The sequence below is a fragment of the Saccharopolyspora spinosa NRRL 18395 genome, assembly GCF_000194155.1.
Lineage (GTDB): Bacteria > Actinomycetota > Actinomycetes > Mycobacteriales > Pseudonocardiaceae > Saccharopolyspora > Saccharopolyspora spinosa.
In genome coordinates this window covers 1,004,658-1,061,741 of sequence record NZ_GL877879.1, presented here as the reverse complement: position 1 = coordinate 1,061,741, position 57,084 = coordinate 1,004,658, and the positions used below count along the sequence as shown (strand labels likewise).

Annotated in this window: 50 protein-coding genes and 9 pseudogenes (1 of these 59 cut by a window edge); 33 read left to right on the top strand and 26 right to left on the bottom strand. The window is 66.1% G+C overall.

All coding sequences use genetic code 11. The features are described 5' to 3' along the window. The 3 genes in view from SSPN_RS0123925 to SSPN_RS0123915 are tightly spaced (at most 22 nt apart) and all read left to right on the top strand, a layout consistent with a single transcriptional unit that may run on beyond the window. Nucleotides 1–2,873, top strand: the 3' portion of a protein-coding gene (locus tag SSPN_RS0123925; protein ID WP_029535670.1) for a hypothetical protein. The gene continues 25 nt to the left of window position 1, outside the view; only the last 2,873 of its 2,898 coding nucleotides appear in the window; its start codon lies beyond the left edge, outside the window; its stop codon occupies nt 2,871–2,873. Further along, entirely contained in the window at nt 2,870–3,976 is a 1,107-nt protein-coding gene (locus tag SSPN_RS0123920) for a hypothetical protein (RefSeq protein ID WP_010309916.1), read from the top strand. The genes SSPN_RS0123925 and SSPN_RS0123920 overlap by 4 nt, the downstream gene beginning before the upstream one ends. Nucleotides 3,977–3,998: 22 nt before the next feature. Beyond that, nucleotides 3,999–6,704, top strand: coding sequence for a hypothetical protein (locus SSPN_RS0123915; RefSeq protein WP_010309914.1), 2,706 nt, complete (start codon nt 3,999–4,001; stop codon nt 6,702–6,704). Nucleotides 6,705–6,763: 59 nt separating this feature from the next. Here the strand turns inward: SSPN_RS0123915 and SSPN_RS0123910 are convergent, their stop codons facing one another. Together SSPN_RS0123910 and SSPN_RS0123905 are read right to left on the bottom strand one after the other, a co-directional pair. After that, nucleotides 6,764–7,195 carry a peptidase inhibitor family I36 protein gene (locus SSPN_RS0123910; protein ID WP_010309911.1) on the bottom strand — a complete coding sequence of 144 codons (432 nt, stop codon included), beginning with the start codon at nt 7,193–7,195 and terminating at the stop codon, nt 6,764–6,766. Continuing rightward, on the bottom strand, nt 7,192–7,437 hold the full coding sequence (locus SSPN_RS0123905; RefSeq protein ID WP_010309908.1) for an eCIS core domain-containing protein: 246 nt from the start codon (nt 7,435–7,437) through the stop codon (nt 7,192–7,194). Before SSPN_RS0123905 ends, SSPN_RS0123910 begins: the two co-directional genes overlap by 4 nt. A 430-nt stretch (nt 7,438–7,867) precedes the next feature. On the opposite strand from SSPN_RS0123905, the gene SSPN_RS57000 reads away from it, so the two are divergent. Both SSPN_RS57000 and SSPN_RS0123890 read left to right on the top strand, forming a co-directional pair. Beyond that, nucleotides 7,868–8,014, top strand: a complete 147-nt coding sequence (locus SSPN_RS57000; protein WP_237710712.1) for a hypothetical protein — start codon at nt 7,868–7,870, stop codon at nt 8,012–8,014. A 1,230-nt stretch (nt 8,015–9,244) separates the two neighbouring features. Continuing rightward, nucleotides 9,245–10,300 (top strand): MDR family NADP-dependent oxidoreductase, encoded by a 1,056-nt coding sequence (locus SSPN_RS0123890; RefSeq protein ID WP_010309901.1) that lies wholly within the window; start codon nt 9,245–9,247, stop codon nt 10,298–10,300. A 349-nt stretch (nt 10,301–10,649) separates the two neighbouring features. On the opposite strand, the gene SSPN_RS0123885 is transcribed toward SSPN_RS0123890, so the two are convergent. Continuing rightward, nucleotides 10,650–12,239, bottom strand: a complete 1,590-nt coding sequence (locus SSPN_RS0123885) for a PucR family transcriptional regulator (protein WP_029535668.1) — start codon at nt 12,237–12,239, stop codon at nt 10,650–10,652. A 130-nt stretch (nt 12,240–12,369) separates the two neighbouring features. On the opposite strand from SSPN_RS0123885, the gene SSPN_RS0123880 reads away from it, so the two are divergent. From SSPN_RS0123880 to SSPN_RS60270, 5 genes and pseudogenes are all read left to right on the top strand, one after another. Then, entirely contained in the window at nt 12,370–13,875 is a 1,506-nt protein-coding gene (locus SSPN_RS0123880) for a CoA-acylating methylmalonate-semialdehyde dehydrogenase (protein ID WP_010309897.1), read from the top strand. 12 nt (nt 13,876–13,887) lie between these two features. Then, the gene (locus SSPN_RS0123875; protein WP_010309895.1) at nt 13,888–15,240 is read left to right on the top strand and encodes an aspartate aminotransferase family protein; all 1,353 of its coding nucleotides are present in this window, start codon (nt 13,888–13,890) and stop codon (nt 15,238–15,240) included. Next, nucleotides 15,234–15,826 (top strand): annotated as a pseudogene (locus SSPN_RS51815) (zinc-binding dehydrogenase); the annotation flags it as partial. The gene SSPN_RS0123875 and the pseudogene SSPN_RS51815, both read left to right, overlap by 7 nt. After that, nucleotides 15,826–16,341, top strand: coding sequence for an MBL fold metallo-hydrolase (locus SSPN_RS60275; protein WP_010309888.1), 516 nt, complete (start codon nt 15,826–15,828; stop codon nt 16,339–16,341). The pseudogene SSPN_RS51815 and the gene SSPN_RS60275, both read left to right, overlap by 1 nt. Next, nucleotides 16,338–16,481, top strand: a pseudogene (locus tag SSPN_RS60270) (electron transfer flavoprotein subunit beta); the annotation flags it as partial. The gene SSPN_RS60275 and the pseudogene SSPN_RS60270, both read left to right, overlap by 4 nt. Nucleotides 16,482–16,531: 50 nt before the next feature. Here SSPN_RS60270 and SSPN_RS0123860 read toward each other — a convergent pair. Further along, nucleotides 16,532–16,888 (bottom strand): annotated as a pseudogene (locus SSPN_RS0123860) (transposase); the annotation flags it as partial. Between the two features lie 1,282 nt (nt 16,889–18,170). On the opposite strand from SSPN_RS0123860, the gene SSPN_RS0123850 reads away from it, so the two are divergent. The 3 genes from SSPN_RS0123850 (at nt 18,171) to SSPN_RS45400 (ending at nt 21,596) form a co-directional block, all read left to right on the top strand. Continuing rightward, a complete protein-coding gene (locus SSPN_RS0123850; RefSeq protein ID WP_158309630.1) occupies nt 18,171–19,202 on the top strand; it encodes a sugar ABC transporter substrate-binding protein in 1,032 nt (343 codons plus the stop codon). Nucleotides 19,203–19,263: 61 nt separating this feature from the next. Next, nucleotides 19,264–20,781, top strand: a complete 1,518-nt coding sequence (locus SSPN_RS0123845; protein ID WP_029535666.1) for a sugar ABC transporter ATP-binding protein — start codon at nt 19,264–19,266, stop codon at nt 20,779–20,781. Further along, on the top strand, nt 20,679–21,596 hold the full coding sequence (locus tag SSPN_RS45400; RefSeq protein ID WP_083822079.1) for an FCD domain-containing protein: 918 nt from the start codon (nt 20,679–20,681) through the stop codon (nt 21,594–21,596). Before SSPN_RS0123845 ends, SSPN_RS45400 begins: the two co-directional genes overlap by 103 nt. A gap of 476 nt (nt 21,597–22,072) precedes the next feature. Here SSPN_RS45400 and SSPN_RS0123835 read toward each other — a convergent pair whose 3' ends face one another. Continuing rightward, nucleotides 22,073–22,924 (bottom strand): FAD binding domain-containing protein, encoded by an 852-nt coding sequence (locus SSPN_RS0123835; RefSeq protein WP_010309873.1) that lies wholly within the window; start codon nt 22,922–22,924, stop codon nt 22,073–22,075. Between the two features lie 182 nt (nt 22,925–23,106). Here SSPN_RS0123835 and SSPN_RS45395 point away from each other — a divergent pair, with 182 nt between their 5' ends. The 8 genes and pseudogenes from SSPN_RS45395 (at nt 23,107) to SSPN_RS45390 (ending at nt 31,636) form a co-directional block, all read left to right on the top strand. Continuing rightward, entirely contained in the window at nt 23,107–24,132 is a 1,026-nt protein-coding gene (locus SSPN_RS45395; protein ID WP_158309629.1) for an ABC transporter permease, read from the top strand. Continuing rightward, the gene (gene hydA, locus SSPN_RS0123825) at nt 24,129–25,526 is read left to right on the top strand and encodes a dihydropyrimidinase (RefSeq protein ID WP_010309869.1); all 1,398 of its coding nucleotides are present in this window, start codon (nt 24,129–24,131) and stop codon (nt 25,524–25,526) included. The genes SSPN_RS45395 and hydA overlap by 4 nt, the downstream gene beginning before the upstream one ends. Continuing rightward, a complete protein-coding gene (locus SSPN_RS0123820) occupies nt 25,519–26,400 on the top strand; it encodes a carbon-nitrogen hydrolase family protein (RefSeq protein ID WP_010309867.1) in 882 nt (293 codons plus the stop codon). The genes hydA and SSPN_RS0123820 overlap by 8 nt, the downstream gene beginning before the upstream one ends. A gap of 19 nt (nt 26,401–26,419) precedes the next feature. Further along, nucleotides 26,420–28,111, top strand: a complete 1,692-nt coding sequence (locus SSPN_RS0123815; protein ID WP_010309862.1) for a thiamine pyrophosphate-binding protein — start codon at nt 26,420–26,422, stop codon at nt 28,109–28,111. A gap of 23 nt (nt 28,112–28,134) precedes the next feature. Next, nucleotides 28,135–28,299, top strand: a pseudogene (locus SSPN_RS60265) ((2Fe-2S)-binding protein); the annotation flags it as partial. A 30-nt stretch (nt 28,300–28,329) separates the two neighbouring features. Continuing rightward, nucleotides 28,330–28,611, top strand: a complete 282-nt coding sequence (locus SSPN_RS60260; RefSeq protein ID WP_237710816.1) for a (2Fe-2S)-binding protein — start codon at nt 28,330–28,332, stop codon at nt 28,609–28,611. After that, nucleotides 28,608–30,977, top strand: coding sequence for a xanthine dehydrogenase family protein molybdopterin-binding subunit (locus SSPN_RS0123805; RefSeq protein WP_029535664.1), 2,370 nt, complete (start codon nt 28,608–28,610; stop codon nt 30,975–30,977). The genes SSPN_RS60260 and SSPN_RS0123805 overlap by 4 nt, the downstream gene beginning before the upstream one ends. After that, nucleotides 30,974–31,636: an SRPBCC family protein gene (locus tag SSPN_RS45390; protein ID WP_010309855.1), complete on the top strand. Its 663-nt coding sequence runs from the start codon at nt 30,974–30,976 to the stop codon at nt 31,634–31,636. The genes SSPN_RS0123805 and SSPN_RS45390 overlap by 4 nt, the downstream gene beginning before the upstream one ends. 276 nt (nt 31,637–31,912) lie before the next feature. On the opposite strand, the gene SSPN_RS60255 is transcribed toward SSPN_RS45390, so the two are convergent. Both SSPN_RS60255 and SSPN_RS60250 read right to left on the bottom strand, forming a co-directional pair. Further along, complete coding sequence (locus tag SSPN_RS60255; protein ID WP_010309852.1) at nt 31,913–32,359, bottom strand: hypothetical protein; 447 nt, start codon at nt 32,357–32,359, stop codon at nt 31,913–31,915. 91 nt (nt 32,360–32,450) lie between these two features. After that, complete coding sequence (locus SSPN_RS60250) at nt 32,451–32,774, bottom strand: GNAT family N-acetyltransferase (protein ID WP_044575450.1); 324 nt, start codon at nt 32,772–32,774, stop codon at nt 32,451–32,453. 126 nt (nt 32,775–32,900) lie between these two features. Between SSPN_RS60250 and SSPN_RS55295 the strand changes: the two genes are divergently transcribed. From SSPN_RS55295 to SSPN_RS58605, 4 genes are all read left to right on the top strand, one after another. Then, nucleotides 32,901–33,185 (top strand): hypothetical protein, encoded by a 285-nt coding sequence (locus tag SSPN_RS55295; protein ID WP_237710846.1) that lies wholly within the window; start codon nt 32,901–32,903, stop codon nt 33,183–33,185. A 67-nt stretch (nt 33,186–33,252) separates the two neighbouring features. Then, nucleotides 33,253–35,292, top strand: a complete 2,040-nt coding sequence (locus tag SSPN_RS0123785; RefSeq protein WP_029535662.1) for a cell division protein ZapB — start codon at nt 33,253–33,255, stop codon at nt 35,290–35,292. A 386-nt stretch (nt 35,293–35,678) separates the two neighbouring features. Next, nucleotides 35,679–36,272, top strand: coding sequence for a helix-turn-helix domain-containing protein (locus SSPN_RS58610; RefSeq protein ID WP_202798904.1), 594 nt, complete (start codon nt 35,679–35,681; stop codon nt 36,270–36,272). Then, nucleotides 36,269–36,511 carry an integrase core domain-containing protein gene (locus tag SSPN_RS58605; RefSeq protein WP_237710711.1) on the top strand — a complete coding sequence of 81 codons (243 nt, stop codon included), beginning with the start codon at nt 36,269–36,271 and terminating at the stop codon, nt 36,509–36,511. Before SSPN_RS58610 ends, SSPN_RS58605 begins: the two co-directional genes overlap by 4 nt. A 146-nt stretch (nt 36,512–36,657) precedes the next feature. On the opposite strand, the gene SSPN_RS0123775 is transcribed toward SSPN_RS58605, so the two are convergent. The 8 genes from SSPN_RS0123775 to SSPN_RS45370 form a co-directional block, all read right to left on the bottom strand. Next, nucleotides 36,658–36,981, bottom strand: a complete 324-nt coding sequence (locus tag SSPN_RS0123775) for an MFS transporter (protein WP_010309843.1) — start codon at nt 36,979–36,981, stop codon at nt 36,658–36,660. 526 nt (nt 36,982–37,507) lie between these two features. Next, nucleotides 37,508–37,807 carry a helix-turn-helix domain-containing protein gene (locus tag SSPN_RS60245; RefSeq protein WP_029535661.1) on the bottom strand — a complete coding sequence of 100 codons (300 nt, stop codon included), beginning with the start codon at nt 37,805–37,807 and terminating at the stop codon, nt 37,508–37,510. Between the two features lie 52 nt (nt 37,808–37,859). Beyond that, entirely contained in the window at nt 37,860–38,096 is a 237-nt protein-coding gene (locus SSPN_RS51805; RefSeq protein ID WP_237710815.1) for a tyrosine-type recombinase/integrase, read from the bottom strand. 67 nt (nt 38,097–38,163) lie between these two features. After that, entirely contained in the window at nt 38,164–38,685 is a 522-nt protein-coding gene (locus SSPN_RS0123765; RefSeq protein ID WP_010309834.1) for a DinB family protein, read from the bottom strand. 69 nt (nt 38,686–38,754) lie between these two features. Beyond that, nucleotides 38,755–38,964, bottom strand: coding sequence for a hypothetical protein (locus SSPN_RS45375; protein WP_010309832.1), 210 nt, complete (start codon nt 38,962–38,964; stop codon nt 38,755–38,757). A gap of 49 nt (nt 38,965–39,013) precedes the next feature. Beyond that, on the bottom strand, nt 39,014–39,460 hold the full coding sequence (locus tag SSPN_RS0123755) for an NUDIX hydrolase (protein ID WP_010309830.1): 447 nt from the start codon (nt 39,458–39,460) through the stop codon (nt 39,014–39,016). Continuing rightward, nucleotides 39,457–39,717 carry a hypothetical protein gene (locus tag SSPN_RS0123750; protein WP_010309828.1) on the bottom strand — a complete coding sequence of 87 codons (261 nt, stop codon included), beginning with the start codon at nt 39,715–39,717 and terminating at the stop codon, nt 39,457–39,459. Before SSPN_RS0123750 ends, SSPN_RS0123755 begins: the two co-directional genes overlap by 4 nt. 69 nt (nt 39,718–39,786) lie before the next feature. Beyond that, nucleotides 39,787–40,440, bottom strand: coding sequence for a DDE-type integrase/transposase/recombinase (locus SSPN_RS45370; protein WP_010309826.1), 654 nt, complete (start codon nt 40,438–40,440; stop codon nt 39,787–39,789). 242 nt (nt 40,441–40,682) lie between these two features. Here SSPN_RS45370 and SSPN_RS45365 point away from each other — a divergent pair. Both SSPN_RS45365 and SSPN_RS55285 read left to right on the top strand, forming a co-directional pair. Beyond that, nucleotides 40,683–40,983, top strand: a pseudogene (locus SSPN_RS45365) (SsgA family sporulation/cell division regulator). Nucleotides 40,984–41,049: 66 nt separating this feature from the next. Continuing rightward, complete coding sequence (locus SSPN_RS55285; protein WP_143539607.1) at nt 41,050–41,379, top strand: hypothetical protein; 330 nt, start codon at nt 41,050–41,052, stop codon at nt 41,377–41,379. Between the two features lie 54 nt (nt 41,380–41,433). Here the strand turns inward: SSPN_RS55285 and SSPN_RS0123735 are convergent, their stop codons facing one another. Beyond that, nucleotides 41,434–42,213: a helix-turn-helix domain-containing protein gene (locus SSPN_RS0123735; protein WP_010309819.1), complete on the bottom strand. Its 780-nt coding sequence runs from the start codon at nt 42,211–42,213 to the stop codon at nt 41,434–41,436. Between the two features lie 667 nt (nt 42,214–42,880). Here SSPN_RS0123735 and SSPN_RS60240 point away from each other — a divergent pair. Continuing rightward, entirely contained in the window at nt 42,881–43,006 is a 126-nt protein-coding gene (locus SSPN_RS60240; RefSeq protein ID WP_010309816.1) for a hypothetical protein, read from the top strand. Nucleotides 43,007–43,386: 380 nt separating this feature from the next. Here SSPN_RS60240 and SSPN_RS58600 read toward each other — a convergent pair whose 3' ends face one another. Together SSPN_RS58600 and SSPN_RS58595 are read right to left on the bottom strand one after the other, a co-directional pair. Further along, nucleotides 43,387–44,118: a transposase gene (locus tag SSPN_RS58600; protein ID WP_202798903.1), complete on the bottom strand. Its 732-nt coding sequence runs from the start codon at nt 44,116–44,118 to the stop codon at nt 43,387–43,389. Between the two features lie 45 nt (nt 44,119–44,163). After that, nucleotides 44,164–44,579, bottom strand: a pseudogene (locus tag SSPN_RS58595) (IS110 family transposase); the annotation flags it as partial. Nucleotides 44,580–44,954: 375 nt separating this feature from the next. On the opposite strand from SSPN_RS58595, the pseudogene SSPN_RS62885 reads away from it, so the two are divergent. Beyond that, nucleotides 44,955–45,035, top strand: a pseudogene (locus SSPN_RS62885) (LuxR C-terminal-related transcriptional regulator); the annotation flags it as partial. A gap of 113 nt (nt 45,036–45,148) precedes the next feature. Here the strand turns inward: SSPN_RS62885 and SSPN_RS0123710 are convergent. After that, nucleotides 45,149–46,054 carry an FG-GAP repeat domain-containing protein gene (locus SSPN_RS0123710; protein WP_010309814.1) on the bottom strand — a complete coding sequence of 302 codons (906 nt, stop codon included), beginning with the start codon at nt 46,052–46,054 and terminating at the stop codon, nt 45,149–45,151. A gap of 499 nt (nt 46,055–46,553) precedes the next feature. Here SSPN_RS0123710 and SSPN_RS0123705 point away from each other — a divergent pair, with 499 nt between their 5' ends. Next, nucleotides 46,554–47,228, top strand: coding sequence for a CE1 family esterase (locus SSPN_RS0123705; RefSeq protein ID WP_010309812.1), 675 nt, complete (start codon nt 46,554–46,556; stop codon nt 47,226–47,228). 19 nt (nt 47,229–47,247) lie between these two features. Here the strand turns inward: SSPN_RS0123705 and SSPN_RS0123700 are convergent, their stop codons facing one another. Together SSPN_RS0123700 and SSPN_RS45355 are read right to left on the bottom strand one after the other, a co-directional pair. Then, a complete protein-coding gene (locus SSPN_RS0123700) occupies nt 47,248–48,270 on the bottom strand; it encodes a helix-turn-helix transcriptional regulator (RefSeq protein ID WP_010309811.1) in 1,023 nt (340 codons plus the stop codon). A gap of 548 nt (nt 48,271–48,818) precedes the next feature. Next, entirely contained in the window at nt 48,819–49,535 is a 717-nt protein-coding gene (locus SSPN_RS45355) for an IS30 family transposase (RefSeq protein WP_010309810.1), read from the bottom strand. Here SSPN_RS45355 and SSPN_RS55270 point away from each other — a divergent pair. Beyond that, a complete protein-coding gene (locus SSPN_RS55270; protein WP_029535659.1) occupies nt 49,508–49,867 on the top strand; it encodes a hypothetical protein in 360 nt (119 codons plus the stop codon). The two genes, SSPN_RS45355 and SSPN_RS55270, sit on opposite strands and share 28 nt — an antisense overlap. A 330-nt stretch (nt 49,868–50,197) precedes the next feature. Here SSPN_RS55270 and SSPN_RS0123685 read toward each other — a convergent pair whose 3' ends face one another. After that, the gene (locus SSPN_RS0123685; RefSeq protein ID WP_158309627.1) at nt 50,198–50,596 is read right to left on the bottom strand and encodes a CAP domain-containing protein; all 399 of its coding nucleotides are present in this window, start codon (nt 50,594–50,596) and stop codon (nt 50,198–50,200) included. A gap of 800 nt (nt 50,597–51,396) precedes the next feature. On the opposite strand from SSPN_RS0123685, the gene SSPN_RS45350 reads away from it, so the two are divergent. Continuing rightward, entirely contained in the window at nt 51,397–53,658 is a 2,262-nt protein-coding gene (locus tag SSPN_RS45350; RefSeq protein ID WP_010309804.1) for an NACHT domain-containing protein, read from the top strand. A 77-nt stretch (nt 53,659–53,735) separates the two neighbouring features. Here SSPN_RS45350 and SSPN_RS58590 read toward each other — a convergent pair whose 3' ends face one another. The 3 genes and pseudogenes from SSPN_RS58590 to SSPN_RS0123665 all read right to left on the bottom strand — a co-directional run. Beyond that, entirely contained in the window at nt 53,736–54,488 is a 753-nt protein-coding gene (locus SSPN_RS58590; protein ID WP_010309802.1) for a cation:proton antiporter domain-containing protein, read from the bottom strand. A gap of 340 nt (nt 54,489–54,828) precedes the next feature. Next, nucleotides 54,829–54,963: a hypothetical protein gene (locus tag SSPN_RS61770; RefSeq protein WP_272941768.1), complete on the bottom strand. Its 135-nt coding sequence runs from the start codon at nt 54,961–54,963 to the stop codon at nt 54,829–54,831. A gap of 204 nt (nt 54,964–55,167) precedes the next feature. Beyond that, nucleotides 55,168–55,386, bottom strand: a pseudogene (locus SSPN_RS0123665) (SAM-dependent methyltransferase); the annotation flags it as partial. A gap of 141 nt (nt 55,387–55,527) precedes the next feature. Between SSPN_RS0123665 and SSPN_RS0123660 the strand changes: the two are divergent. After that, on the top strand, nt 55,528–55,806 hold the full coding sequence (locus SSPN_RS0123660) for an acyl-CoA dehydrogenase family protein (protein ID WP_010309791.1): 279 nt from the start codon (nt 55,528–55,530) through the stop codon (nt 55,804–55,806). Between the two features lie 177 nt (nt 55,807–55,983). Here SSPN_RS0123660 and SSPN_RS45340 read toward each other — a convergent pair. Further along, nucleotides 55,984–56,232 (bottom strand): annotated as a pseudogene (locus SSPN_RS45340) (SsgA family sporulation/cell division regulator); the annotation flags it as partial. Nucleotides 56,233–57,084 lie beyond the last annotated feature (852 nt).

Genomic DNA, 57,084 nt, shown 5'->3' with positions numbered 1-57,084 from the left:
GCAACGGCGTCGTCGATGCCCGCACCGCGCTCGACAACCGCACCGACCCCGAGGCCCGCCGGTGGAGCGAGGCGTTCGAGTACGGCGTGCTGGACCGCCTCGACGACGCCTGGCTCGACGGTGGTCAGGACATCCTCGACGCCGAGGCCCACGCCACCTGGTTCGCCGACAGCGCCGCCGGGTACGCGTGGTCAGCCGTGGACCGGCCCGACTCCGGGGTCTCGCCCAACTCCGGGATCCCGGAGGAGATCGCCTCCGAACAGCAGATCGTCGAACAGCTCAACAAGGACCAGCGGGCCTACGACGACGCGTTGCGCGACCTGGCGATCGCCCGGGAACGCCTGCATGCGCTGTGGTGGCTGGCCGGGCTGTCCGACGACGAGCTCGAGGACAGGAAGGCACCGGCCGATTTCCGCGCCCGTGTGAAGGAGCAGCTCGATCCGGACTTCGCAGGCTCACTCGCCGGGCAGGTGGGCGATCTCGTCTTCCGTTGCGTCGGTGACGAGACGACCACCGGGCTGCGCGACGCGGTGCCCCAGGGTGCCACCCCCGACGAACTCGCCCGCAGCATTGCTGCCTACGAGGCCAAGGTGAAACTGCCGCCCGCCCGGACGCTGCGCCGGACTCCGCTCCCGCCATACCGCCGCGGCACCGACCCCTTGACCCTGCTGCGCGGCGACGGGATGCGCGTCGACCTGCCGAGCACCGCGCCGGTGCCGGTCCGCGCCGCTACCCGGCTCATCGCGAAGATGACCGGCGCAAACCCCATCACGCCACCGATTCCCGTGCCGACCCCCAACGGGTACGAAGCGCTGAAGAAAGCCCTGTCCTGGGCGCCGCTGGAGGCGGCCGTGGCGGAGTTCTGGACGCTGGCCGAAGCCGCCGCCCGGATCAACGACACCCCCTCGGTCGAACCGGACAAGTCCTTCGACGCGGCCCTGGAACGTCTCGGGTTCACGCCGGGCGACGCCGAGTCCGGGAAGACGACCACGGGCTGGTTCACCCGGCTGTGGCGGCAGTACTGGGCGCCGATGTACCTGTGGTGGCAGGCCCACTGTTACCCCCTGCACTACGACTCCGGCGGTACGAAGTACTGGACCTTCGACGGCCGCCGCCACTGCTGGACCGGGGGCGAGGCACCGGGAGCGAAGTTCGTCGAGGGGCGGTCTCTGCTGACCGGAGCGCCTCCCTTCGCGCTGGCCGGTCGGGTCGACCAGTACATCAACACGCTGGCCGACCCCTACGGCGAGGTGGCGGCGAAGCTGCGCAAGATGCTCGCCGAGAGGGAAAACCGCGACCAGGTCGCCCAGGGCCTGGCCGGCCTCGACCCGTGGTTCGCCGAGCGGGACCAGGCCAATCACTTCGACCCGTTCGACGGCACCAGTGCCGCGCTGCTCACCCCGCAGCCGACCGTGGCTCTGCCGGGCAAGGGGCAGTACCAGCCGATCAGGGCCGGGCAGCTGTACTTCGAGAAGCTCGTTGTGGTGGACCGCTTCGGCCGGGGCGTCGACCTCGTGCGCGGGAACCCGGACGCGTTCCGGCCACGCCGGTCCCGCGACGTGAAACCCGACCTCGACTCGAAGGGTGTGCCGCTGACCGTCGAAAGCGAGAACCGCGACCGGTTCGTCCAGTTCCGCCCGCGGCTGGCCCAACCTGCCCGCACCCTGCTCGAACTGGTCCACTCCCGCGACGACGACGTCGCGCTGCGCCCGTGGGACTCGCCGCGTTACGCCGGCGCGCCCGACCCGATCTGCGGCTGGCTGGTGCCGGACCGGGGCGGCCGGTCGCTGTTCGTGCTCGCGGCCGACGGCACCGGGATCGGCGAACTGCTGGTCACCGACGACCCCGACGGTCCCCGCGTGGCGTGGCTGCCGCTGCCGGGGTCAACCGTGCTCACCATTGATCAGCTCCTCTCCCCGGAGTTCGCCGAGGCGCATCCGCACCTCGGGCCGCTGCTGTCCGGTGTGCTCACCCGGACCGACGCGGCGGCAGCGCTCAACGACCTGATCGCCACGATCGACACCGCGCTGCAGACGATCGCGCCGCCTGCGAACCACTCGCCGGCCTACCGGTCGGTGTTCACCGGCCTGCCGCTGGCCGTGGTGCGAGCCCGGCTCCGGATCGAGCTGTCCGGGCCGCCGATCTATGCCGCCGAGTGGAAGCGCATCCTGGCCGGGCCGGACACCGACGACGGCAACCCGCTGCGGACGATCCGGTGGCAGGTGCGCCTGGGAGACCCGTGGCGGCGCACCGATGGCCTGATTGGCTTCTGCCGCCCGCGCGCGCCCGAAAAGGCGCACGACACCGACTACAACACCCTCTTCATCCCGCATTCCCACGCGCTCTCGGAATCCGATTACCTCCAGCCCACCGACGGCCTGTCTGACCCGGTCGTGGTCGCCACCGAACCGCCTGCTGAGGTCGAGCATTCCCGTCCCGCAACGGGCGAACCGGGCGCAGCGTGGATCACCGCGCTGGTCGCCCCGTGGGCTCCGGTGCACGCCTACACCGGGGTGCTGCCGGTGACCACCGCGCAGGTGCCCGAGGCGTTCCTGTCCGATCCGCTGGCCCGGATGTCGGTCTTCCTGCGCACCGGCCCGCTGCCTGCGGGCCTGCGCAGCCCCGGCCCCGACCTGCCCGAGGGCATCGCACTGCCGGTGCCCACCGGGACCCGGGGCACCTGGGCCTGGAGCGAACGCACCGAGCCCGACGCGCTGTACCCCTGGGCCGACTACACCTTCGCAGGCACCGAGACCGCCGTCCGGCCCCCCGACGAGCCACCGGTCGCCCGAACCGGATACCTGCGCTTCACACCGAACCCCGTGGGAGACGCCGGGCCGACTCCCATCAACCGGGAAGGGCGCCAGCCGTGACCGCCGCCGACCGTGACGGCGCGGTCCCGCCGATGCTGGTCGCTGCGCTGGAAACGACGACCCCGGACCACCTCCGTACCGGGCCCGACGCCGACCCGCTGCGGCTGGTTCTGTCCACACCGGACACCGATGTGCTGGTCTGCCATCGCGTGGAACTCCACCTCCCGGTGGGGACCGGGCCGCAGCACCTGGTCGCGGATCCGGCGCGCTTGAGGCTGCACACCTCGGCCGACGGCTGGCGGGTGGAGCACACCGGAGACGACGTGTTCGCCCTGTCTCCTCCGCAGCCCACCGAGATCGTCCCCGGTGCGCCGCTGGAGCTGGCCCTGGACGGGGTCGGCGTGGACACCGAGCCGGGAACGGCGTCGATTGGGGTCCGGTTGCACGGAGAACACGCCGGCCGTCCCGAAGACTTCGGGCCGTTCCGGTACCGGTTGCGCACCGGCAACACGCCGCTGATCGAGTACTTCAGGCCGGACAAACTCACCGTGGACAACGGGAAATCGACCACGCTGCACTGGAAAGGTCCCAAGAAGGACGTAAAACCCTACCCCACCTACTGGCTCTACGTGGGTGCCAACGCAGGGGAGGACGTCACCAAGTACATGGACGCCGACGGCAAGGGCTCCTGGGACACCGGGCCGCTGACGACCGCCACTTCGTACGGGCTGGTCGCCGACACCGGCAGCAACGATCCGCCGACCGCGACCATCGCCGTGACCGTCAACAAGCCGGACCTCGAAGTCGGTCGGCTGTCCGCCACGGGACAGATCAAGCTGCTCACCAACCCACAGGCACTCTGCGATCAGCCCTTCGAGTACCAAAAGGCTTGGGGCAAAAGCTACACCGCCGCCACCGACGGGCTGCTGGCCGCCAACGCGCACCCGCTGAAGGACGGCACCGCGACGATCACCGCGATCGTCTACGACGACGACCGCGAAGTCGGCCAGTGCTACAGCGTGATCGGTACCAAAGACGCCCCGGGGAACCTGCTTTTCCCAGTGCCGAACGGCTACACGCTCGACATCAACGCCAACGCCAACGGGAAACCGTTCCACTACCAGGCCACCTGGTACCCCTTGGGAACCGGTGGTCTGTCCTAACTACCCGACTCAGGATCAGGGGATGACCATGACCGCACCACGGCTCAGCGCAGCGATCGCCTTCAACGTCTACGACATCCCGACGGTGTACCTGGCCAAGGGAACCTGGGTGACCTGCTACAGCAAGTACGACACCGGCTGGGAGATGGTCGGTCCCTTCAGCACCGCACGGCACGTGGCCCGGTGGTGGCCGAAGCTGGTCCGCACGGTCGGACGCACCGGTTTCGACGCCGCGTGGCGCGATTCCAAGGGGCTGATGTGGTTCACCCACGGCGACGACCTGGTCCAGTACGACCCGCAGAAGCTGAATGTCTACACCGACAAGACGCTGAGCGGAACCATCGGCAGCCTCCCGGAAGGTTTCAACAAGGGCGTCGACGCCGCGTTCAACACCTCGCAGCGGGTGTACCTGTTCAAGGGCAAGAAGTATTGCTCCGCCAAGAACAACGTGGCGGGGGAGGCGCGCGATCTCGGCGTGCTCAACAGCGTGGACGCGGCGATGGTGGCCGACGGCACCGTCTACCTGTTCAGCGGCGACTCGTGCTACACCGCGACGGTCGACGACAAGAAGGCCACCGTCACGGTTGATGCGGACTCGAAGACGAAGATCACCGACATCTGGCCGGCCGCGCCGCTGGGCACCCCGACGCTCGACCTGTACTACCACAACGCCCAGCTCATCCGGGTGCGCACGGACCTCGACATCACCACTTACGAGTCGGGAAACCCTGGCAAGATCACCGCCAAGTGCGTCCCGCTGGAGAACGACCTGTCCTCCCCGGAACCGCCGAACTTCCGGTTCTACGCCACTTCCGACAACCGGCGCGCCTACGTACCCGATCCCGGTACGAAAGCGCTGTCCGCGCTCGACCTCACCGCGGACAAGCCGCCGGTCGTGTGGAGCCAGGCGCTGGGCACCTTCGTTCGCCCGGCCTCCGCCGTGGAGTGGGACAGCGTCTGGGCGGTCACCGTGGACAACCAGAACGCCCGGTCGATCACCGGGGTGCGCATCAAGAACGGCCAGCCCAAGCCGGAATCCAAGCCGTTCACCAACGCCCTGGGGCAGGCGATCACCGTTTCCCCGGATTCCTCGAAGGTCTACGTCAGCAGCACGCCCACCGGCAACGACTTCGCGATCAGCCCAGTGGACACGCAGACCCTGACCCCGGGGGACCCGATCGACAAGGGAACCCGCCGTCCCCTGGACCTGGCGATCACCCCGGACGGGAACAAGCTCTACGCCGTTTACGAGGACAAGCCCAAGCGGAAGGTCCGGCGCATCACCCTCGGGGAAACCCCGAAGGGCGATGACGTAGCGCAGGGCGGCGGGCTTCTCGACATCGTGGTGACTCCCGACGGTGCTGCCGCGCTCGCGACGCAGAGCACCGACCCGAGCCTGATCGTCATCGACACGGCCACCGACAGCCCGACCACCATCCCGCTGACCGAACAGCCGCTACGCCTGCGTCCTGGACCCGTCGGAGACGCCTTCGATCTGGGTCGTGGACGTGGCGGGCAAGTTCGTCGCCGGCGTCATCCCGCTCGACCCGGGAGGGCGCAGCAACGCGGTGGCCGCCGCACCCCGGTGGTCGTGACGGGAACGGAGCACTCCTTGTCGACACCCAAGGCGTCCTACCGGATCACCAAGCCCGAACCGGTGCAACTGGTTCCGGGCGAGTCCAAGCAGCAGCTGACCATCACGATCGAAAACCGCACGAGTTCCACGATCACGTGCTCGGATCTGACGATCACACTGCCCGCGGGCGACGGCGAGACCGATCTGGTGCCCACCAACGCGGCGGAGTTCGTCGGCGTTCGCCTGCCGCTCAAGTGGAAACGTCTGGCATCACCAAAACCGCCTGTGTTCACGGTCAAACCCGATCCTCTCAAGCAGGGTCAGATCCCGGGCCACAAGTCCATCCAGGTGACGCTGCACACCATCAGCGTCAACGGCCAAGCGGGCAGCGCCATCGTGGACGTCAAGGGGACGATCGACGGGGTGACTGTGTCCGACAGCCTCCCGGTGGCCAAGTTCTCGGGCGGTTTCGTGTTCGGGAACTTCAAACCCGACCGGATGGCCACGACGCCCTACCAGGACGTCACGGTCTCCTGGACGTGCGAGAAACGGCAACCCGGGCAGACCCTGACCCTGCGCTGGACAGGTAGCGCGGACATCGACGTCAGCACCGACCACGCGAAAATGGTTTCGATCCAACGGGATTCCGCGTTCGACCTGACCGTCACCGAGAAGACGAAGAACGGACAGGTCACGGCGTCGATGCGCACCTTCGTCACCGTGTCCCAACCCCACCTCGCGGTGCAGAACCTGACCGTTCTCGGTGACACCGAACTGCTCCTCGAACCTCACGTCCGGGTTCCCCTGGCACCAGAGCCGATCGTCACGGAGCGGACTGACACCTACACGGCCGAGACCGATGGGCTGCTGTTCGGCTCGGTCCAGACCTTCAGCGCCACCGCCACCGCCGACCTCACCGTGGAGGTCACCCCGGCCGAGGGGAGCAGCCACACGACCCGCGTCCGGGCCGTGGGAGGCCACGACGAGTTGTTCGAGCCCGGACCGCCCATCGCCGTCGCGGTTCCGGCGGGTTCCAAAGTCAAGATCAGCTGGTCGCTCAAGGACACCCAGCCCGTTCCGGACATCCAAGCGTTCGCCACGGAGCTGCAGTGGCAGCCGATCGGCGTCGGCACCCTCGTGCGCAGCTCATAAAGCGCCGGGGTATCGGCGCCCGGACGGGCACCGATACCCCGGTATATCTGAGAACGGGCTTACTTGGGGAAGAACCGCAGCGCCGAGATCCACTTGTCGAACGGCGTACCCGCCCAGTCGACGCTGTAGTCCTTGGGTATGTCCATAGTGTCACCGTCGCAGTAGAACGAATTGCAAACCCGCACTTGGCGATCCCGGTTGTTGAACAGGGATGTGGTCTGCTTGTCGAAGTTGTACTTGCTTAGATCGTTGATGTCCTCGTCGGTAACGAGGATTCGCCCGGGTTTCGCCATGTTGAACGCAGCGAGCTCGTAGAGGCACAGCTTGTCCGCCGGACATTTGTCCTTGCCCTGCCCCGTGATGACCCGGACCACACGCGTTCCGGTGTCGGTCGCCTGCGCGCCGGACTGCTCACTGGCCGCCGCCGGCGCGGTCGCGGCGGCGAGACCGAACAACATCGCCGCGACTGCGAACACCTTACGTTCCCTCATGATTCCTCCCATTGGGATATCTGGATCTGCTCAGGCTGCGGTGGAGACGAACACGACGTCGACGGTGGTCGAGCCGCCCCGGCGCGGCGGGCCGCAAGATCCGCCTCGGCGTCATGGCACACCCGGATCCCGGAGAAATCGGCCGCGAACAACCGCTCCATCTCAGCCTGGACGGCGGCCTCCAGAGGCACCCCGCCCGCCGTGCCCTCCAGGATCCAGGCTGTCGCGACCTCACCATGCACGCTCTTACCCTTCTGGAAACCGGTTCCGCCTCGATTTCCGCATCAAGCCTGACAGCGACGCATCTGGGGCGCCGCTGTCGCAGAGGACAACCACCGGAGAAGGTGGCCGGGTTCACTCGATGATGCAGACTGGACACTGTGGACAGTTGCGGTGCGGGCCTGCTACCAGGGCTGCGCTGTGACTGCCCGACGTGTGGTCACTTCGTGCTGGAGAGAAGCAACGTCCCCGGCAGGGGTCAGCAGGGCCTTCGGTGGTGGGCGAACCTCACGTGGAACCGCCACGTATTAATCGCGAAGTTCCAGTCCCTTCGGAGGAACGGATGACCATGCGGAGCAACGCATCCGCCGGAGGCGCCACGACAGGCACCAAGGAACTGCCGCCAAGAAGGGGCCGGTCTGTGTGTCCTACGTCGAGGTGAGCAGCAACAGCATGACGAAAGTCGTCAAGTACACGCTCGCCAGCGGCGGCGCCAACGTGTTGGACATCGGAATCGTCATATCTGCCTACATCAACGACGGCCGGATTGAGCGTGTGCCGTTCGTGGTCTTTCGAGAATGCGGGCAACGCGCCCGGTAGAGGACTGGGGGCGTTGCCCCTGGGAGATCACCAGGGGCATCTTCGACTGCGGGATCGCAAGGGACGGCGAGGAACTGATTTGAATCGACGCATTTTGTACTGCGGTTTCTCGGTTTTCGTAAGTGAGTGTCTATATAGGACATGTCGGGAGGTCAAGGGGTCGCAGGTTCAAATCCTGTCAGCCCGACGGTGAAGAGGGTCTTCGCAGGTCAGAGACTGTGAAGACCCTCTTTTCGTGGTTATAGTTCGTTCTTCGGAGTCAAGCACGCCGCTTATCGACCCTTTGACTTCGGAGCTTGGACATGCCGCTGATGGATCTTGAACGGCTCACCGACGGCCTCTCGATGACCTGGACTTGTACTACCGATGGGTGCGGCACCGTGAGCAGATTGAGGGTTCTAGAGCCGGAAAGCAGCTCTTCGTCTTTCTCGAAGGTCTGGCACGCCTCTACGCGAAGCAACCGCCACAGGACGGGGGAGCCCGGCGATACTACAGTTTTCCGGAGCTTCGGACGGAGAAAACGTGCGGTCACTGCTGCCGGACAAAGCTAAAAGGGTCAGCGGATGGTGCTTACCAGGCCGTGCCCGGACTCAGGGCCCGGTCGGCGATCAGATCGGGAGGTCCTAGCTGGACGGTGGTCACTGTCGCATATGCGTGCCAACTGTTCGTCGCGAGCTTGATGAGGTCCAGCGCGGCTGCCTGCATTTCGTTGGCTTCGGTCTCGGGTAGGCCGTTCGCGGCGTCCGGCACCGCCAGTCGCCGGATCGAGGTTGGGTGCGAAGAGCCCTGGACGAAAATTGACGCGGACCGGACTTTCGGATTGTCGTGTGCTTTTCGCTGGGCAACGCTGCGCATTGCCCGGGCGGGTGCATTACGTGATCTCCAGTGGCCCGAATTGGTCCCGCCACCTACGGTCGGTGTCCTGGAGCCGAAAGCAACGATCTGTCCAGGGAGGTCGACCGCTCCTGACTGCAGTGATCGTCCACCGTTTCATCGTCGCGCGACTCAGGTCAGCGGACTACCCCCCAGTTCGGCCTGTTCTCCACATCAGATACGGATCTCCGCGTATCCTTCTGAACCAGTCGTGCCGACGCCGTTCACCTATGCGGTGGCAGGAACGGCTTCGACCCGCTCCGGACCCGGCCCCAGCGCAATGGCACATCCTGGTGGGGCCGGGTGCGGAGCGGGCTGCGGGATTCGAATATTCCACGATGAAACGAGGAGCGTGCAGTGAAGGTCGAGAAGTGGATCGTGCGGGAGAACGTCGGTGGCGTGCCCGATGTCGACCGGATGTACCAGAAGGTGGTCGAGGACCTCGACGTCGACCTCGCCGACGACGAGATGCTGCTCCGGACAAGGTACGTCTCCGTCGACCTCTTCCTGCACGGCATCACCCTGGCTACTCCGCTGGGCATGCACGCGGGAGGCGACTCGATCATGGAGGTGATCGAGGCCGGGCCGCGAGCGGCGTTCGCGGTCGGGGACTTCGTGCAAGGCTGGGGCGGCTGGCGCACCCACTTGGTGAGCACTGGTGCCGAGATGCCTTGGGACGTCGGTCCGTTCCCGATGGTCTTCCCGGCCTTCCGCAAGCTGAACCCGCAGCACTTCGACGATGTACTTCCGCTTCCGACGGCCTTGGGCGTCATGGGCGGTACGGGCTTGACCGCGTGGGGCACGATGACCAAGTTCCTGACGGTCCGTCCCGGTGACACGGTGGTGATCAGCGCTGCTTCCGGCGCGATCGGCACCCTGGTCGGCCAACTGTCCAAGCGGGCGGGCGCCCGGGTCGTCGGGACCACCGGTTCCGCCGGGAAGGCGGAGTACCTGACTGGTCTCGGTTTCGACGAGGTGATCCACTACCGGCACGGCGACACCGCTGACGCGGTGCGCGACGCACTCGAGAAGGCCGCGCCGGACGGCGTGGACAAGTACTTCGACAACATGGGCGGCACCATCACCGACGTGGTGTTCCGGATGCTCAACGTGCACAGCCAGGTGGCGGTGTGCTGGCAGTGGGAGAGTCAGGTCGGGGAGGAGGACACCGGTCCGCGCCTGCTGCCCGAGATCATGTACCCGCGCACCACCATCCGCGGAATCTACGCTCTGGAGTGGTTCACCGACGACAACTGGAAGGCGCTGGAGGAAGACCTCGGCGGCATGGTTCGGCGCGGTGAGATCACCTACGACCAGACCATCTACGATGGCTTCGATGCCATTCCGGCGGCTTACCGCAGCCTCTACCTGGGGTGCGAGGCCAATCGCGGGAAGGTGCTCGTGCGGGTGTGATGCCATTCCTGCACGCCTTGTCACCTTGAGCGAGTTCAGGCCGTAGGTCATCTGGTGGTTCGCACAGCACTACTTCCTCGGTTTGCCGTTCACTGATGCCTTCCGCCGGGAAACCCAACGTGAAACCGGCCACTGGGTATTGCTTGCCTCCGATACCAAGTTCGGGGCAATCGCTGCTTCGAGACGGACCGGATCCCGGCACGCTGGTCGGCATCGGACGCCCCGTCGGCGATCTTCGACAGCACACCGTGAGAGCCTCGCGGCGTTGCGCCACAGTTCGTTGACCGCATCCCACCCGAGGGCCTGCGGTCCGGTGCCTTCAGGGCGTGCACCAAACGGCTGCTTAGGGTTAAGAGCTGTCGACGATCATCAGGGCGGTGTGCAGGGAGGTGCGTGACTCGGCTGTGTCCAGCAGGATGCCGAGGATTCGTTCGATGGTTTGCAGGCGAGCGTAGAGGGTTGGGCGGCTGAGCCCGGTGTCCCGCGCGGTTTCGGTTTTGGAGCCGCTGTTGTCGAGGTAGGTCCGCAGGAGGCCGAGGAGGTCGTCGTTGTTGCGGGCGTCGTGTTCGAGCAGACGGCCGAGTTCGGTTTCGGCGAAGGCCTGGACGCGGTGGTCGTGGCGGAGCAGGGCGATCAGGCCGCGCAGCCGCACGTCGGTGGAACGGTAGAGGCGGTTGGCTGCCGGCATGGTGACGCCGACGTCGGCGACGTGTTCGGCTTCGGTGATCTCCCGCGCCGCGGCGAGCAGGCTCGGGCTGCTGGGTGCCGTTCCTGCGACCCAGGATTCGGTTCCGTCTCGTTTAGACAGTCGTGTTCCCAGGCCGGTGCACACCGCGCGGAGCGCGTCGTCAGGGTCGGTGCAGGACATCACCGCCGAGACGGTGCCTTCGCGGCGGATGGAGACGATCGCGGTGTGGCCGGTCTCGGCGACCGCCTGGCGGAGGGCGGTGAGCAGGCGGCGGTCGATCTCGCCTTGGGTGAGGGGATGCGCGTTCGGGCGTTGCGGGATCCGGACCACGACCGGCACGTAGTTGTGGTTCATCCGCAGCCCGAGTGCGCTGGCGCGGACGAGGGCTTCGGTTTCGTCGCCGATCCGGCCGTTGAGCATGTCGTCGAACAGGCCACCGAGGGCGTGCACGACGAGGGCATCGCGCTCCTGCTGGAGCATCCGGTGCAGCTGCAGGGACTGCGCTGCGCGTTCGAGTACCATCTTCGCGCGCGTTGCGTCGGGCACCTCGACTGGGAGCACGAGGCGCCCCCACCGTTCGGTCCCGACACCGACCGACACCGTCGACCACCCGGACGTCGTACCGGTGCCGGGGAAATCGTGCAGCCGCGAGCGTTCCGCCCAGTTCTCCAGCAGCTGCGCGGTCTTGGTGCCCGCAGCGCAATGGGCCAGCACGTGGCGGCTCAGGTCTTCCAGCACGAGCGGGGCGTCGAGGATCTGCGACGCCCGGGTGACGATGTCGGTGCTGGAAGCCCGCGCGATGTTGAGCGAGGTGAAGACCTCGTGCGTGGTGCGGGCGAACTCCACCTCGTCGTACTGCTCGGCCACGATCCGGCGGTGGACCTGCTCGGTGACCTCGACGTAGCGGATCTCGGTGTCCAGCACGACGACCGGCACACCGGCGGCCTCGGCCACGGCTTCGAGCCCGTCGGGCACCTTGTGCAGGTGCGTGCCCAGCTCGACGACGAGCCCGGCGACCTGCTGCGCGCCGAGCATGGCGAGGTAGCCCGACACCGCTTCGGGTGCGCCGGTGAGGGGCAGCCCGGTGCTGAGCACCAGCTCGCCGCCTTCCAGTAGGTCGGTCAGGTCGGTGGACTCGCTGATGTGCACCCAGCGCACCGGGCGGGCGAGCAGGGTGTGGCCTGCGACGACGCGCGGGTGACCGGCCGCGACGACGGGCAGGGCGAGCACGTCGCGAACAGTCAGGATCACCTGACGAAGTGTAAGGCAATATGGCTGATTCTTTCCATCATGTCGGCAGTGCGGCTGGCAACGTCATGAGGTGCCGAGGTCGCGGCCCCGGCGATCCACATCCTGAGTTGTCGAGCGAAGGAAGAAGTCAGTGGCGAACACCGGTCAGTCACAGATCGTGCATTGGGTGAACAACAAGCCGTTCGACGGTTCGAGCGGAGCAACGGCTCCGGTGACCAACCCCGCGACGGGTGAGGTAACGCGGGAGGTGGCGCTGGCCAACGCCGAGGACGCGCGGACGGTGATCGAAGCGGCGGAGGCCGCCTTCCCGGCCTGGCGCGACACCTCGTTGGCGAAGCGGACCGCGATCGTCTTCCGGTTCCGCGAGTTGCTCAACGAGCGCAAGGACGAGCTGGCCGCGATCATCACCAGCGAGCACGGCAAGGTCGTCTCCGACGCGCTGGGCGAGGTCACTCGCGGTCAGGAGGTCGTGGAGTTCGCCTGCGGGATGCCGCACCTGGTCAAGGGCGGGTTCACGGAGAACGCCTCCACCGAGGTGGATTCGTTCTCCGTGAACCCGCCGCTCGGGGTGGTGGGTATCATCTCGCCGTTCAACTTCCCGGCGATGGTTCCGATGTGGTTCTTCCCGATCGCGATCGCCGCGGGCAACACGGTGGTGTTGAAACCGAGCGAGAAGGACCCGTCGGCCGCGTTGTGGCTGGCGGAGCTGTGGGCCGAGGCAGGTCTCCCCGACGGGGTTTTCAATGTGCTGCAGGGCGACAAGCTCGCCGTGGACGAACTCCTCGCGCACGAGGCGGTGAAGGCGATCAGCTTCGTCGGCTCCACGCCGATCGCCCGCTACGTGTACGCCACGGGTACCGCGAACGGCAAGCGCGTGCAGGCCCTCGGTGGGGCGAAGAACCACGCGGTCATCCTGCCCGATGCCGATCTCGATCTGGCCGCCGATGCGATGGTGAATGCGGGGTTCGGCTCCGCCGGGGAGCGCTGCATGGCCATCTCCGCCGTCGTGGTGGTCGGTCGGATCGCCGACGAGCTGGTGGCCAAGATCGCCGAGCGCGCGCGGTCGGTCAGGACCGGGGACGGCACCCGCAGTTGCGACATGGGGCCACTGGTCACCAAGGCCCACCGGGACAAGGTCGCCTCCTACGTCGACGCGGCCGAGCGGGACGGCGCGGCGATCGTCGTCGACGGCCGGCAGGTGCGCGCCGACGGCGGGGCGAACGGGTTCTGGCTCGGTCCGACGCTTCTCGACAACGTCACCCCGGACATGAGCTGCTACACCGACGAGATCTTCGGCCCGGTGTTGTCGGTGGTGCGCGTCGAGTCCTACGACGAGGCGCTGCGGCTGATCAACTCCAACCCGTACGGCAACGGCACGGCGATCTTCACCAACGACGGTGGTGCGGCGCGGCGCTTCCACAACGAGGTGGAGGTCGGCATGGTCGGCATCAACGTGCCGATCCCCGTCCCGATGGCCTACTACAGCTTCGGCGGCTGGAAGAGCTCGCTGTTCGGCGACACCCACGCGCACGGCACCGAGGGAGTGCACTTCTTCACCCGCGGCAAGGTCGTCACCTCCCGCTGGCTCAACCCCAGTCACGGTGGCCTCAACCTCGGCTTCCCGCAGACGGCGTAAGGAGATCTCCTGATGGCTCTTATCGACGATGCGGCCCGGACCTACGAGCTGGACCGCCGCCACGTGTTCCACTCCTGGTCGGCGCAGGCGGGCCTGGATCCCCTGGTCATCACCCGCGCGGCAGGGTCCTACGTCTGGGACGGCGAGGGCAACCGGCTGCTCGACTTCTCCTCGCAGCTGGTGAACACCAACATCGGCCACCAGTACCCCGACGTCGTGGAAGCGATCGTCGAACAGGCCCGCAGGCTGACCACGATCGCCCCGCAGCACGCCAACGACGTGCGTTCCGAGGCCGCCCGGTTAATCGTCGAACGGGCTCCGGGGGACCTCGACCGCGTGTTCTTCACCAACGGTGGAGCTGATGCCAACGAGCACGCGGTGCGCATGGCACGCTTGGTCACGGGACGCCCGAAGGTCCTGAGCCGGTACCGCTCGTACCACGGCGGAACGCAGACCGCGATCAACCTGACCGGCGATCCCCGGCGCTTCCCGAACGACGCCGGCAACGCCGGCGTGGTCCACTTCTTCGGCCCGTACCTGTACCGCAGCCACTTCCACGCCCGGACCGAGGCCGAGGAGTGCGAGCGGGCGCTGGCGCACTTGGAGCAGGTCATCGAGCTGGAGGGGCCGCAGACTGTCGCGGCGGTGTTGCTCGAGGCGATCCCGGGTACTGCCGGGATCATGGTTCCGCCGCCGGGTTACCTCGCCGGGGTGCGCGAGCTGTGTGACCGGTACGGCATCGTCCTGATCATCGACGAGGTGATGACCGGATTCGGCCGCACCGGCGCCTGGTTCCACTCCGCGACCGAGGGCGTCGTGCCCGACCTGCTGACCTTCGCCAAGGGCGTCAACTCCGGCTACGTCCCGCTCGGTGGGGTGCTAATCGGGGACCGCATCGCCGAGCACTTCGCGCAGCGCCCCTACCCGGGCGGTCTGACCTACTCCGGGCACCCGCTGGCCTGCGCTGCGGCCGTAGCCGCGATCACCGTGATGGATCACGACGTGGTCGTCGAGAACGCCCTCGGAATCGGTCAGGAGGTCATCGCGCCGGGGCTGGCGCAGCTCGCCGAACGACACCCCAGCGTGGGGGAGGTGCGCGGTCTCGGCGTCTTCTGGGCGATCGAGCTGGTCACCGACCGCGACACCCGCGCACCCGTCGCACCGACCGGCGGCGGCAGCCCGATCATGGCCGAGGCCGTGCGGACGGCGAAGTCCCTCGGTCTGCTGCCGTTCACCAACTCCAACCGCATCCACGTCGTGCCGCCCTGCACCGTTTCCCCGCAGGAGGCGCAGGAAGGGCTGGACATCCTCGACAAGGTCCTGAGTCGAGTCGACGACCTCGTCGACGAAGCGAACAAGGGCTGACCCACCGCGTCCGCACAGCCGGAACGGCCCACCCGGGCCGTTCCGGCTGTGCGATCGGTTGCGGCGGTGTGGGTGATGCCGTGATCGCTGGGGCGAGGTTGGCCGGGGCGACCACGATCGTTGCGGTGGCCACCGATCCGCGGAAGCTGAAGTGGGCTGCGGAGTTCGGTGCCACCCACACCGTAAACGCCACCGAGCCCGACCCGGTGGAGTTCATCCGCAGCGTCACAGGCGGCCACGGTGCGGACGTCGCCGTGGAGGCGGTGGGGCGTCCGGAGACCTACACGCAAGCATTCTTCGCTCGCGACTTGCCCGGGACTGTGGTGCTGGTGGGCGTTCCAACACCGGAGCTGATGGCCCCGGAGATCCCGCTGATCGAGTACTTCGGCCGGGGTGGGGCGCTGAAGTCGTCCTGGTACGGCGACTGTCTGCCCAGCCGCGACTTCCCGCTCTACATCGGCCTTTTCCTGCAGGAATGGTTGCCGCTGGAGAAGTTCGTGACCGAAGAGATCGCCCTGGGCCAGGCCGAGCAGGCTTCGAGAAGATGCACCGCGGCGAGGTGCTGCGTTCGGTGGTGGTTTTCTGATGGCGTCCCCGGTCGACCACGTCGTCACCTCTGGCACGTTCAATCTCGACGGTGGCAGCTTCGACGTCGACAACAATGTCTGGATCGTCGGCGACGAACACGAAGTCTTGGTGATCGACGCAGCGCACGACGCCGACGTGATCGCGGAAGCTGTGCGGGATCGCCGGGTTAAGGCGATCGTGTGCACCCACGCGCACGACGACCACGTCAACCAGGCACCGGCCCAGGCCGAGAAGTTCTCCGCGCCGATCCTGCTGAACCCGGCCGAGAAGGTCCGAGAAGTTCTCCGCGCCGATCCTGCTGAACCCGGCCGAGAAGGTCCTTTGGGACAAGCCGATTTCGGAACGGCGATCGGTGTCCGCCGACCTGAATGGACCGACACTCTCGAGCCCGCCACGGCGCGCTCAACCCGTCCTTGTCAGCGGGAAGCGGAACGAACGAGAAATCCCGACAAAGGAACTTGCGATGAACCTCAAGATTGTGGTGTGCATGAAGCAAGATTGTGGTGTGCATGAAGTACGTTCCCGATGCGATGGGGAAGCGGCGGTTCATCGATGACCTAACGACCGGCCGCGAGTCGGTGGACGCTCTGCTTCCCGAGTTGGATGAGTACGCCGTCGAGCAGGCGCTGCGGATCGGGGAGGCTGCGGGTGACTCGCAGGTCACCGTGCTGACCGTCGGCCCGGAGGCGGCCAAGGATGCGGTGCGCAAGGCGCGTTCCACGAGGTTCAGCCAACTCGACGAGGTCGGGGTGAAGTGCAGGTGGAACCGGGGATGCCGCAGCAGTCATTCCTTGACCTTGGGGGGCTTGCCGGTTGCGTAGTTGTCCAGAACCAGTTGCAGATCAAGGCTTTTCGGCACCGCGTCGTCGATCAGTTCGAGGGAGCGCAGGAATTCCTGGTGCCGGTGCCGCCGGAAGTGCTGGGCGATGACGGAACTGCTGGCCATGTCGAACGCGGCGAACAAACTGGTGGTGCCGTGCCGGATGTAGTCGTGGGTGGCGCGCTCCGGGGTGGTGGGCATCATCGGCAGGATCGGGGCCGCGCGGTCGATCGCCTGGATCTGCATCGAGATGTGGGTGTAGATCAGGTCCGTCATGCCGTACAGAGTCACGAGTCGGTAGGTCGCGGCCAGCTAGCGGCGCAGTTGCTGCTCGGTCGCCGGGATCGCGGATCTACCACCGACGATCCGGTCCTCGTCGGGTGGGAAATGCATGGGAGGACGCGTTCGCTCCGAGGTGGGGGACAAGTCGGATGTCATCTTCCAAACCTCCGCTCGACGGTGAGGAGCCGTTGGTCGTGGATCGACTAGCGGTCCTCGCCGGAGGCGGCCGCATTACGACCACAGATCGAACTCATGGGAACTGCGTGATCGGACATCCGTGAATGCTGCTGCCTTGACCTCTGGTCCGTTCAGGCTCGTTCACTGACGCCCGGGGAGTTGCACCACTCGACTGCGGTTGTGCGACTGGTCTTACTAGCCCTACACGGAGGCAGGCTATGGCCTAAATCACCGCCTGGAGAATACGTCATGCGTCTAAATCGGCGCGCCACGATTCGTGCGAACGTTTAGATGGTTCGGCCCGCCGTGCGGGCGCGCGGCCTGATGACCACGCCGTGGCTGCCTGCCTGTCGTGCCCGCTCGGTCCGATCGGCGACCTCAAGCACCTGGGACCAGCCGATGGAGTCCGAGGGAACCAGGTGAGGGGCACCCTTGGGCGGGTAAACCACTTAAGGGTGCCCCTCACCTATCACTCCACTCCCATCGCCGCTGCCAGTCGGGGAAGACCTGTGCCTAGCGGGGCCCGGGGTGGCAGGGACGACAGTGCAGTGAGCCGGAGCCGGTCGGCTGGCTCGTAGCGGACACGGACCTGGAGTTGGCTGCGCAGCTCCGCATTGTCTTGCCACAGCACTGCAGTTTTGCTTCCTTCGAAGTCTCGCGGCGCAGGGGCGCGGCCGGGACGGTGAGGCGTTGCCGGGTGACCTTGTACGGCAGCGACATGAACATCCCGGCATGTTCCCAGGCGCGCGGCCAGTGATCTACAGGCCAAGGGCCTGCGGCGATGAGTATTCGAGCGGCACAGGGTGCTGACCGCTCCAGGCTCCATCGAGTCGAGCTTGAACGCTGTGTCGTAGCTCTGCGTATCGACCGCGCTGCCCCAGAATCGGTATTACCAGTTTCGCTGAGTCGACGGCATGTCCGGCCGATCTACCCAAAACTGGCTGTTCTTGACAATAATTGGTATGACAAGTCTGTTGACCGCTCTGACCTCGGTCGTTCATACTTCGTCCCCAAGCGAGGAGGCGAGACCGCTGTGCGGTCTTCGGAACCGGAGGTGAAAGTGGTGCGCAAGGTGCTCATCGCGTGTGGCGCAGCGACTGTCTTGCTTCTGGCCGGATGTGCGGGGGCGGGGACGGACAGCGGCCACAAGATCAAGGTTGGGCTGGTGACCCAGGCTTGGGACAACCCGGCCATCAAGGACATGTCGGAGGCAGCCGAGGCCGCGGCAGCCGCAAAAGGAAACATCGAGCTGCTCTCTCAAGACAGCCGGGACATGCAGGACATGGTCACCAAGCTGCAGGCGATGATCGGCCGAGGCGTTAAGGCACTTGGCATCGAACCGTGGGACAAACAGCAGATCATGCCGATCTTGACGCAGGCGAAGGCCGCAGGTATCCCGGTTTTCATCCTGCAGTCGGAGATCGAGGGCGCGCAAAACCGTGGCTTGGTCGTGACCTCCATCATCGGAGACGAGACGGAAGGCGGCAAGGTTGCGGGCACCTGGCTCGGCCACCACCTGAACGGTGCGGCGAAAGTCGCCGTTCTCGAGGGTGCCCCTGCTGACACGCCCGGCATCGAGCGCGCGAATGGGTTCGAGCAGGGGCTGGCTGCAGCCAACCCGGGGGCGACTATCGTCGCCCGCCAGCCAGCAGACTGGGCGCGCGACAAAGCTCTGCGCGTGATGACGGACATCCTGACAGCCCACCCCGAAATAGACGCGGTGTTCGCCGACAACGACGAGATGGCGTTCGGTGCGATCTCGGCGCTCGAGACCCGCAACCTGAAGGGAAAGGTACCCGTCATCGGCTACAACGGGACCTGCATCGGCCTCCGGGCCACCTACCAAGGCACGTTCGTCGCCAGCGGGATTCTTTTTCTGGACCACGTCGGTTCGGAGTTCATCAACTCGGTCGTTGCCCGCCTCGACGGGCAAGGCATCCCGGAGAAGGTCGAGCCACCGATCACCCTGCTCACCACCGACCAGGTCAAAGAGATCTCGGGCGGCGCCAAGTCTGTTGACGTCAACGGAAAACCGTTCAATGTCGACGATGCCCTTGCCAAGCGCGTGAATGACGCAGTGGCCGGCCGCTGCTGACTACGCGACGGGAGTTTCAATGATGATCCACGCTACCGAACCGACGTCAGTGAGCCGGACAGTGCTGGCCGCCAAACAGGTCGCCAAGAGCTACGGCGGTGTCTACGCGTTGCGGGATGCTGACCTAACGGTCGCCTCCGGAGAAGTCCACGCGCTGCTGGGTGAGAATGGCGCCGGCAAGTCGACGCTCGTGAAGATCCTGACGGGGGTTCACTCCCCGGACCACGGGAAAGTTCTGATCGACGGCGAGCCGGTTTCGTTCCAGTCGCCGCTCCATGCCGAGCGCCTGGGCGTCCATGCCATCCATCAGCACCTGGCCCTGGTCCGAGGTCTGAGCATCGTCGACAACTTCCTGCTGGGACGAACCGAAGCCGGCGAACGCGCCAGGCACTTCGGCTTCCTCAGCAGGCGCGAGGCCGCTCAGGTTGTCGAGCAGGCTGTGGCATCGGTGGGACTTCGTGTCGATCCGTTCACGAAGATCTCGCAGCTCTCCTTGCCGCAGGCACAGCTAGTCCAGATCGCGCGGGCGCTGACTGCCGAGGCCAAGGTTCTCGTCCTGGATGAGCCGACTGCGGCACTGACTCCTGCTGATCGGGACAACCTGTTTGAGAAGCTCGATCGGCTCCGCGGCGACGGCGTCGGGCTGGTCTATATCAGCCACCGTCTCGACGAGATCACCGCGCTCTGCGACCGTGCGACCATCCTTCGTGACGGCCGGATCGTTCGCGAGATGGCAAAGGACGAGTTGACCGTCGACGCCATGATCGAGGCAATGCTGGATCGGCCCGTCCAGCAGTTGTACCCGCCCCGTGTGGTCAACCCGACCGAGGTGCCCGTTCTCCAGGTCGAGGGTCTGAGAGTCACGGGGCAGCCGCCCGTCAGCTTCATCGTCAACGGCGGTGAGGTTGTCGGCCTCACCGGCCTGGTGGACGCCGGAATGGTTCCTGTCGCGGAAGCCCTGTGCGGCAGCCGTCGGGCAGAAGCGGGCGCGGTGTCCGTAGATGGATCCAACGCCTTGCCTCGCACCGCACTCGATGGGATGCGGCACGGCATCGCACTAGTTCCGGCTGACCGGTCAGAAGCGCTGATCGCCGGCCTGAGCATCGCCGAGAACTTGGCGCTGACCTACTCGAGCCGGGCACAGATTGCCTCCCGCACCGGGCGCCGGCTGCGGTGGATGTCGCGCCGCCGGACGAAGGCCAACGCGGTGCGGGCGATCGATCGGTTCACGGTCGACCCGCGACGCCCGGAACTCTCTGCTGGTTCCCTGAGCGGGGGGAACCAGCAGAAGATCGTCCTCGCCAAAGCAGTCTCGTTGTCTCCCCGCGTGCTGGTGCTTATCGAGCCCACTGCGGGCGTCGATGTAGGGAGCCGGGCACAGATCTACCAACTTCTGCGCGAGATCGCTTCTCAGGGCGTTGCGGTGCTCTTGGTGAGCTCGGACATGCAGGAGGTCTGCGGGTTGAGTGACCGGGTATGCGTGTTCCGGTCCGGCGCGATAGCAAAGGAGATCCCCGGCCCGACGACCGAGCGGGAAATCATGGGTCACGCGACACGGCCCCTGGCGGGTGCCAGATGAGTGATGGCGGTGATCTGGCCGGGGGTGGCTACCGGGCAACTCCACGGGTTGTTGCCACGAGCGGTCGCCGGCCGCCCGCCGCATCGCCGCGTCCACGCCTCGGTATGCTCCGGCCTATGGCAGGCCCACTCCACGATGTTCGTGATCATGTCGTGTCGATGATCGTGGCGGGCGAACTGCTTCCCGGAGCAGCCCTCCCCGCCGAACGGGAGCTCGCGATCCGCCTCGGGGTCTCCCGCCCGCTGGTGCGCGAAGCCCTGCGGAGCCTCGAAGCCGTGAACATCGTCGAGTCCCGTCGCGGCGCTGGAACCTACGTCACGGATCTGACCCCGGAGCTCCTGCTCGCTCCGCTGAGCTACGCGTTCCGGCTGGTCCACGGGTCGTACCTCGACCTCTTCCAGGTCAGGCGGTTCCTCGAGCCAGCGGCGGCTGCGGAGGCAGCCAGCACGGTCAAGGAAGACAACCTGGTCGAGATGGACGAGTTGCTCAAGGCCCTCGACGAGCCCGATGAGGACACGTTCCCGGAGAACGATCTGGCCTTCCATGAATGGATCGTCCGGCAGACCGGGAATCCACTGCTCCTCAGCATCATCAGGGGCATTCGAGACCTGGAGTTCACGGTCCTCGAGGTGACCGCGGCGAACACGGTCAATCGTGAGCAGTCGCAGATCGAGCACCGAGCCATTGGGAAGGCAATCCGCGAGGGCGATCCGGAACGTGCCAAGGCGGCGATGCTTCTCCACCTCGCCCGGGTCGAAGATCAGGTCCGTAGTTCCGGCACCGGGTGCCCGGCATCGGCCAGCGAAGCGCACTGAAGAGTCCCATCAGGTTGATCCGGCCGCATTTGGGTTCGATCCACCGGTGGTTTTGGGTACCGGTTCGGTGGTGAGAAGGCGAGATGCCCTCTTGAGCTGGGACGATTGATCTCGCTGAATGATCCATCCGTCCTAGTGAGAGGGCACTCTGGAGTGCGGTCTTCTCATAGTCCGGCGCGGCTGGGCGCGGTGTTTGATGATCCGAATCTGGTTGCGGATGCCGGGCTGGTGCCGGTGGTGCGGCTGGCGGAACGGGCCCGGCTTGGTGAGCTGGTCATCGCCGCGGTGCGGCTGTGCGAGGGCAAAGCGGCAGATGTGCGTGGGCGAAGCCCGGTTCGTCGCCGAGTCCTTGGCCGCCGCCGACCAAGCCGGATGCGCCGGAATGCGGATCGTGCGGGCGGATTCGAAGTTCTACACCGCTGATGTGGTCGCCGCCTGTCGTCGGCGCGGGGCGTATTCCTCGCTGTCGACCGGTATCAGTCGACGACGACCCCGGCAGCGCCTAACGCACGCGCCACCATGTGGCCGCCCATTGCTCGCTTCTCGGAGGTGACTGTGCCGATCGCGTCGAAGTCGTTGCCAACCGCCTCATCGAACGCCCCGCGCGCCACGCGTTCGGTGGACGCGGTGAGGAGTGTCTCGAGGCTGGGCAGCCGGAACGGCCGGTCCGCCACGCCGAACGCAACTGCTCGCCCGCGCTCCTGAGCACCCTCAGCCGGCAGAGTCAACGCCGCCCCTGCCTCTGCGAAGTCGCCGTGCCGGGGCGCGAACTCTTCGAAGCCCCACCGGCCGCCGGCGTTAGGAACCTCGAAATCCAGCCGGGTGAGGATCTCGTCCTCCTCGATGGCCGTACTTAGATAGCCGGTGAAGAAGTCGCCGGCGTTCTCGACACGGCCACCGCGAACGGACCTCAGCGTGATCCGGGCGTCCGCCAGGACCATCGCCGCCGCTATTTCCGCGGACGGGTCTGCGTGCACCACGCTGCCGCCGATCGTGCCCCGCGAACGGATCTGGACGTGGCCCACCCAGCTCGCTGCTGCGGACAACAACGGCCAGGCGTCGCGCACCGCAGGTGAGCGTGCGATCCAGCCAGTCGTGGTCGTGGCCCCCAGACTGAAACTCGGGTCGTTGAAGGTCCGCTCGGACAGCTCTGCGACGTTGCCGATGTCCACCAACACCGGCGGACGAACGAGGCGGTAATTCAACATCGGGATGAGGCTCTGCCCTCCCGCGAGCACCTTGCCGCCTTCTTCTGCGCACTCCGCAAGATCATCGAGCGCCCGCTTGAGGGTGGTCGGTGCGCGATACAGGAACGGCGACGGCTTCATGCCTCATGACGGTACTCGTTGGACTGACCAGTGTCACGACTGTGGGCCCATTTCCTGCAAATCAGGCCGTTATTTGGCTGCCAGACCGAGAATCGGTAAGGCCAATTGCTTGACGGTGGGGACCTTGCCGTGGTCCTATGCAGGCCCCACCCGGCTGTGCACACCCCAGTAAGGAGGAGCTGGTGAGCGCTACCCAACTGCCACCGAAGCAGTCAGTCGAATCGACCTCGGCACCCGCTCAAAAGCGCCGCCCCGTCTGGTTACGCGTCGTCGCGTCGCCGATTGCCGGAACCTCCATAGCGTTGATCGCGGTCTGCTGCGTCTTGTCGGCCATCGCGCCAGATTTCGCCACCGTCGGGAACGTCCTCAACGTCCTGCTCGCGGCGTCGACGCTGACGATCCTGGCCTGTGGTCTGACCGTTGCTCTGATCGCAGGCGAGATCGACCTCTCGGTCGGCTCGGTCGAAGCACTGACGGGTTCGGCGGCTGCGGTCATGATCGTGACCTACGGCATTCCGTGGCCGCTGGCCATCGTCGGTGGCATCGCCGTCGGCGCTGCGGCCGGACTCGTGAATGGCATCGTCGCCACGAGGTTCTCGGTTCCCTCATTCGTCGCATCACTGGCCATGCTGAGCGTTGCCAGTGGTGCAGCCAACCTGTTGACCAACGGCACCTCGGTGTTCGGCCTCGGTAGCCAGTTCGGCTTCCTGGGCATTGGAAAGGTCCTCAGCATTCCGGTCCCGGTTGTCATCGCGGGCGTCGTGGCGCTAGGCCTGGCGGTCACGCTCCGCAAGACCAGCTTCGGCCTTGACGTCTACGCCGTCGGCGGCAACCGCGAGGCAGCACGCCTTTCCGGCGTCAATATCTCCAGTGTCAAAGTCCGAGTGCTGGTCCTCAGCGGCGCGCTCGCCGGCCTGGCTGGCCTCATCATCGCTGCGCGACTCGACTCTGGCTCGGGCACCGTCGGTACCCAGGACCTGATGGCAGCCATTGCGGCAGTCGTCATCGGTGGCACCTCCCTCAACGGAGGAATCGGCAGCATCGGTGGCTCCGTCGTCGGAGCGCTCCTCATCGCGACCATCCAGAACGGCCTGGTCCTCATGGACATCACCGCGTTCTGGCAACAGGTCGCCATCGGCTCACTCATCCTCATCGCCGCCCTGCTCGAGCGACTGTCCAAACTGACCATCGGAGGCAAGCCAGCATGACCACGCACCAGCAGCACGACCTCGTCATTCGCGGCGGCACTGTCGTCAACGCCGACGAGATGGCCGTCGGCGATGTCGCCGTCCGCGAGGGCAAGGTCGTCCAGGTCGGCATCGTCGACGGCTCTGGTGCCGACGAGGTCGACGCCACCGGTTGTCTCGTGGTGCCGGGCGCCATCGACGTCCACACCCATTTCCACCACTGGGTGGGGTACGTCGGCTCGCACAACGCCGACGACTACGACTCCGGCACCCGTGCCGCAGCCGCGGGCGGCATCACCACCATCGTCAACTACGCCTTCCAGGAGGAAGGCGAAACGCTGATGACCGCCATCGAGCGCGACCTCGAGCTGGCGAAGACGACCGCGAACATCGACTACGGCCTCCACGTCGTCGTCACGGACCACGCCGAGAAGGCCGTAGCCGAGTTCCCCCAGGTCGTCAAGGCCGGTGTGACCAGCGTAAAGGTGTTCGGTGCAGTCTCCGGTTTTCAGCTGCCCGACGCCGGCATCCTCGAGGTACTCCGGGCGGCCCGCGACGCCGGCATGATCGTCAACGTCCACGCCGAGGACGGCGCACTCATCGACTTCCTCACCCGCACGTTCGAACAGCGCGGTGACCTCGGAGTCGAGTTCCTGCCCCAGGCGAGGCCGCCTCAGGCGGAGGCGATCGCCACTCGCAAGATTGCAGAGTACGCGGCGCTCCTCGAAGCGCCCGTGTACTTCGTGCACCTGAGCACCGCAGGAGCACTCGAGGCCGTCCGCGATGCCCGCAAGAAGTTCGACCAGATCTTCGTCGAGACGCGTCCGGTGTACCTGTTCCTAGAGCAGAGCGTCTACGAGCTGCCGAACAAGGAGGGCAACAAGTACGTCTGCCTCCCGCCGATCCGATCCAACACCGATTCCGAGGCGCTGTGGGAGGGTCTCCAGGCCGGCGAGATCCAGACCTATGCGACCGACCACGCTCCTTGGAAGGCCGAGCAGAAACTTGCCGAAGCGCCGTTCTGGCGGATCCCCGCCGGTGTCTCGAATCTTCAGACCAGCGTGCCGATGCTGTTCTCCGAGGGAGTGCAAACGGGCAAACTCGACGCCTGCCAATTCGTAGCGCTCACCTCCACCAACCCGGCCAAGCTCTTTGGCATGCATCCCGCCAAGGGGGTTATCGCGCCGGGTGCAGACGCCGACATCGCGGTGATCGACCCCGCGGACGTCCGCCGGCTCACCGTCGGCGAGATGCACTCCAATGCCGACTACGATCCGTACGAGGGGTATGAGTGCCACGGCTGGCCGCGACTTGTCTTCTCACGCGGCGACCTGGTCGCTGAGCGCGGCAACGCCCTGCACAGCCCGGGACGCGGCAAGTACATCCGCCGGGACACCAACAACTACGATGTCTGAGCCGCTCGCCAACGACATCACCGTGGGCGTCGTCCAGACCCCCGCGGGCGGCATCGAACCGCCAGCCGTCCTCGACCTCGGGCGCACCCTCAGACGGCATGACCTGATCGTCTTCCCCGAGATGGCGAACACGCCGTACTTTCCCCTGGCCGGCGTCGACCCACGGTACGTGCCAGGGCGGCAGGCGTTCCCGCTGGAGCAGGTCCTCGACCCTTACCAGGTCCTGGCCAGGCGGTTGGCAAGCAACATGGTCGTTGGGGTGTGCTTCACCGATGGCCGGCGCGTCCGCAACGCGGCGGTCGTGCTCGACCGGCAAGGCGAACTGGTCGAAGGCAAAGGCAGCACCACCGGCAACTTCCGCTCCGTCTACGACAAAACACACCTGTGCAACGTGCGTGGCTACGGGTCGACGTTCGTCGAGGACGACCATTTCCACGCCGGGCCCGAGCTGCTGACCTGGGACCTCGACTTCGCCCGCATCGGCGTGCTCATCTGCTACGACCGGCACTTCCCCGGCGCGTGGGCGACGCTCACGGCGAACTCGGCCGACATCGTCGCCGTTCCCACCGCGTCGCCCGAGGGAACGAAACCGGTATTCGCAGCCGAGATGCAAGCTATGGCGCTCCAACAGAGTGTCCTCGTGGCAGTCGCCAACCGGCACGGACGTGAAGCCCTCGGCAAGAGCGACGTCAGCTACCTCGGCCAGTCCATGATCATCGGGCCGGACGGACGCATCGTCCAGATCGCCGGCACCGGATCGGCGAGCACGGCGACCGCGACCTTCGCGGGGACCGCGGTCGCAACCACGGCCCGCGAGATGGGCATGCGCGGCGCACAACGACCGGACCTCTACACCTACCGCCCGACGAGCTGAACGAGGAGGCACAGAGAACATGACCAACACCCGAGTCGCCGACATCATCGGTCAAATCCTCCAGGACCAGGGGATCGACACCTTTTTCATGCTCACCGGTGGCGACCCCGCCCTGTGGACCGCGTTCCAGCAACGCGGGATCCGGATGATCCCCTGCCGTAGCGAGCAGGGCGCCGTGTACATGGCCGACGGCTACGCGCGCATCACCGGCCGGCCGACCTTCGTCTACGGCCAGCACGGCCCCGGATCCGCGAACGTCGCAGCCGCCTTGGCCGACGCGTACTGGGCCATGAGTCCCGTCGTCTCCCTCACGAGCTCCGTGCCAGCCGCCACCCGCGACCGTCACGAGTACCAGCTGCTCGACCAGCTCGCGCTCCACCAGCCCGTGACCCACTGGGCAGGCGAGGCCCGCCAGGGCGACCACGTCCGGCGCATGCTCCTGCGTGCGATGCACGAGGCGGTCTGCGCGCCCGGCCCGACGCACCTCGACGTGCCCCGGGACGTGATTGGTGAGACGACTGATCCGGTGGCCGCCACCGCGGCGCCGACGACCCGGCTGACCGCCCCGATGTACCGGCCGCTTCCGTCCGCGGAAGTGATCAACTCGATGGTTGACGCGCTGGCCTCCGCCCGCCGCCTAGTGATCCTTGCCGGGTCCGGCGCACGCGTCTCCGGTATCAGCCACGAGATCGCCGAGCTGGCCGATCTCCTCCAGGCCCCGGTTGTGACCTCGATCGGCGGTAAGGGCACCATCGCCGACAGCCACCGGTTCAGCGCCGGCGTCGTCGGCCGGTACGCGGCACCGATCTCCAACCGGATCGCTCGGGACGCAGACCAGGTGCTGGTTCTGGGCAGCCGCACCGGATCGGTGACCAGCGACTCCTTCACCCTGTTCGAGGACGTCCGTCTGATCCGCGTCGATACCGCCACCGGCTCCCTCGACCCGGCGGCCGATCTCAACGTGCTCGGCGATGTGAAGGCCACCGTCGCCGCCCTGGTCGAGGCGCTCGCCGCCCACGCGGAACGCGCCACGGCCCTTCGTGACCACACATGGGTGGCGGAGTGTGCCGACGCCGTCGCCACGTGGCGAGCGTGCTCCCTGAAAACCACCAACACCAGCACCGAGCACATGCACCCCCGCGAGGTCGTCTCGACGATCGCGGCCGCGCTGGACGGCACGGACGTCATCGTCGCGGACACCGGCTACATGGCCGCATGGGCAGGCGTGCTCTACCCGCAGCGGACGACGGGCGCGACCTTCCTCCGTGCCGCCGGCTCGCTCGGCTGGGCCATCCCGGGCGCCCTCGGCGCGCAGCTCGCCGCACCGGATCGGCGGGTCGTGTGCATCACCGGAGACGGAGGCGCCGGCTACAACCTCACCGAGTTGGAGACCGCCGCTCGCGTGGGCATCCCGGCGACGATCGTGGTCATGAACAACGGCACCCTGGCCTTCGAGTACCACCTGCAGAAGTATGTCGAGGGCAACATCATCCCCGAGATCAACGACTTCGGTGACGTGAGCTACTCCGATGCGGCATCCGCCCTCGGTGCCCGCGGCGTCACCGTGCGGACGCCCGCCGAGCTTGCGCACGCGCTGAGGGAGGCGGACGCGAGCCGCGCTCCGACGCTGATCGATGCACGGATCGACCCCGAGGCGATCGCACCCGTGACCTCGTACGCTGCGCGCATGCCGATGCCGACCAGCGCGTGAGTGGGAAAGGGTGGGCAGCCGGAATGAGAATCACCGTCGAGGTCAACGGACTCACACGCGAGTCGAACGTGGAGCCGCGAACCCTCCTCTCGGACTACCTTCGGCACGAGCTCGGGCTCACGGGTACTCATGTCGGCTGCGAGCACGGAGTTTGCGGCGCGTGCACTGTCCTTGTCGACGGTGAGGCAGTTCGTTCGTGTCTCACTCTCGCGGTGCAGATGTCAGGCCGGTCAGTGCGAACCGTCGAGGACTTGGTACCTCCCGGGCAGGACCTGAACGACATCCAGGTGGCGTTCCGGAAGCACCACGCTCTCCAGTGCGGGTTCTGCACGCCGGGGATCCTCATGTCGCTGGCCGCCGAGCAGAACCGTCCGGCCCCATGCCGGGCGGACGCACTGGACAGCGTGCGGGGACACATCTGCCGGTGTACCGGATACCGGGGTATCAAGCGCGTCGTCGAAGAGATCTTCGCCGAGTCCGATGCGGAGAACACGCCATGACGGGAACAACCGCAGGTAAGGGGACCGGCAAGCCGATAGAGCGGGTGGAGGATGAACGCCTGCTGCGCGGTCTGGGAACCTACGTCGACGACCTGGCCATGCCCGGGACCCTGCACGCCTACTTCGTCCGATCGGTGCACGCCAACGCCCGGATCACCTCGATCGACGTCGAGCAGGCCAGGCGGCTGAGGGGCGTCCACGCCGTGTGGACCGGGCATGATCTCGGTGAGCTCAACGGCCCGTTGCCATTGCTCGGCCCACACCCGGACCTCATCGCGCCGCGGACGCAGCTGCCCCTGGCTGTGGACCGAGTGCGGTACGTCGGCGAGGCAATCGTCATGGTCATCGCCGACAGCCGGTATCGGGCCGAGGATGCGGCCGAACTCGTCGAGATCCACTACGAGCCGCTCCCCGCCGTAGTCGAATTCACTGACGCCGACCGTGGGATGGTTCACGACGACATTGCTGACAACGTTGCGGCTGTGGTCAACCAGTCTCGAGGCGACGTTGACACCGCGCTGGCCTCCGCGCCGCACAAGCTCACCCTTGACCTGGAGATCGAGCGCAGCGGCGGCATGCCTATGGAAGGCCGGGGGGTGCACGCCGAGTGGGACCGGCGTACCCGCCGCCTACACGTGTCCGACTCGACCCAGTCACACGTGGCCATCCGGCAAGGGCTTAGCCGGATCCTCGACCTCCCGCTCGACCAACTGGAGGTTGTCGCACCGGACGTCGGCGGTGGCTTCGGCACCAAGATCATGCTGTTCTATCCCGAGGAGGTGCTCGTCCCGCTCGCAGCCATGCGCCTCGAGGCAACCGTGGCCTGGACCGAGGACCGGTACGAGCACTTCATCAGCGCCAATCAGGAACGCGGCCAGGTTCACCGGGCCACGGTGGGCTATGACGACGACGGCAAGCTACTGGCGGTACGAACCGCATTCGTCCATGACACCGGCGCCTACATCCCCTACGGGATCGCGGTGCCAGCCGTGACCGGAACGCACCTGCCCGGCCAGTACCACGTTCCGAACTATGAGTTCACCGGCCAGATCGTCTACACCAACAAGCCGCCCGTCAGCCCGTACCGCGGGGCCGGCCGCCCACAGGGTGTGTTCGTGATGGAGCGGCTCATCAGCGCGATGGCGAAGTCACTGGGCCTCGAGCCCAGCGAAGTCCGTTGCCGCAATTTCATCGCGGATGACGCGTTCCCCTACGACACCGGTCTCGACCTGCACGACGGGAGTCGCGCGATCTACGACAGCGGCCGGTACGCCGAGGGCTTCCAGCTCGCGATGAGGCACGCCGACCTGACCGCCTTCCGCGCCCGGCAGAAGCAGCACCGAAGCGAGGGACGATTCACCGGAATCGGGTCGGCAACCTATGTCGAGGGTACCGGCGTCGGCCCGTACGAAGGCTGCACCGCCGCGCTCAACCCGAACGGCCGGATCGTCGTCGACGTGTCCGTACCCTCCCAAGGACAGGGACACGCGACCACGTTCGCCCAGTTGGCCGCGGACGTCCTCCACTGCGATCCCGCCAACGTCGTCGTTCGGGCAACATCAGGCGGCGCCGGCGCAGTGGGCCACGGAACTTTCGGCAGTCGCGCCGCCGTGATGGCCGGCAACGCCGTGGCCGCGGCGGCCACGAACCTGCGCCGGCAGATCCTCGCAACGGCAGCAGAGTTCTTTGAGTGCTCCGCCGAAGACCTGTCCATCGACGACGGATTCGTCCAGGTCACGGGGACCGGCGCGCGCCTTTCTCTCGCAGACCTCGCCACCGGAGTCAACCCGATCCGGTACCCGGCCGTACCTGAGACATCAACGCCGTGGACCGGTGCCAGCGCGCCGCCGATCGCCCTGGCAGCTACCGAGTACTTCTGCAACCGACAGTGGGTGTTCGGCTTCGGCGCCCACGTCGCCGAGGTGGAAGTTGACATCGCCACTGGCAAGACGACCCTGCTCAACTACGTCGTCGTCCACGACTGTGGCCGGGTGCTCAACCCACTCGTCGTCGAGGGCCAGGTACTGGGCGGGCTCGTCCAAGGCATCGGTGGCGCGCTCCTGGAACTCTTCGCATTCGACGCCACCGGCCAGCCCACCACGACCAGCTTCCTCAATTTCCGGCTGCCCACCATCGACGACCTGCCGCCCCTCGTCCTGGACGAGATGCAGACTCCGTCGCCGTGGAACCCGCTGGGGATCAAGGGCACGGGAGAGGCGGGAATCATCCCGGTCGCAGCTGCTATCGCCGAAGCGATCGAAGACGCACTCGAACCCCTCGGGGTGTCCGTGGCCCGAATGCCGATGACCCCGGAACGGATGCGGCACCTCATCGCGACAACGACCACTCAACAGAAGGAATCGTGACCGTGGAGCTCATGCACGAGTTCGACATCGCCGCGCCACCGGACATCGTCTTCGACTTCCTGCTCGATGCGCCGAGCGTCGTCACCTGCGTCCCCGGCGTCACCATCGACGAGGTCATCGACGAGTCGACGTTCGAGGGGAACCTCAAGGTCAAGGTCGGTCCCGTGACGGTGCGCTACCGGGGAAGCGGCTACATCACAGCCGTTGACAAAGACAAGCGGGTCGCCACAATCCGTGCCGAGGGCGAAGAACAAGGAGCAGCCGGCACGGTAGCGGCCACGATGGAGATGTCGGTGGCCGAAGTCGAGCGGCAGTCGCGCGTCACCATCCGCACCGACCTCGCGATCGTGGGCCGCGTCGCCACGATGGGCCGCGGAGTGCTCCAACAGGTCAGCAACCAGCTGGTCGGCCAGGCAGCCCGGAAAATCGAGAGCCGGGTCCTGTGCTCTGAAAAGGGACTATCCACCGGGATCGACGCGCAGGCGCCGCCGGCGAAGTCCGTCGCTGCTGTGCCGTCCTCATCACCTGGCAGTACCGAACTTGCTGTTGGTGCCCTCCTCAAGGGCGTGGTCGTGAGCTGGCTGCTTAAGACCTGTAGCAAGTTGCTGTTCAACGTCGAGCGGTTCGCTGCCCGTACCCGCGAAAGGATCGATGGATGAGCCTGACCGTGATGCAGCTGAGCTCTGGAAGGAGGCGGCGCTCCCGGATGGTTTCTTCAACGTCGTTCAGGGTGACAGGGTGACAGGGTGGCGGTGGACGGCCTGCTCGATCACCCGTCTGCATCATTTCTGGAACCCTCACGCGCACCGGCCTGATCAAGCAGGGACCAGCCAGCGAATCAGGAGCGTGGGCGTCAATTTCTTGACTGGACACGCAAATGAGGTCGCATTTCGTGGATACGCGGTTGCCCTCGCCGAAAACCTCATGGGTGCAGGTCAAGCTGCATGCTCGTACTCGTGGAGGATGCCGCCGAGGCGATCGCGTCGCCGTATGTCGAGGTGGGCGATCTTGTCCGGGTTCGCGATGCCTTGGTGAGGCCGGTGGGAGTTGTAGAACTGTTCGAACTTGCGCAGGATGTGGAGTTGGTGCTGCTGGTTCCAGATCAAGGGAAGCGCCGGGATAAACCGGCTTGAAAGTGCCGAAATGGCAGTGTTGGCCGAGTCATTCCGGCGGTGACGCTCAAACGCCTTGCGGAGTTGTCGCAGTAGTGCGTGACAACGACCGGAAGCGACGACGGTGAGCCGTTGCCCGGCGGTGACCGTCGCTTCGGCTGCCTCTTCGAGCTCGGCGCTCGCGAGGTGCGCCAGTGCAAGATAGGCGCCGTGCAGGGTAGCGCTGCGCTGGTGATTGACGTCACGACCGGACGCGGGCCGGGCCGTCACAGGGTCCTCAACCGGTGGGCGGTGCACCATCCGGACGAACGCGTCGGCGGAGGCTGGACTCGGCCCCACGCCATCGGCACGGGCCAACGGGTTAGCCGATCTGTTTCTCCCTGGCGACGTTTACCTCTGTGTGCCCAGGAACGTAGCTGTCGATCGTTGCGTATCCGCTGGAGTCGTAGAGGCCGATCGCGCTCGTGTCGCGGATGGCGGTTTCGAGTCGGATCCTGTTCGCCCCGATCAACTCCGGATCTGCAGCGAACTTCTCTAGATCGGCCAGAATTCTGCGGCCGATGCCGCTCCCGCGTTGGTCGGGGCGAACGAACATCTTGCGCACCTCGGCGACGCCGCGAGCGAAGGTACGGATCCCCCCGCAGCCGACAGGCTCTTCTCGAAGTAGGTGAGCGGAAGACCCAATGAGGTGGAGTGAATTCGGCCACGCGTTTTGATGTGTGATCCGTGCCGCAGCTTCCCTTTCGCTCAGCGTAGCCTGTCCAAAAGTGACATCTTCCCGAATTCGAGTAGCGCGGTGAACCTTCCTGCGTTGGTTGAGTTCGTGCGGGGTGGTGTTGCGGGTTCTGCTGGTGGTCCTGTGGTGCTGATCGCCGAGGGCGGTGCGGGTGCGGGTGTGGGTGTGGTGGTGTCGCCGGGGCAGGGTTCGGCTCTGGCGCGGGATGTGGGGCGGGATGTTGTCGCGTTGAGCGGGCGCGGGCCGCGGTGGACGGTGTTCGCTGCGGATGGTGCTGCTCCCAGTCCGGTGGGCGGGCCCGCTGGCCCGGTGCCGGCGGGCAAGCGCGAGGACCTGGCCGGTTTGGCGGGTCTCCGGTGAGCAGGCGGTGGCTTCGGATGAGACATCGGTTGCGTTGGCGAGGCCGGTGGCCGGGAACGCACAACCCGTGGCGACAACCACACACGATGCTGGGGCGGGCACCGAGCGGGATACCGGTGCGATACCGGCGGGGCAGTGGTCGGCGCCGGATCTGCGCCGGGAGATCGGCCGGGGCAAGGCGATGACCGTGGCTGCGGAGGGGGGTAGGCCGCAGCCGGTTGAGCAGCGGGCGGAGGTCAACGACTCGGCCATGCCGCGCTCGGTGGAGGGAGCACAGCCGGTCCCGGTGATCAGGTGGACGGGCACGCCAGGGCCAACCCGGGCCGACACGGCTGCGGGACGGACGGCAAGCAACGGGGCAACACAGAAGCAGCGGGACGCCGACCGGCGGGCACTGCGTGAGCAGGTCGAGGCGTTGCAGATGGGGTTGGAGCAGCTCATCGCTGAGAAGGCACAGAAGGAGCGGGATTTACGGGTTGCGCGGTTGCGGGCGTCGCTGGAAAGGCTTCAGGCTCAACAAACAGAGTGGGATGCGGTGCCGGGGAGTATCGGGGCGGTGCAGGCGGAGGTGGCTGAGTTCGCGGCTGCCGAGGGCCGCGTTGCGGGATCGTCTGGTGGGGAAGGCGCTTCGTCTGCTGGTGGGTCGGCTGCCGTTGCCGGGGCTGTTGATCCTCCTGCTTTGACGGGGGAGGAACTGCGGGAATTGAGCGATGAGGCCACATCGCAGTTGGCGAGGTTGTCTGCTGAGGAACAGACCCGTTTGTCGGCGGCAGCGTCCAGGGTGTTGGGCTCGCCTCTGAATTCCTATCCGCAATTCCTGGGCGTGATGGCTTATTACTTGAGCCCGGTGTTCCAGGACTTGCCCTCGGGTGAAGTCGCACAGTCTGTTGATGCGGCGCGGGGAAAGTTGCCTGATATTGGGGCGGCGATGACGGCTGTCGGTACGGTCGCGAGTCCGGAGCCGGGTGGGGACGCGCAGTGGCCGGTGCCGGTACTGGACGCGTTGCCGGAGGTGTGGGTGGCTCACGTCGGCGGCCAGGACGCAGGGGCGTTGTTGCCCAGGATCCGTGGCCACCTGGTGGTCGGGTTGACCGCATCCGGCGGCACCCTCACGGTGCGGGAGTTGGCCGCGCGAATCGAGCAGTTACCGGGCTGGGCTAGGCGGCCGGTCGTGCTGGTGGGATCTGCGGGATCTTTCGACCTTTCCGATGCGGCCCGGCTGCGCGACACCCTGGGTGTTGATGTGATCACAGCCGATCAGGTGGTGTGGTGTGCCGCCGATGGCCGAGTGGTGACCTGTGATTTGTTTTTCGTTCGTGGTGGGTTGCCGACCTGGGGCGAACGCATCGACGGGATGGTCGGCGGCGGGGCCCGGGCCGCGACGGCGGGGCATTGGTACCTGTTGTCGGCCGTGGGTGGTACCCGGCGGTTGCCCGGTGCGGATCTTGTTGCAGCGTTGGCGAGTTCCGGCGCCCGGGCGCGGTTGGGGACCGCATCAGGATCTGATTTCCGTTGGGGTGTGCGTCGTGTGCCGGTGATTCTTGCGATCCAGGGCGCCACCGACACTGCCGAGTACACCGCGTGGACCCGCTCGCCGGATCATGCCGCCGCGCTCCCGGACGGCAGAAAGCCGCTGCTGGTGCTCGGGCATGACGATGTGGTCATCTCCCATGCCGAGGTCGCCAAGCTGCGGGGCAGTACCGGTGCGGATGTGTTGGCGTGGGTGGACCGGGGCCGGGGTCCGAAGTGGATGTTGCACCGGGTGGACGGAAGCCGGCCGAGGCCGGTCGAGCCGCCCACCGAGGTGACTCGTACGCCACGACCGGCACTGTTCGGGGGGAGCGGTGATTCCGTCGAGACGATCGAGGAGGCTGCGGAGTCGGCATCTGATTTGCCGGGCACCCAGATCGTCGGTGTGCACGTGACGCCCGACGGGGTGGCGGTGTTGCCGGATGGCCGGCGGGTGACACCCGAAGCCGTCGCGGCGGTCGCCGCGTGGCGTGGTCGTGGGGTTGTGGGTGAATACAGGACAGGAAAAAGCTCGGCGGCGTGGGGGCCCTCGGGGGGAGTTGGGTGGGTAAGTTGTGCGGGCTCAAAACGAGGGTGAGGCCGAGACGGTTGAGGAAGTGTCGCTTCCGGCTGAATACTGACGTGTTGTTTCCGGATGTTGTTCGTGTGGGGCTCGGTTATTCATCGCTGCTGGCCAAAAGGCCACAGGCCGGCGCGTAGGGCTGCAACCATGCTCGGATGATCGTGTCGCTCCTGAACCACGTAACGCGGCGTCTTCTCTCCGTCCCGGCAGTGCTATTACGGCGGGCCACCGCGAAGGATGCCGAGCTCCTCGTCCTGCGGCACGAAAACGTCGTGCTACGACGCCAATTGCAAGGACCAATTCGGTACGAGCCGGCGGATCGCCTGTGGCTCGCGGCCCTGTCCTCGCTGATCCCCCGCCGCCGCTGAGCAAAGGTCTTCCCAATAACACCGAGCACACTGTTGGCTTGGCACCGCAAGCTCGTCGCTTACCGGTGGAACTACTCCGAACGACGTGGTCCGGGACGGCCGCCAACGAAGGCCGCCATCAAGAAGCTCGTGCTGCCCCTTGCTCGCGAGAACAGCCGATGGGGCCATCGCCGGATTCAGGGTGAACTCGCCCGGCTCGGACACCCGATCGCTGCCTCGACCGTCTGGCAGATCCTGCACGCAGCGGGAATCGATCCTGCCCCGCGGCGCAGCGGTCCAACCTGGCGCGAGTTCACCGCACAGGCCACCGCCGTGATCGCCTGCGACTTCCTCCCCATCGATACCGTAGGCCTGCAACGCCTGTACGCCCTGGTCTTCCTCGAGCACCACACACGGCGCCTGCACGTCGCCGGCGTCACCGCACACCCGACCGCTGCCTGGGCCACCCAGCAAGCCCGTAACCTCGCTATCAGCCTGGGCATGCGCATCGACTCGCTGCGCTTCCTCATCCGAGACCGCGACAGCAAGTACACCGACGCCTTCGACGCCGTGTTCCAAGCCGAGGACATAGAAATCATCAAGACACCTGTCCGAGCACCGAAGGCCAATGCCACTGCGAGCGAATGATCGGCACCCTCCGCCGCGAAGTCCTCGACCACATACTGATCCTGGGCAAAGCTCACGCGAGCCAGGTCCTGGCCGAATACCAGAGGCATTACAACGCGCACCGCCCCCACCGGGCCCGAGACCAGCTACCTCCCCAGGTTGAGGAACAACCGCCTCCAGTCGATGCAACGGCCAGCCGGAGACTCCTGCGCTCCCGCGTCCTCGGCGGCCTGATCAACGAGTACCGATACGCCGCGTGACCAGCAGCGAGGAATATTCGAGCCCCACAGCTCCCGCCAGGATCTCGGCGAGTCCCGCGCAAGCCTCACAAGCACAGGCGATAACCTGGCTTCCAGCAGCGCGAACACGTGCTAACTCCGCCGATATGCCAAGCGGTCGGGGTTCTTCATCCAGTGAAACTGCGGTCACTCGGAACATCAGAGCGGCGGACAGCGGCGAAGGCAAGCGCGCTCAGCAGGACACCGATCAACCCGCCCAGCAGTAGCGGTCTGGTCCCCCTCCGATGCGATAGGAACGTCCACAAAGGATTGGAGAGCAGGAAGGCGCAGCCGGACGCCGTGATGACCACGCCCATCCGGATCTCGTCCAGACCGAGCCGGACGGCCAGCGGGAGGAGCACGGGCATGGCCGACTGCTGGACTGTGTAGCAGAGGGCCAGTCCTGTCCCTACCAGGGCGAGCCGGCCCCCGTGCGCTGATCTGACCGTCATCGCGTTCGTGCCGCCAGTTCGGTAACTCGTGCAGCGCTTCGTGGGCTAGCGGAAGGGCTCCGGTGGCCAGATCGCCGAGCAGTGCGCGGATTTGGGGGCTGCGGAGCCAGAACAGGCCGTTCTTCGGGTTCGGCATGGCCACCAGCTCGGTAACCAGTGGGGCCAACGGCGCGGGAACGTCCGGTGCCGTCGGCGAGGGCCTGGTGGAGCTGATCGGACAGGGTGCAGTGGGTGCAGAGGTGACCGGTGTGCAGGTGATCTTCGAATCCACAGCGGTTGCAGAAGAAATCGCGTGTGATGCCAGCGCAGTCCCGGCAGATCGCCTCACCAGCCTCGTTACGGCAAGGAAGCAGCCGCTCGGCCGCGCAGCTAGGGCAGGCCCCCCGGATCTTCAGTGCCCTGTCGTAGCCGGTGCGGCAGAGCTGCCCTTCCCAGTTCGCCGCCTTCTCCGCTCGACGACCGCAACGAACGCAATCACGGATGAACCACCGCTCATACCGCTCTGCGGTGGCATACGGGCGTTCGGTCATTCCGGCCGGATGCGGGCGCGCTTGGGGCGAACGGAGGTGGCCAGGTCGACGACCTCAGCGTCGGCGGTGCTGGTCTTGCGGGGTGCGGCGTTCTCGGCTCTGGTCGCGATGAGCTCGGCCGGGGTGCACTCGAAGATGTCGCAGAGAGCCGAGAGCACTCGCAGCGAGAGCCGCTCGGGGGTCTGGGTGACCAAGCGCCAGACCTGCACCGATGACAGCTTGATCCCTCGATCGACGAACTGCGGTTCGAGGTCAGTGGCGGCGAACATCCCATGTGCGGCCATGACCTCTCGCAGTCGCCACTTGTAGCTGACCTGTCGTTTCCTTTCGCCCTCCTGGCAGCGGGTTTCATCGCGGCTTCGACTGGGCGTCCAAGGCTCTCCGCACGGTGCGGGTGCGGAAGTCCGAGGACACGCACGTGTAGATCGCCGTGGTGCTGGCATGGTCGTGACCTGCTTGTTCTTGAACCAATCGAGTGTCAAAGCCGTCCTCGATGAGGTGCGTGACGTAGGACGACTTGTGTCCGCAGTCGCCGTGTTCAGATGGGTGAGTGTGGCGATTGAGCTGCCTCGATTTGCGCCGCACGGATATGCGACGCAAAGAAATGCCTGTGTTTGGTTTCCGCCTCGATGACGCGGCATAGATCACTCGATTATGGCTGTTCTGAAACGTCGGGGGTGTGTGCGGCGGGATGCTTGATCTGCTCGCGGAGGATGTCTCCGTGGCCGGCGTGACGCGCGAAGTCCTCCATGATGAGCAGGTAGATAAACCGCAGGTTGACGTCGCCGACGTGGGGGTGTGTCCGGGTTTCGTCGAGGTCGAAGTCGGCGGCGATCGTGCGGGAACGCTCGCTGACGCGCTCGAATTCGGCGATCACGTCGGCCAGGGTCTCGTTGTCGTCGACGACGAAACTGGCGTCACCCGCCGTCGTGCCGCCGTCGCATTCGCTCTTGGGCAGGCCCGCCAGGATGTGCTGGAACCAGATCCGTTCGGCGACTGCGGCGTGCTTGAGCAATCCGATCGGGGTGGTCGGCGACGCAACGAGGCGGCGGCGGGCCTCTGCTTCGGACAGACCGCGCGCCGTGTTGATTAACTCGGCCCGGTTGCGGTCGAGCATGCTCTCGAGCAAACGGCGTTCAGCGCCGGTGGTGATTCGCGGTATCGACCATGTCATTGTCGGCTCGATTCTGTTCGTGGGGATGGATCTGCCTGTCGTACTTGTGTTTTGGTCCTCGGCGCCTCTTCAGCAGGGACCGATGACCGCGTTGCGCCGCGGCAGGCGTGTGATCGACGTTCTGGCGACTTCAGCCGCCTGACGTAGGCGGGTGATTTCCTCGTGCTGGGCGGCCAGGCGCGCGATGGCTTGTGCGCGGGAGTCGGTGAGTTCGTCGATCCTGCCGGTGGCCTCGGCGAGTCGCTCGCTGAGTGCGCGGTTGTCGGCCTTGAGACGCAAGATCTGCGCGTAGCGGCGGTCCGGCGTCCGAGCCGACCAGAAGGATTTGTCAGGTGTTCGTCCGGTGGGTGTGCTGGGTGATCATGGTGGCGACTTCGTCGCTGACCGGCAGAGGATCGGTCGGGATGGCCCAGGTGTGGGCGTCGTGTTCGCTCAGCCGGACCTCGTTGTCGTGGGTGACGGTGACGGACCAGGTGTGCTGACGGGTTCGTTTGCCGCTGCCGGAGATGTAGTCGAAGGCACCGAGGTAGCCGGTGATGGTTTTGATGGTAAGTCCGGTTTCCTCGAGAACTTCGCGGTGCAGTGCGGTGGTGAGGTCTTCGCCGGGTTCGATTTTGCCGGAGGGCAGTTCCCAGGTGCCGCCGCGGAAGTCGTTGAGCGGTCGCTGTAGGAGGAGGATCTGTCCGTTGTGGTCGATGACGGCGCCGACGACTTGCTGCTGGATGCCGTCAGCGGTGTCTTGGCGGGTGAGGTCATTGACGTCGGGCAGGCTCATACCGGGTGGGCCTCCTTGAGGTCGCGGTAGTTGCTGAGCACTTTCGTGAACGCCTGAAGGTAGGCGTCTGCGAGGTCGTCGTTGTCGTGGGGGACGGGGAGTTTGAGGGTGTGGCGGTGGAGGTGTTCGGCCCGGGGGAACTGGCCAGGGCGGTAACGCGGCCATCCTTCCGGGAGGAGCGGGAACAGCTCGTTGGGGGCGTCGAACAGGGTGTCGGGTTCCGATACTCGGCTGGTGGGGCTGATCTGCGGTTTCATGCTGCGGGTTCGTATTCGTTGATGAGACCTGCGAGGACCGGGTGTCGTGTGATCCGTTCGTGGTTGAGGTTAGGGACGGGTGGTCTGGCTGTGGAGGTCGGAGTTGGTGACCTCGGTGCGGTCGCCGACCGTTGTAGTGCCGTAAGTACTGGCCAGTACGGTCCGCAGGTGTCGTTCACCGAAGATCAGCATGCGGTCGGTGAGTTCGGTTCTGGCGGTGAGCACGAATCGTTCGGCGAAGCAGTTCGCTCGGGGACAGTGGGGAGGAATCTTCACAGCACGGATGCCGACGTCGGCTAGTACCGCGTCGAACGATGCCGTGAATTGGCCGGCTCGATCGCGAACGAGGAAGGTGAACTCGGCGGTGCGCTCGCCGAGATCCATCAGAAGATTCCGGGCCTGCTGCGTGGTCCCTGGTCCGTCCGGGTTCGCTGTCGTCCCGAGGATGTGCACGGCGCGGTTGTGCACTTCCAGGGCGAACAGGACGTAGACCCGTTTCAGGGTGACTGCGCAGTCCACGTGAAAGAAGTCCACGGCCGGCATGGTCGAGGCTTGGGTCCGCAGGAACTGCCGCCAGTGGGTGTCGGCGTCCCGGTGCGGCGCTGGCGGTATCTGCCGCTGGTTGACGATCCTGCGGATCATTGAGGCGCCCAGGCGGTGGCCGAGTTTGAGGAGCTCGCCCCGGATTCGTTGGTAACCCCGGGTGTTGTTCTCTGTGGCCATGCGGACGATGACCGTCGGTGACGGTCGGATGGTTGATGAGGTCGGTATGGACGGGCTGGAGTTGTTCACCACGGTGGGTTGCAAGGTGTACTGGCGCGAATGATCCACTCCGGCACCTCGCTCCGGGACGTTGGTGTTTGCTGGGTGAGCGGGGGTCTGAAGACTTCGTGAAGAAGGTATGAACCCGGGTTGGGCATGCTTCGTTATGAGGGTATGGGAAGCCGAGGCTTGGGAGTGCGGACATGATGGCAAACGATCACGGCACGGTGCTCGCCACCATGATCTTCAACCTGGTAGCCCCGGCGGGTGTGATCGCGCCAGTCGGCGTGGAGCTGCGGTGTGCGGATCCGCCCCCGGCTGGACTCTTCGGGTGTGGTCGTGATCGAGTTGAGCTCGCCGTCGGGGCAGGCCTCCTTCGAGGTGGATGCTGATCAGCTTGTGGACTTCGTGAACGACACTTACGACGTGGTCGCGCCCGGTGATGAGCACCGGTGGATGAATGTTGACGAGGTGCTGAGCCGGTTGCTTTCGCACAACCTGTAGTGGTCTGGTTCTCTGGAAGCGCCGCACGCCAGGCGGCTGGCTGGGGGTCTTGGCGGTGTTGAACACGTGAAGACTGCGCCGCGCTGCGTCTCCGGGCCGGGAATCCACCCGGCGCAGGTGCAGCGCTGTATGCGGGTATTCGTCGCCGTCGAATACGGCGTTGTATCGCTACCTGAATTAGATCCGGCGGTTCGAGCCGTTGAGAATCCGCGTGTCATCGTCGCGGCGCGTGGTTGTCTCCAGCTCTCCGTAACATCCGGGCAGCCGTGGGGCTCGGTCGACGCAAACGCGCAGATCTTCTCAAGCCGGCTCATCTGCGACAGCCCAGCGCGGCCGCTGTTCTCCGGATCCGAGCGCGTGCCCGCCGACTGCCTGGTCAGGTTCTTGGTGCGCTGACGCTGGGTTATGGTCAAGGTGGGCCTACAAGGGTGCCCGTGGCGGTGTCTGCGGTTAGCTGCGTGGTGTCAGGCAGGGTTTGAACACCCATCCTTGATGGGGGGATCGGACTTGGATCCAGGTGTCCACCGGGATGGAGCCGACGCCACAGTTAGGGTCATTTGGACCGCCAGTACCCGGTTCGCCTCGGATGGGCTGGCAGGAGCCAATGACGAGTTGGCCGGTGTCGGTCATCATCTGACGGCCGAGGTCGTTGTTGAAGCTGGGTGTCGGGCGTACCGCGACCTGGGTGTATCCGAGTTCATAGGTGCATTCGCCGGGCTTTGGTGAGTCCGCGGGCGTGGCCGGGTTGACCGGGGGCGTTGGGGTTGAGATAGCGATGATGGTGGTGACCACGCCGCCCGCGAGGAGGGCAACCGTTCCCAGCGTCATGATCCACTTTAGGCGGCGGGATGCCGGGACTGGGGCGGTTGGGGCCGGTTCTTGTCCAGCAACTGGAGCCGGTTCCTGTTCGTCGGTTGAGGTTGGTTCCCGTCTGGCGTCGTCGAGCCGCTCCCACGCGTCGGCCCATGTCCCTTGTGCGGCGGTGTCAACGCCGAGTGCCCGCAGAATGTCATCAAACACGCTCTGCGGGGCGAGCGTGCGGCCGCTGAGGTAGTTGCCGAGTGTGCTGCGCGGAACTTCACGTCTGTGCTCCCGCAACCGTTTGACCGTGTCATCCAGTGAGAGCTGGTGCTTGCCTTCCTGGCGGCCTTCGGCCCGGCGAAGTAGATCGAGTTCGCGTTTGAGGTCGCTCAGCGTGTGGATCCGGGCCGGGTCCGCGTCGTCCACCATCTACCCCCTTGGTCACAGTGGGTAACTAGTCTGGCACAAGATCATCCAGGGGCATTCAGGAGTGTCCATGACCGTCCAGATTGGCACTATCGCAGGTCAAGCCGGGTGTGGACTGGTGGCCGCGAGATCGCCTCGCAGCACCAACACACATGAACGGAGTGATCGATCATGCCTAGGAACACATCTGCGGCGGACGTGAAAGTTCCGGGTTGACGGACCTGGCCGTGGCCCGCGATACGCCCTGTTAATCAATGCGCAGGGGCCCTTTCGGCGGTCACGCTCTGATTGTGATTGTCGATCATGGCGTGGTTGTTCCGGAAGGGCCTCTCGTGTGGGTCGTCATCGCCGATCCCCAGGCCGATCACGGCGTGCCAGGTCACGTCCCCGACCTGGTTGTCGCGGCCGCAGCTGCTGCACACCATCCTGTACCGCTCGAAAAGTCCCGGGCTGCACGTCAAGCCGCTTACCGGTATTCGTTGATAAGTCCATTGACGACGCGGGTGCGTAGCAACGTGAGGGCGTTGGCTTGGTGCGCTAAGGGGCCGGTGGTCAGGCGGTGGTGATGAGCCCTTGTCTCGGCACTCGTCAGCTGCGATCAGGACCGGCCCGTTGTGGCGGGAAGCGGTGCGGGCGGTGGCCCGTAGCGCGAAGCTCGCCGGCGGCCGGCGTGGTTGCCGTGGTCGTCTTCGAGTTCCTCGGCCTGCGAATCCTGCGAATCGCCTGGATCAACCTCGACCGTGTGTGGGCGATCGCGCTGCTGGGGGCTGGCGTGGCTGTCCTGTTCACCAGTTGAGCGGCTGGGGTACTGGCAGAAAAGGGCCGCGAGTGCTCACCTGCCAGCGGCTGTTCGGGCCGGGATTCTGCCGTACGAACCGGCTTCCCAAAGAGTCATTAGGGACCGTGGCGGTTGTTCTCGCTGGTCAGCAGAGAGACAACATCCTTGGTGGGCCTTCGGTGTTCGCATCAGGTGCGAAGGCTTCGCGTCTGATGCGAACACCGTCCGGCTGTCGAGGAACATCGGAACGGTAATTGGCGGTAGAGCTCCAGGCCGGGTGCTACCCGCCGAACACCTCGGCCGCAGCCGCGCACGTCAGAGGCGGTCGGATCGGTGCGGGTAGGTCCACTTTTTGGCGACCAAGCGGCGGTGCCAGCGCATGACTGTGCCTGGCGTGATCAGCCGGTGTCCGCGTAGGGGCGCGGGTAGCAGCCGTATGAGACACCTTCTGTCAACCCTTTGGCGATCTTGGCGTCGTAGAACTCACGCACCCATCCCGAGCCGCGCAGGCTGCAGAACGCCCACTGGTGCGAAGCCGCGCCGAGGTAGTGGTTGTGTGCCAGACGGCGGGCTACGACGTACTCGCTGCGGCCGGATCTTCGGGTGTCCGGCGCGGTCCCGCCGTAGCATTGCAGCGCGTTCGCGGCCTCGAATTGCTCGATGTGATCACCGATCTCACCGGCGACCCGGGCGGCGAGCACGTCTCCGAGACCGGGGCAGCTCAGGTAGATCTCACCGCCCGGGATCGCTTTTCCCGGATCGGGATTCCTCGGCTGCTTGGCCCGGCCCTCGCGGCGGGCACCGAGCAGCAGTTCACCCATCCGGCGCTCCCAGTTGCGGCGGGCGTCGCGCAGCGCGAGCAGCTGGGTCGCGGTCAGGGCGATCGTGGTGGCCTTGGCACGGACCAGATAGTCACGCACGGGAAGCTGCTCGACCGCGAGAGCGTCGAGCACGCGGGCGGCGAACCGGTCCGGCCAGCCGTGCCGGCTGGCGCGGGCGAAGCCTTCCAACTGCTCACGGCCGAGATCGGCGAGCTGGGTGTGCATGGGCCAGGCGGCAAGCAGTTTCAGCATGATCGGGCTACCCAGGTCGTCACCGGCGATGGTCAGCGTGGCCGGGAACGTCGCCAACAGATCGGCGCGCAGCCGGTTGAGCAGACGGCGCTGGTCGCGGGCGGCGCGTTCGTCGTCGCGGGCGATGGCGCGCAGTTCACCGGCCAGATCCCCGTGCGGGACGAGTTTACGCAGGTCCAGGAACTGATCCAGCGCCAGCAGGCAGCAGATGCGGGCATCTTCGGCGTCGTCTTTCTTCTTCGCCCGCCGCGGCGGCGCACGACCAGGTCCGGGTTGACCGGCAGCAGCGTGAATCCCGCGTCGACGAGTGTTTCGACCAGCACCCCGTGGCGGGTCTCGAGTACCACACGCACCTCGGCCGGATCGGGCTCGCGGTCCAGGCAGCGGGCCACCAGTCGGGCCACACCCGCGGCGGTGCGGTCGATGCGGAATTGCTCGATCACGCCCTCACCAGGCCGACCGAGCGCCACATCGTGGAACGACTCGGCCCAGTCTATCCCCACAGCAAGCAAAAGCATTGCCTCTCATCAGGTTTCAGTTGTCACCGACCGGGGTTGGTGGCATTGCGTCGTGCTGATAGACCAGTCCTCGCTGGGACGACACCTTCCAAGACGACCCGCCGCCGGCACAGGCCCCCAGGGACGCCGTCTCATTTCAGTCCTCGAAGGACAAGCACCAAAAGCGTTCCGCGGAGGTCCCGGCCATGAAAGAAAGTGGTGCTATCAGCGCTGAAAGATTGCCCGGTCCGCCCAGTCCAGGCGCGGTTTGGGGGTCGTTCTGCGCAGCACGGCCGCATCCTTGGCCGCCGACGAACGGCCGGGCAATACCAGCCAGCCCACCGCACTGGTGATCGGGGCGTTCCAACTGGGTGAGCTCATGCCGCGTGAGCGGACGTGCTGCGCGGGCTCGCCAAGGGGTACGACAACCGCGAGATCGCGGACGACCTCGGCATCGCCGTACGGACGATCAACCGCCACCTGGAGAACATCTGCGCGACGCTCGGTACGCAGTGGCGGTCCGAGCTGATCCGGTACGAACCCGGCGCTTCCCCCAGCCGTAGCCGGGGGAAGCGCCGGGCTCGTCAGCGTCAGCCGAAGTTGCCGGTGGCGACGGCCTTCCAGTCGTTCGCACAGCCGGGGCCGCACTTCCAAGACAAGCGCGGGTCACCGGTCACGGCGCCCTTGCCGTTCAACGTCCACGTCGCGACCTCACCCGTGGTGGCGTTGTGCCACACCACGTCGTTCTTGAAGTCGTTGTTGAAGTCGTTGACACCGACGATCTTCCACTGGTTGGCGCAGTCGGGCCCGCACTTCCAGGACAGCTTCAGGTCACCGGTCACCGTCTGCTTGCCGTTGGTGAGCCACGCCGATACCTCACCAGTGGTGGCGTTGTGCCACAACAGGTCGTCGAGGTTGTCCTCGTTGAAGTCACCGGCACCGACGGCCGTCCACTGGTTCGCGCAGTTGGGCCCGCACGGCCAGGACAGATTCGGGTTGCCGGTCACGTGCCCCTTGCCGTCGAGCAGCCACGTGCCCACCTCGCCGGTGGACGCGTTGTGCCACACGATGTCCGACTTGTTGTCGGCGTTGAAGTCGCCGATGGCGACGGCCTTCCACTGGTTCGCGCACTCGGGGCCGCACTTCCAGTCGAGGCTCAACGCATTCATGACGGTGCCCTTGCCGTCCAGGATCCACGCTGACAGCTCGCCCGTCGTGGCGTTGTGCCACAGTACGTCGGAGGTGAAGTCGTTGTTGAAGTCACCGCCGCCGACCACGCGCCACTGGTTGGCGCAGTCGGGCCCGCACTTCCAGGACAGCCTGTTGTCCCCGAGCACCGTGCCGTGACCGTCGGTGAGCCAAGCGCCCACGTCGCCGGTCCTCGGGTTGTGCCACAGCAGGTCCGCGTTGCCCGCAGCGGCCTGGGCAGGCGCGACAGAGAACGCGAGTGCCGCCGCAGTCGCCGCGAGTGTGACGCCGATTTTCCTTCCTAGCATTGGTTTTGACAGCTCAGCAGATCGCATGTTTTCTCCCGATCGTATTCATAGCCCTTGATCCCTGACGCGCTAGGTAGTGGTCTGTCGGTCGATTCGGCCGTCAGCCAACTACCAGCGCGCAACTTTGAGGATCGTTCGGCGCGGGAAGTTCGTGAATCCCAAGCTTTGGGGGGGTGACAAGAGCACGTGTTGCCTGTAACGCGCGGGTGTGGCCATGCTGCCGTGTCGGCGGCCAGGACGCGCAGTACCGTGTAACTCCCGCTGATCACACCGCCGACAAGGAGAAACCAGGGTGCACGCACCTACCCTCCCCCGAAGACTGTCACGCGCTACCCGCGCCAGACGGCTCACCGCCCGGTTGCTCGCGGTCTCGATGTGCGTGGGACTCCTGATCACCGGCACCCCCTGCGCTTCCGCAACCGCGACGGGGGGAGCCGGCTGCACGCTAGCGCCCACCTCGGGAACCGTCAGCCGTGAGGCCGCGGGCAGGACCTACCACGTGAACGTGCCACCGGGTCTGTCGGGACCTTCGGTGCCGTTGCTGCTCAGCCTCCACGGCGCGCTCCAGCCGTACTTCTTGCACGAGAGGGAGACCCGTTGGTCAATTGCCGCCGCCACCAGGTCTTTCATCGTCGCTTACCCGTCGGCAGGAGCAGGACTGGTGTGGGACGTAGCCCAGCGGTCCGGTGACGTCACCTACCTCCGTGAGGTGGTCAAGGACATCTCCAGAACCTGGTGTGTCGATCCGCGCCGGATCCACGTGGAGGGCTTCTCCAGCGGCGCCAACATGTCGGCGAGGCTCGCGTGCGACGCCTCCACGGTGTTCGCCTCGGTTGCCGCCTACGGAGGTGTGTCCCCTTCGTTCACCGGCAGCCCCTGTGTACCGGACCGCCCGATCGCGGTGGGTCTGTTCCACAGCGATGGTGACGTCATCAGCCTTCCCCCGTTCGCCGTCGCGCACCGCGACGAATGGCTCCGACGAAACGGTTGCCCGGCGACCCCGGTGACGGAACCGGGTGTACCGGTGGAAGCCGCCGTGTACGGCCCGTGCCGTGCGGGCGTTCAGGTGGTGTGGCGCGTCTATCGGGGCACTCACTTCTGGCCCGCGGACGACAACCGTACTGATATCGCCAACCGTATGTGGAACTTCTTCCTGCAAAATCGGCTCCCGTGAGGTGCTTGACCAGTCGACCTCAACGAGACAGCACAACCATGATCTCCTCGCGGCTGGTGATGCTGATTTTCCGGTAGATGGCCTTGAGGTGATCGTTCACGGTGTGCACCGACAAGTCGAGCCGTCGGGCGATCTGCTTGGCGGGTATGCCCTCGCGGAGTTGGTCGATGATGGTGCGCTCTCTGGCAGTGACGTCGTACCAGGCCGACAGGGCGGGCAGCAGTTCCACACCAGCCGCCTGGATGATCACGGCTACGTCGCCCGTGCCATCCGCGTTGAGAGGTTGGCCTTGGACGCTGACCCAACGTCCGGCGTATGCCGAGGGCAAACAGGCCACTGGGCGCGGTGTTGTTGGGTCACGTACGAACCTCCGGCTGGCCATCGCCACCTCGCTGGAGAGAGCTGTCGCTGCCCACTCGGGCTTGGCCAGTGACCCTGGCAGACGTATTTCACGTAGCCACGCGTGCCCCTCAGGAGTGATCCCGCGTACCGCGTGATCGGCACCCACCACGATGACTCCTGGGGGCAGGTCCCGGTCCGGTGGACGCAGGGGGGTTGCCCTGATGTAGCTCCGCGACGCCGCCACCAGTGGTTTGACAAGCTGCGCGACGCGGTCCACATCGCTTTGTTCGAAGGGTCTACCGCCCTGCTCCCGGAACAGCACGAGTGTTCCCCACGTCCCGTGGGAGCCCCGCAGGAGCAGACGCAACTCGCTGCCGAACCCGTTGTCCAGCAGGATCTTGTACGCAATCCGGTCGCGCGCGTTCACCACCTGCGCCAGGACGCCTCGGTGTGCCTGCTCGGCAGGATGGGCCGGCTGCTGGCCCGAGTACAAGTTGATCATCTGTGCTCGGCCGATCTTCGCGGTAAGCCGATGCCAGAATCCGAATGAGGCCATGTTCGTATTCGGGTTCCGCCAGCACACGTGGAGGGAGTCGTGTGCGACCAGGCCGACGATGGTGCGGGAGATGACCTCACCCATCTCGTCTGAGGTCAGGCCGTCCCCGGCCGCTGAACAGAGGTCACGCTCCAGGCGGTCCATGTCTGGTGTCACGATGTTGAGTGTCCGGATGAGCCGTTCCCGCCGAAAGCGAATATCCGTAGTCTCCTGGCCTTTTCGGTGTACATGGAGACCGTTCGGATCCGGGGTACAAGGCTGCTGGAGTACAAGCTGGCGATCGTCGCGGAGTATGAGAACGCCCCGAATGGGGAGAAGTGCGCGATCCTGCGGCGGGAAAGTTTGTGGCTCTTCGAAGTTATCCGGGGGTCAGGTAGCCGCGGAGTCGCTGAGGCAGGAGCCGAGCGAGCGCGGCCAGCAACGCCCGATCCGGTCAGCAGGCTTCGGCGCGGTGACCTGTCTGCGTAGCACCGTGACCTCGTGCCGCAGGATGAGTATCTCGGCGTTCTTCGCCGCGTGTCTGGGGGAGGGGCTATGGACGAGTGGGTTCGCTGGGCGCCCCTCGGCGTGCTAGGTGGCTGGTGTTTTGGGTGGCTAAGGATCGGTGTGTCTCTCCCCGGCGGATTCGATCTACGGTGTGCTGCACCGGGAGTGCTTCGCGTTGTTCCCGGATGAGATGTTCGCTGACCTGTTCACCGATGTGGGTCGCCGGTCGGTGCCGCCTCATGATCGTCGCGGGGTGAGGTCAGAATTCGCCCGGAGGCGGATCCGCGTGATCGTCGCAACGGTGACTGGGTGCATGATGTCAGAGCGAGGTTGAAGACTTCAGCGGGTGTCTGCCATCGCAGAATCTTGCGGGGCCTGTGGTTGAGCCGTTCCTCAACTGCTTGCAGGTCCGCGGGTGTGTGGACCGATAGGTCGGTGCGTTTGGGGAAGTACTGCCGCAGCAGGCCGTTTGTGTTCTCGTTGGTGCCGCGCTGCCACGGACTGCCGGGATGAGCGAAGAACACGCCCTCACGCAGCAGGGGCGCTATCTGGTTGTGCAGGGCCATTTCCGAGCCTTGGTCCCAGGTCAGCGTGAGCCTGCCCGCCTCGGGTATCCCGCCCAGCAAGGAGATCAGCCCGTCCCGGACGGCTTCGGCGCCGTGGTTGAGCGGCAGGTGCACCAAGTGCAGGTAGCGGCTGGCGCGATCGACGAGGGTGGCGATCGCGGACCGATTGCCGCGTCCCACGATGAGATCACCTTCCCGATCCCCGATCCGCGTGCGTTCGCCGACGACCGCCGGGCGGTGATCGATCAGCGTGGTGGGCGCGTAGAGCGCCTGGTAGATCGTCTTGTGGCAGACATGCCAGTCCGGCCGGTCCGGGTAGGTTTGCGCAGGTGCGCGGCGATCTGTTCCGGGCTCCACTCCAGGACGACTTCGGCGAGGTCCTGCCGACGATCTTTCTCAGCGAGATCGCGCAGTGGTATGCGGAGACGTGGCTCGCGCGCGAGACCGACCCAGGCACGTTCGACGAAGCAAGCCGCTTTGCAGCCCGAGTGGCAGTCCGCTACCCCGAGGTGAGCCCGTCGGAGCGGAACATGTTCGCAGTCGGCTTCCTCGAAGCCCCGCCAAACCTCGGAGAAGCGGGCCGGGGCTGCCTGGAGGCACTATCCGACATCCTCCGAGCAGAACGCGAAGACATGGACAGCCCCAACAACGGGCCCGGGATAGATGATGGGGGCACGGGAGTGTACTGAATCACGATGCGCGGCGACAGCCCCAGCGACCGTGATGGGACCGCGCGTTCAGTGTAGGACGGTTCCGGAGAAGACCGTGATAGCCGAACCCTGCCGACTGGCAGGGGAGCATATCGAACGTATATTCCACATTCGTGGAAAGGTTTGTAGCCGAGTTGGCGTCGTAGCCGATCCGCATGGTCCGGACCGTATCGCGAACCCCCGACAGCAGAACATTGGCGCGGACACGACAAGCGATACACACCCCACCTGGGAAACACTTCGCGGTCCGGAGTGACCCACGAACGTTCGTTTGGGTGTCGGACAGCCCGGCCGGCGCCTCCTTGGCGGTCAGTAGCCGAAGTTCTGGGTCCAGGATGGGCCGTCGGAGCGGCCGAAGTAGGCGCCGACTCCTATGGTGGTGAACTCGGGATTGAGCAGGTTGGCGCGGTGTCCGGGGCTGTTCATCCAGGCGTGCATCACGCTGTGGGGGCTGTTCTGGCCTTTGGCGACGTTCTCGGCGCCGGGTTGTGGGTAGCCGGCCGCGCGCATCCGATCGGACGGGGTGAGCCCGTCGGGGTTGTTGTGTGCACAGAAGTCACGCCGTGCCATGTCTTTGCTGTGGTCTCGGGCGGCGGTGCGTAGCCTCTCGTCGGTCTGCAACGGCGCCACATTCGCTTGTGCCCGGGCCGCGTTGACCAGCCGTACCACCGCATCCTCGTTCTTCTTCTGGTGAGCGGTGCTCCCCACCACGGCAGCGAGTGCCGAGGGGTGCTCCGGTCCGAGATCCGGTTCCGGTTTCTCGGATATAGCCGGCGTTGCCTGGCGGGGCGATTGTGATCGGGCGCGGAACTTGACGACCGTTCCATCGCGCCGCTTGCGTTTGCGGCTTGGGGGCAACTGCGCACCTACTCCCTAGCAGACCGCGGCCCGCGTCGTCCTGCACGACACCGCCGCCTCTGGTGACGTCACTACTGATGAAGTCATTATGGCATCCGACCGGCCACGCAACCCGTGTCTTCAGGTCGAGGATAACCGACACTGTTTCACATAACGAGGGCCCCGGCGCCTGCGTCGCCGGCGATGCCGTAGAAGGCTCCACCCGCGATGCGGATGTCACCCCGGGAAGCCGAGATACGACGGACAAGAACGAATCACCACCCGACGTGCACAGGAGTTCGGACATCCATGCAGTCCACTTCGGTCATCGACACATGGTGGCGCGCGTCGATCACCCGCAGGGCCGGTGCCCTTGGGGCCACGGTGGGAACCCAGTCCGCGGGTAACCCCGCAGCGGCATCGCCCGACCTGGCCCCTTCGCCACCGTGGCGGACCAGGGCGTGCACCACGCCGATCTGACCGCATAGGCAGTGACCATCGACAGAGACTGCGGCGATCATGGGCAGCATCGTGATCAGCCGCCATTCCGGCATGCCTGTCACGTCTTCTTGAGGTCGCTTGCACGGGCGACCTGGTGTTTCCCAGGGCGAGTGCCAACGAATTCGGATGCTGGTACCAGCCTGAACCCAGTCCTCTGCGATCATGAGGGCGTGGGTGATGACGGCGACAATGTGTCGAAGCACTCGCCAGCGGCCGCGCACAACGAGGTCAGCGGCGTGGTCAGTGGTCCAGTGGTGCAGGCCCACTCGATTACTGGCGATGTCGTCATCACCACCGGGACCCTCACCCAGTCCGAGGTAGACAAGTGGACCGAGGGCCTGGCCCAGGGTGTACAGAAACTATGGCAACGGGAAGAAAACCACCGCCGGGTCCATGACCCCGCGCCGTTGCCGGTGCGCTGGCGCCCCACCCCGGAGCTGGCCGATCACTGGGCCAACATCCGCCGCCTCCCAGTCGGAGCCCCCGCCGAACCTTTGGCCCTGACCGGGAGTATCGAGCAACTAGCGGAGATCTACCGGAGCATCCCGTCCGGCCGGGTAGTCCTCCTCGGCCCAGCCGGAGCCGGGAAAACCGTGCTGGCCGCCCACCTGGCGTTGGACCTGCTGAAAGCCCGCCAGCCACGTGAGCCGGTGCCGGTCATCGTCAGCGTCGGCTCCTGGAACCCCAGGACCACACCACTGTACGCCTGGCTGGCCGGGCAACTCACCCGTGACCACCCAGGTTTGGCCGCCCCTGTCCACAAGGGTGGGCCGACCCGAGCCGCCGCGTTGATCGACGCCGGCTGGGTTCTGCCGATTCTGGATGGTTTCGACGAAATCGATGCCGGGCTGCATCCCGCCGCGCTACGCCAGCTCAACACAGCCCCGAAATCCCCGATGGTGATCACCAGCCGGGTCGAGCAGTACACCACCGCAGTGCACGGCGCGGACGTGCTCACCGCAGCCGCCGTCGTCGAACTCGACGAGTTGACCCAGGACGACCTGGCCGACTACCTACCCCGCACTACTGCCGGACGCCGCACCGGGATCTGGGACCCGGTCCTACAGCGGATGCGCACCGAACCGCACGGCCCAGGCCCGGCCACACTGCGCCACGTGTTGACCAACCCGTTGATGGTGTTTTTGGCCCGCACCATCTACAGCGACACCCCCGGCCACGACCCCACGGAACTGCTCGACACCAACCGGTTCCCCACCTCACCGGCCCTGCAGGACCGCCTGTTGGCCGCGTTCATCCCCACCGTCTACCAAGCCGACCAACCAGACAGCACCCGACCACGGTGGACCTACGACCGCGCCCACCGGTACCTGACCTACCTCGCTGGCCACCTCGACAAAGCAGGCACCCGCGACCTGGCATGGTGGCAACTCCGCGACACCATCCCCCGATGGCACCGCACCCTCATTTTCGCCCTCGCTGATGGGCTGGTCTTCGGGTTGGCATTCGTGCTCAGCGGCGCGCTCAGTAGCGCGTTCAGCAGCGTCGAGTTCGGCTTCGTGCTCGCACTCGGGCTCGTGTACGGGTTCGCGGTCGCGGTCGCAAGCGCGCTCACGGTCGGGCTCACGAGAGCGTTCCGCAGCGAACGCCCTCGTGGCACGCCGCGATCCGTTTTCGGCGGGGTCATCCGCGGACTCGCGGTCGGACTCATAATCAGCGCCATCGTGGGACTCCTATTGGTCGTGGAGCTCCTATTTGCCAAGTACCGATCGGTGCTCGCGGTCGGGATCGGGCTCGGTAGCGGATTTCTGTTCGGGCTCGCGGCCGCGTTCGTTGCCGGACTCGTCGGGCCTCGCAGCGAAGGTCCCCGGCCAACACGTGCCCGCCTTCAGACCCGGGCCCGGATCGTCGCCAGCAGGTTCGCGGCCGGCCTCGCGGCTGGGCTTGGCATTGGGCTCGCGGCCGCCGTCATAGAGGCACTCACGTCCGGGCTCGCGTGGGCGCTCCAGTCCGGACTCTCGTTCGGGCTCCCGGCCGCTCTGGTGGGTGGACCCGCGCTTGCGCTCGCGTTCGGGCTTGAGGCACCCACCGACGTCTCTGACGTGGCCAGCGCCGCGCAATCACTAGCCTGGGACCGACGAAACGCCATCCGCAAGATGCTCACCGTCGCCCTCCTAAGCGGACTCGGGGCCTGGGCGATGTTTAGTTCCTACGTTTGGCCCCCGGTCGCGCTCGCGGCTATGTTTCTGAGCGTGCGCGCCACAAGCGCCTGGATCTACTGGCTGATTCTGGTGCGGGGGTGGCTGCCGCTGACCGGTCGCCTGCCTTGGCGGGTCCAAGCATTCCTCACCGACGCCTACCAGCGAGGCGTGCTACGGCAAACCGGCGCGGTCTACCAAATCCGCCATGCCCGGCTGCAAGACCACCTCACCGCCGACACCACCCAGACCGCGGCACCCGCAGCGCACAGCTGAGCCCCGCGAGCCGCCGCCACACCGAGCGGTCGACCCGTGGGTGATCGCTGTGACCGGCGCGGCGAAGCCGTTCCAGTTCATTGGAAGCGGAACAAGCCGATCGGCGGAGGCTCCTGGATCTTACGACCTCGGCCGATCATTCCGGCGACCGTTCCATGTGCCGCATCGCATTCCTGGAACGCACCTTCACCGCCGAACGCGCCGCACACGCCCGCGCCGTCGCCGAAGCCGCCGACCGCCGCATCGGCCGTCCCGTCACCCACCCCGAAGACAAAATCGAATACGCCCGGCTGCTCAAAGACCAAGGCGTCAGCCTCTGCCAAATCGTCGCCAAGACCTGTGAGGTTCAGGAACGCGCCCAGGATGCTCTCGAGGCCGAATCCCTCGGCGAGCACGACGAAGGCCACGAGCAGCACGACCGCCGCACGAACCCGGATCTCCGCGGTGGTGTCCTGCAACCGCAGGAATAGATCTCCCAGACGCATCGACCGCCCTGCCAAAGCCACCGCCATCCCAATGGCGGCCACGAAGGCGACGAAGACGATCAGCGACACGAGCCGGCCTCCGGTGCTGCCGCCGGACGTGGAAAAGAGCAGTGACAGCAGAACCACCGCGGCGAAGTCGGCCACGGAGGACGCTGTGATCGTCATTTGCCCCATCGCCTGGTCCGCACGCCCAGCGTCCTTGAGCACGGGGACGACCAGACCCAGCGACGTCGCGGACAAGGCCACCGCGATCAGCATCGGATCATGCACCCAGCCTGCCGCGCCGAATGAGAAGCCAGCCGTCACGGCGATCGCCAAGCTCACCACGTAGCCGAGCAAGGCCACCCGCGTCGTCGTTGTCGTGGGGGACGGGGAGTTTGAGGGTGTGGCGGTGGAGGTGTTCGGCCCGGGGGAACTGGCCAGGGCGGTAACGCGGCCATCCTTCCGGGAGCAGCGGGAACAGCTCGTTAGGGGCGTCGAACAGGGGGTGTTCGTTGAGCGGCCGGGTGGAGCCAGGGAGGTCGACGTCGAGGCAGCCTTCGGCGTGGAGTGCTTTCAGGCAGGGTCGCGAGGGGGATGCCGTCGAGTTGGTCGGGTCGGTAGACGAGCGCGAGCGCGTACCACGGTTCGCAGCTGGGTGGGATGTCGGGCACGGAGATGCCGGGCAGCTCACGTAGTGCGTCGATCATACGGGCGGCGATCCGGCGTCGGCCGGTGAGCCGAAGGTCGAGGTGGCGAGCTGGTTGAGCGCGATAAAAACGTGCCGGGACACAGCGCTGACCGCGGCGATCGCGAACAGAGAGCAATGCAGATTAGTCACGATGATCCGTTGTGCGAACAGGCGTACCGGCTCAACGCCGAGTATTGGAACCTGCACAAGTGGTCGCTGACAGTCCCGCTGAAGCGGCTGCAGGTCGCTGTTGGTTTCAGGCGAGGCGCCACCTGCACGAACTCCTCTCGGACCACGGCCCTCGACGCATATCTCGAGGACCGTGGCACCGCGTGCGGTTGGACGAGCTCCGGGTCAGACGCGGTCGGCAGCGATCAGAAGGTAGTGGAAGCTGCCCTCCCGGTAGGCGGTGAGGAAGGGGTCTTCGATGTCCGTTGCCACCGATGACTTCGCTCGGAGTTCCCAGTACGGGATGGTATGGGCGGTTAGGTCGATGACGTTGATGGGGATCAGGTTGTTCGCGGCCATCGCCTTGAAGTACTCGCTGCGCGGGTGGATGTTGCAGGTGTAGTGCTAGTCGATGCGGCTGACGGCCTTGAGGGTGAGCGCGACGGAGCGGTGCAGGAGTCGCTCGAGTAGGGGTGCGACGACTTCCGCGAGCTCGGCCCTCTGAGCTGGGCGGATCCGCGTTCGACAGACAAGGCGCCGAGCAATTTGCTGACGCGCTTCACCGGGATGGAGTTTGCGCATGCAGATGCGTCAATCACGACGTTCTTCGGCGTACACAGTGGGCTGGCGATGGGCAGTATCAGCACGCTCGGATCCGGAGAACAGCGGTCGCGCTGGCTGTCGCAGAGGAGCCGGTTTGAGAAGATCGGCGCGTTTGCGCTGACCGAGCCCCACGGCTGCCCGGATGTTTTGGGAGGGCTGGAGACGACCGCGCGTCGCGACGGTGACACGTGGATTCTCAATGGCTCGAACCGCTGGATCTAATTCGGGTAGCGGTACAACGCCGTATTCGACGGCGACGAATTCCCCGCATGCAGCGCTGCGACTCGGCTGGGTGGATTCACGGCTCGGAGACGCGGCGTGGCGGAGTTTCAGGTGTTCAGCGCCGCCAGGATCCGCGATCGGCAGCCTGGCGTGCGGCGCTTCGGGAGAACCGGGCTCTTACAGGTTGTGCGAGAGCAGCTGGCTCAGCGCCTCGTCGACGTTCATCCACCGGTGTTCATCACCGGGTGCGACCACGTAGTAGGTGCCGTTCACGAAGTCCGCAAGCTGGTCAGCGTTCACTTCGAAGGTGGCCTGCCCTGACGGTGAGCTCATCTCGATCATGACCAATCCCGAAGAGTCCAGTCGGGGGTGGATGCGCACGTCGCCTTCGCCTGCCTCGGCGATCAGCCCGTCGGCGAGCAGGTCACCAAGCCCTGGGCAGCCCCTGACGGGCGTGTGAGTGTGTCAAGGTTTGTGTCTGTCGTCACGGACTTTGGGGCAGTGGTTTTCGGTTTTCGGGGCAGTCGTGACTGTTGTTCATGTTCGTGTCTCTTGTTGTGCCGTCATGCTGGAATTGGCGCCTCGTCGGACGGCGGGATGGGCGGATGATCAGCTTGGGGCGGAAGAATGACCTGCTCATCACGAGGCTGTTCGTGGGCCATCCTGGCGGGCGTGGCGTCGCATCCGGGCTTTGCGTGAGGCGGGCATCGGTCAGGACTGTCCTCGGTGATCTGGTGTATCGCGGTGGAGTCGTCGTGTTTCACGGCCACGGCCACGGCTATCGCATGGAGTTGTTCCCCGTTGGCCGGGAGTTGTGGGGTGATGGGTGAGGCGCCCGGTGCTGTGCTCTTTTCGTCATCGCGGTGGGTGCCCGGCGGTGTGGGACGCTGGCGATTGAAGCCTCACCCTTGGTGCAAGATCGTTGGGGTTTGCGTGGGTCGTGACCGGTGGTCCAGTAGAGCCTGGAGATCTCCTCTGGCGGCGCTGGGTCTGTTCTCGCGGGCCTGTGTGCTCGCCGGCTGTGAGGGCGGGGACTTCGGTACCCGGCAATCGTCGGGTCCGCGGCACACACCATGCGTGAGGGTTCGCTCTGTCGCCGGGGGAGGATTGTTTGTGGGTGGTGTGTTGTGGTGCGGGTGCCGGGTGGTTGTCCTCGCCCGGTCGCTGGGTTGTGGTGTGTTACCGCCCTGGTGGGTCGCGGTGCGGGCATCTAGTGGGGCGGACGGCCTGATTTCGGTTGCTGTTGGTGGTGTTCTGGGTTCTGGCGGTGCTGGGATC

Excerpts from the sequence above, each read along its gene's own strand:
- SSPN_RS0123735 (WP_010309819.1), bottom strand. The coding sequence starts at position 42,213 with ATGGTGGACGACGCGGACCCGGCCCGGATCCACACGCTGAGCGACCTC.
- SSPN_RS0123755 (WP_010309830.1), bottom strand. The coding sequence starts at position 39,460 with ATGAGCCTGCCCGACGTCAATGACCTCACCCGCCAAGACACCGCTGAC.
- SSPN_RS0123815 (WP_010309862.1), top strand. The coding sequence starts at position 26,420 with ATGACCAACACCCGAGTCGCCGACATCATCGGTCAAATCCTCCAGGAC.
- hydA (WP_010309869.1), top strand. The coding sequence starts at position 24,129 with ATGACCACGCACCAGCAGCACGACCTCGTCATTCGCGGCGGCACTGTC.
- SSPN_RS57000 (WP_237710712.1), top strand. The coding sequence starts at position 7,868 with ATGACGAAAGTCGTCAAGTACACGCTCGCCAGCGGCGGCGCCAACGTG.
- SSPN_RS45370 (WP_010309826.1), bottom strand. The coding sequence starts at position 40,440 with ATGGCCACAGAGAACAACACCCGGGGTTACCAACGAATCCGGGGCGAG.
- SSPN_RS0123750 (WP_010309828.1), bottom strand. The coding sequence starts at position 39,717 with ATGAAACCGCAGATCAGCCCCACCAGCCGAGTATCGGAACCCGACACC.
- SSPN_RS0123820 (WP_010309867.1), top strand. The coding sequence starts at position 25,519 with ATGTCTGAGCCGCTCGCCAACGACATCACCGTGGGCGTCGTCCAGACC.
- SSPN_RS0123700 (WP_010309811.1), bottom strand. The coding sequence starts at position 48,270 with ATGGACCGCCTGGAGCGTGACCTCTGTTCAGCGGCCGGGGACGGCCTG.
- SSPN_RS0123910 (WP_010309911.1), bottom strand. The coding sequence starts at position 7,195 with ATGAGGGAACGTAAGGTGTTCGCAGTCGCGGCGATGTTGTTCGGTCTC.
- SSPN_RS0123915 (WP_010309914.1), top strand. The coding sequence starts at position 3,999 with ATGACCATGACCGCACCACGGCTCAGCGCAGCGATCGCCTTCAACGTC.
- SSPN_RS0123835 (WP_010309873.1), bottom strand. The coding sequence starts at position 22,924 with ATGAAGCCGTCGCCGTTCCTGTATCGCGCACCGACCACCCTCAAGCGG.
- SSPN_RS58605 (WP_237710711.1), top strand. The coding sequence starts at position 36,269 with ATGATCGGCACCCTCCGCCGCGAAGTCCTCGACCACATACTGATCCTG.
- SSPN_RS45400 (WP_083822079.1), top strand. The coding sequence starts at position 20,679 with ATGCGTGTTCCGGTCCGGCGCGATAGCAAAGGAGATCCCCGGCCCGAC.
- SSPN_RS0123875 (WP_010309895.1), top strand. The coding sequence starts at position 13,888 with ATGGCTCTTATCGACGATGCGGCCCGGACCTACGAGCTGGACCGCCGC.
- SSPN_RS0123765 (WP_010309834.1), bottom strand. The coding sequence starts at position 38,685 with ATGACATGGTCGATACCGCGAATCACCACCGGCGCTGAACGCCGTTTG.
- SSPN_RS0123710 (WP_010309814.1), bottom strand. The coding sequence starts at position 46,054 with ATGCTAGGAAGGAAAATCGGCGTCACACTCGCGGCGACTGCGGCGGCA.
- SSPN_RS60260 (WP_237710816.1), top strand. The coding sequence starts at position 28,330 with ATGTCAGGCCGGTCAGTGCGAACCGTCGAGGACTTGGTACCTCCCGGG.
- SSPN_RS60275 (WP_010309888.1), top strand. The coding sequence starts at position 15,826 with ATGGCGTCCCCGGTCGACCACGTCGTCACCTCTGGCACGTTCAATCTC.
- SSPN_RS0123805 (WP_029535664.1), top strand. The coding sequence starts at position 28,608 with ATGACGGGAACAACCGCAGGTAAGGGGACCGGCAAGCCGATAGAGCGG.
- SSPN_RS0123775 (WP_010309843.1), bottom strand. The coding sequence starts at position 36,981 with ATGACGGTCAGATCAGCGCACGGGGGCCGGCTCGCCCTGGTAGGGACA.